The organism is Streptomyces sp. NPDC026417, from assembly GCF_055567695.1.
Genome location: NZ_JBVHPY010000007.1, coordinates 314,353 through 367,266, shown reverse-complemented (window position 1 = coordinate 367,266; position 52,914 = coordinate 314,353). Strand labels below are relative to the sequence as shown.

Here is a 52,914-nt window from a genome sequence, read left to right as displayed (position 1 = left end):
CCCCCCCCCCCCCCCCCCCCCCCCCCCCCCCCCCCCCCCCCCCCCCCCCCCCCCCCCCCCCCCCCCCCCCCCCCCCCCCCCCCCCCCCCCCCCGCCTGTCTCTTCCGCTCCCCGCCGCGCGGGCGCCGCTGCGTGTGTAAGTCCGTGCTACCGGGTTACTGGTTCTGCAGCGACACCGGAACGACGTTCCGGAGCCGCGCACATCGCGGACACCGGATCAACCGACCGGGACCGAGCCGCCCGGCCTGCTGCATCGGCAACGAAGCGGTGCTGAACACGTGCCCCTCGGCACAACGGACGACGGTGCGCTCCATCAAGTCCTCAGAGTCCCTTCCCCAAAGCCGCGTCTGACTGACGACGAAAGCAACATTACGGGATGAAAGGGACGGGCCTCCAGGCGGCACTCCGGTCCCGCCCGGACCCTCTTCCTCGCCTCCACGGTACGCCCCAACTCCCGCCCGCCGCAGCGGCATCCACCCCCTGAAACGCCGCGAGACCCCGCGGCTTCGGTGCCGGGGGCCTGGCATGAGGTAGAGTGAGCGAGCATTCGACACCGGCTCCAACCGGCGTCTTGCGCGGGTGTAGTTTAATGGTAGAACATCAGCTTCCCAAGCTGAGAGCGCGAGTTCGATTCTCGTCACCCGCTCCACGCACCAGGCCCAGGTCCTCGACCCGGGCCTTTTTGCTGTGCTCGCTCGTCGGTTGGCGCGTGCCGGACCGGCGCCGTAAGGCCGATCGCCGGGATCGGACAACTCCGGTCGTGCGACGGAGGCATGGGCACCGCCGCCGTGGCCGGGCCTCTTCAGCGGGCCGGGCGCCGGGTGGACCGCCAGATGGAGCGGGCCACCAGGTAGAGAAGGTCGGCGACGAGAAGCAGTACGCCGGCGGACGTCAGGTAGAGCATGCCGTCGACGGCCGCGCCGACGGCGACCAGAGCGATTCCGGCAATGAGCAAGGTCAGGAAGAGGACCACGGCGGGATGCCTCCCGGGAAGGGTGTGCGCGGGAGCTCATGCGATGCGTCGGGCGCGGTGGCGGGCCTCCCGGAGGAGGACCTTCGACGGGAGGCGGTCCAGGGCGGCCGAGTCCCGTGCGTGTGCGAGCGTTTCGCGGCTCAGCTGTTCCAGGGTTCGCACCGGCTCCGCGTGAGGCTCCAGCAGCAGCCGCACGCGTGCGGTGGGAGCCGTACGTCGGCCCGACAGCCGGATCTGAGCCCGCGAGACCCCGTCCAGGGCTCGCGCCTCTTCCTCCATGGCGTCCTCCAGCGTTCGGCCGTCGAGCCGCGCCGCCGCGTCCTCCTCGCTCCGGACGAGGACCCGGTCCAGGCGATGTCCGCGCTGCGCGAGGAGCCACCACAACAGCAGGATCAGCAGGACGGCGAGCACCGCGATCACGGTCGGCCACCACCAGCCCTCGTCACGCCACCGGGTGCGTCCCTCGGCGCCCAACAGCACGTCGTCCGGCCCGACGAAGGGCCACCAGCCCGGCATGCCGAAACCCCAGCGGCGCTGGAGGTCCAGCCCTCCCACCAGCACGCCGCCGCCCAGCGCGAACAGTCCGAGGCCGAGAAGCCCCAGCAGCACCCGGTTCACCGTCCTGCGCATCAGGATCACCTCAGCCCTTCTTCGGGGGCCGGACGCGCACGGTCAGCCTGGGTTGCCGGGCGAGACCCAAGGACTTCACGGCTTCCCCCAGCGTGGCGGTGAGATCCTCGCGGACCTCCTCGAGCCCGCGGAAATGGGCCTGTGCCAGGACTTTGACCTTCCGGCGGCCGACATCGACCCGGGCCGACCGGACACCGGGCACCCGCACCGCCCAGTCCCGCAGCACCAGAGCGGCCGCGCGGCGGTCGAGCCCGGCTCGGACGTCCTCTGCACCGGGGATGCCGGTGCGCTGCCGCATGGGGAGCAGCCTGCGCATACCCGGCGTCACCGCCAGCAGGAAGAGCCACAGGCCGAGGGCCATGGCCACCGCGGCCCCGACGATCACCCAGACGTCGTCCAGTGGCCGTGTGGCCAGTTCCTCGGCGAGTTGCCGCCGCCAGCTCATCGCGGGGCCGCCTGCCCGCACCGAGACCACGTCGTACAGGAGCAGTCCGACGGCCCCGGCGGACACCAGGGCCACCAGGGCCGCGGGAATCCGCCGCGCCGACCAGAAGCGGTGCGCCGACCGGCCTGATGCGTCGGTCGTCGCCGTCGCGCCCGCGCCCGCGCCCGGGGTGTCATCGGCGGACGAAGCCGCCCGGTCGACCGATGCCGGCGACGGCGGTCCTCCGGCCGTGTGCGTGCTCATCTCACCCGCTCCTGGTCCGAATGCCGCGCATGTACCGAGTGCAGCCTCTCGACCGACACCACGAGGTCGGACACGTCCATGCCGGCCCATGTCCTGAGCCGTTCGGTGACCTCCCGGCGCACCGCGGCGCACTGCGCCCCGATGTCGGACGGATAGCCGAGCTCGACGGCGATGCGCACCCGCGCCTCGCCGAGCGCCGCCTGCCGCGGCGCGGCGGACTCGGCGTCTCGTCCTGCGGTACTCCGCTCCGGTGCCCGCCGCACGGAGGTGTTCACACGAGGTGTCCGGCGGCCCGGCGGTACGCGGCCGGCCGACTCGGTGAACCCGCTCAGCGCCTCGCGCGCCACACGGGCGGCAATCTTCGCGACGACCCGGTCGGCGACGGTGATCGCACCGCGCTCCTTGCGGGGAACGGCCGGGCGCCGACCCGCTTCACCGGTCACTGCCGCCAGTCCCCCCGAGTCCGTCGCCGGTCGTCGCGGATCCGCTCCTGGCGGTCCCGGCGGCGGACGAAGTCGCCCGTTTCGAGGTCGCCCTCGGCGAACCGCCCGACCACGAGACCGACGACACCCAGCCCCAGCACCAGCAGGAAAGCCCAGAAGCTACCGAAATACGCCGCGAAACCGAGCGCCATACCGGCCATCAAGCCCACCACAGCCCTGCTCATCACGCGCTCCTTCACTCAAGCCGGCTGCTCCGCGCGCGCCCCGGCTACTGAATCCGCCGCCGCTCTTCCCCCTCGTCCTCCTCGTCGGCCGGCAGCTTCACGTCGCTGACCGCGATATTGACTTCCACCACTTCCCGATCCGCCATCCGCTCCACCGCGGAGATCACGCTCTCCCGCACCTCGGCGGCCACGTCCGTGATCGAGGCGCCGTATTCGACGACGATCTCCAGATCGATGGCCGCCTGCCGCTCACCGACCTCGACACTGACCCCGCGGGTGGCGGATTTGCCACTGCCGGCGCCGGGCACTCGCTCCCGCACGGCTCCCATGGAGCGGGCGAGTCCACCGCCCAGGGCATAGACGCCGGGTACGTCCCGTGCCGCCATTCCGGCGATCTTCTCCACCACCACATCGGCGACGGTCGTACGGCCGCGAGAGCCGGGCGCACCGCCGACCCTTACCTCGGTGCTCTGAGTCATCGGCACATTCCTCCCTTGGGGGCTCACATACCACTCACCGTTCCGATTATAGTCGTTTTAGTACCTTTCAACCGGATATGTGGAGCGGTCCCATGAGGGGTGAGAGGGCGGTGGAAACCGAGGCGCGGACGCAGGCGGTACGGCACCGGCTCGATCTCGGTCGGTTGCTGCCCCTCGGCGGGCCGGGCGACGGGACGTGGATCACCGAGCAAGCGGCCGTCGGTGTCCTCGGACGCGCGGCCGCCGCGATTCCCGGTGTTCGGCTGGAGTCCCTGCGCATCGGGCCGGCACCGCTCGAGCCCATGTCCGCGCCCGCCGTGCGTCCGCCGGCCGGAGCGCTACCGCCCGGTCCGCTCAGGATCGAAGCCGCCTTCGCGGCCTCCCTCGGCCGGCCCCTGCCCGACACCGCAGCCGAGTTGCGGAGCGCGCTGCTCGGTGCGGCCGCCGAACGGCTCGGCCTGGCCACCACTGCGGCAGACCTGCGCGTCACGGATCTCCAGGTCGGCTCGGAGACGGTCGGCGGGTCACTCACCTCGACGACGACGGCCGTCGAGCCCGCGCCGGGAGCGGCTGCCGCGGCCCCGACCGCGCGAAGCTCTGCCCCGGAGACCGGAACAGGACCCACGCGGGGGCCCGTCGGTGAGACGGCGGCCGTCGCGACGGCCGTTCCGGGCGTCGCCCGCCTCACCTCCGTGTGGGGAAGCCGCCCGGTCAAGGTGCGGGACCACGACGATCCACCCGGCCGCCACATCGAGGTGCACCTCGCGGTCGCCCCGGGACACCACCCACGGGAAGTCGCCCTGGCCGTCCGGGCCGCCGTGGCCGAAGCCGCTGCCGGGGACGCCCCGGGCCCGGTCACCGTCGCCGTCCTCGTGGCAGAGACAGCGGCCCAGCCGACCGCTCGTGACGGCAATCCACGAACCGCACCTGCCCGCAGCTTCCCGAGCTGAGCGCGCGCGAGTTCGATTCTCGTCACCCGCTCCACGCACCAGGCCCAGGTCGTCGACCCGGGCCTTTTGCTCTGCGCTGGGGCCGAGGCGCCGCCCGCCGGATGCGGGGACGGCTGTCCGGGGCACGGGCGGGCTCAGTCGTCTCGCGTGGCCGTGTGGCCGGGAACAGGAGGGCCGATCAGGCATGCCTTGAGGGTGTGCCCGCGTGCTGACCCCGTGATCAAAGATCCGGCAGGCATGGTGAATCAGCGGTCTCCAGCCGGAGGGTCCGTTCCGTCAGCAAGAGGAGCGCGTGTGCGTCGGAGGTATGAGCTGAAGGGGTCTCGGCGCGTGGCCGGAACGGGCGCGGGCTTCGCCGGGCGATGGAGAGTCGCCGTGCTGTGCCTGGCCGTGACGGTGCTGCCGACCGGATGCGGCATGCCCGAGCCGCATGTTCCCCTGATGGAGAACCCGCCGGACGGACGGATCTTCTACGTCAGCCCGCAGGGTGACGACCGCCATGACGGCCGGACGGTTCGCAGTGCCTGGCGCACGCTGCGCCGGGCGGACGCCGTGCGGCTGAAGCCGGGTGACCGGCTGCGGCTGAAGGGCGGCGCGCGCTTCACGGGCACGCTGAGCATCGGCCGGGGGGACGCGGGGAACGCCCGCAAGCCCGTGGTGATCGATTCCTACGGCGAGGGCCGCGCGGTGATCTCCGCGGCCGGCACGCGAGGCATCGAGGTGCACGACACGAGCGGCGTGGTCATCCGCAACCTCGTCGTCGCCGGGAACGCCGCCTCCTACCGTGCCGAGGACGGCATCGCGTTCGTCAGCGACCTGCCCGGCGGACAGAAGCTCCCGTACGTGCGCGTCAAGGGAGTCGACGTGTCGGGGTTCCGCAACGGGGTGCGTCTGCACGGTGGCGGCGGGGCGTCGGGCTTCCGGGACGTGGTCGTCGAGGACGTCGCCGTGCACGGCAACAAGGACGCCGGCCTGGTGCTGGACGGTCCGGCGTTCGACGACAGGGCCCCCGCGTACGCGCACGAGGACGTGAAGGTCTCGAAGGTGGTGTCCTACAAGAACGACGGGGACCCCGACGCCGTCGACCGGAACACCGGGAGCGGCATCGTCCTCGGCAGCGTCCGCGGCGCCGTGGTGGAGAACTCGGTCGCCCACGGCAACGGGGCCCGCTCCGCGCCGGCGGCCCAGGAAGGGCCCGAGGGCATCTGGGCCTACGACTCGACGCGGGTGGTCCTGCAGAGGAACTCCGCCTACGACAACCACACCGGGTCGCAGGTCGACGGCGGTGGGTTCGGCCTGGACAACAACGTGTCCCACTCCCTGATGCAGTACAACCTGTCCTCCGGCAACGACGGTCCGGGCTTCCTGGCGTACTCCGCCATCTCCAACAAGGTCCACCGCGACAACGTCATTCGCTTCAACATCAGCAAGGACAACGGCCGCAAGCTCCAGGACTACGGCGGCATCGTCGTGATGGGGTCGTGGGTGTCGAACCTCGCGATCTACCAGAACACGGTGCTGGCACGGGCGAACGGCGTGGTCCGGGCGCCCGCGCTGCGCATCCAGCCCAACCTGGGCGCGGTGTCGGTGCGCAACAACGTCTTCGTCACCGACGGGTCCACCGTGGTGGCCGGCCAGGGGCGATTCACGACGTCGGAGGTGGTCATGCAGGGCAACGACTACTTCAGCCCGACAGGTCTGAGCCTGCAGTGGGGCGACTCCACGTACAGCGATCTGGCCGCCTGGCGGCAGGAGTCCGGCCAGGAGATGCAGAACGCTCGCGCCACCGGGAGCAGCGCCGATCCGTGCCTCGCCGAGGTGCCGCTGCCCCCGGGCGGGGCCGACCTGCGCGGCACCGGACCGAACCGGGGTGCCCTGGCGTCCCAGTGCTCTCCCTCGCTGGCCGGTGCCGCGGTCGATCTGCACACCGTCGGCGTGGATCCCGGTTCCGTGGACTACTTGGGGACGCCGCTGAGCGGATCGCCCACCGTCGGAGCCGTGCAGGCGGCGCCGAGGACCTGAGAGATGGTCGCCCGGCAGAGGTCGGCCTGCCCCGGCACCGGCACCGGTACCGGAGTGGGCCAGCCCAGGGCCCGCACGTGCCAGCCGGCCGCCTGCCACGCCTCCCGGTCGAGGGCGTTGCGGGCGTCGAGCATCCGCGGCGCCCGGACCACGCCGGCGAGGGCCAGCGGGTCGATCTCCCGGTACTGCCGCCATTCGGTCAGGTGCAGCACCAGCTCCGCGTCCTGGCAGGCCTGGACGGCGTCCGCGCAGTACACCGGGCCGGGCAGGACGGCTCGCGCGTTGTCCAGGCCCTGCGGGTCGTGGACCCGCACCTCGGCTCCCTGGGCGAGGAGTTCCGCGGTCACGGCCAGCGCCGGCGAGTCGCGTACGTCGTCGCTGTCCGGCTTGAAGGTGGCGCCCAGTACGGCGATCCGGCGTCCGGCGAGTGCGCCGCCCACCAGCTGACGGGCCAGGTCGACCGTCCGATGGCGCTGCCGGCTGTTGATCCGGTCGACCTGCCGGAGGAACGACACGGCGTCCCCCACCTGGAGTTCCTCGGCGCGGGCGAGGAAGGCGCGGATGTCCTTGGGCAGGCAGCCGCCGCCGAAGCCGAGGCCGGCGGAGAGGAAGCGGCGGCCGATGCGCACGTCGTGCCCGAGGGCGTCGGCGAGGGTGACCACGTCGGCGCCGGCCGCGTCGCACACCTCGGCCATGGCGTTGATGAAGGAGATCTTCGTCGCCAGGAAGGAGTTGGCGGCGACCTTCACCAGTTCCGCGGTGGCGGGATCGGTGCTGAGGTAGGGGACACCGGCCGCCAGCATCGGCTCGTACACGGCGCGCAGCAGCAGGTCGGCGTGGGGGGCCGTGACACCCGTGACGATGCGGTCGGGGCGCAGCGTGTCCTGGACGGCGAAGCCCTCGCGCAGGAACTCCGGGTTCCAGGCGAGCTGGGCTTCGATGCCGGGGCGCAGTTGCTCCGCCATGCGGCGGGTGAGCGACCGGGTCGTGCCCACCGGAACGGTCGACTTGCCGACGATGAGGCTGTCGCGGGCCAGCAGGGGGGCCAGGCCGTCGATGACCGCCTCGACGTGGGTGAGGTCGGCGGCCAGGGACTGGGGCCGCTGCGGGGTGCCGACGCACACGAAGTGCAGGTCGGCGAAGTCGGCCGCCTCGCCCAGGGAGGTGGTGAAGCGGAGCCGGCCGTTCGCGATGTTCTCGGCGAGGATCCGTGGCAGGCCGGGTTCGTAGAAGGGTGCCCGGCCGGCGGCGAGCGCCTCGATCTTCCGGGCGTCGGTGTCGACCCCCAGGACGTCGTGCCCGATGTCGGCCATGCACGCGGCGTGCACGGCTCCCAGGTATCCCGTGCCGATGACGGTCAACCGCATGTGCGTTCTCCTGTCCTTGCGCCTCTGACGGTCCGTGTGTCAGTCGGCGTAGCCGTTCGGGTTCTGTCTCTGGAAGTGCCAGGCGTCCCGGCACATGGCGGTGAGGTCGCGCGTGGTGGTCCAGCCCCAGGCCGCGGCCACCGCCCCCGCGTCCGCGACGAGTTCGGCGACGTCGCCCGCCCGGCGGTCCGTGACGACGAAGGGCACCGGTCGGCCGCTGACCGCGTGGAAGGTGTCGACCAGCTGCCGTACGGAGGTCCCGGTGCCGGTGCCGAGGTTGAACACCCGCATCCCCGGCGCGTCGTCCAGGTGCTCCACCGCCACGCGGTGCCCCTCCGCGACGTCCATGACGTGGATGTAGTCCCGTACTCCGGTCCCGTCCGGCGTGGGGTAGTCGTCCCCGAAGATGCTCAGCTGCTCCCGGCGGCCGACGGCGACCTGGGCGATGTAGGGCATCACGTTGTCGGGCACGCCCTGCGGGTCCTCGCCGAGCAGCCCACCGGGGTGGGCGCCGACCGGATTGAAGTAGCGCAGGGCCAGGACGTGCAGCTGCGGCAGGTGCGTGCAGACGTCCCGCAGGATCTGTTCGCCCAGCAACTTGGTGCGGGCGTAGGGGTTGGTCGGGGCGACGGGGCTCTGTTCGGTGAGCGGCACCGACGTGGCATCGCCGTACACCGAACAGGAGGAGGAGAACACCAGCCGGTGGACGCCGTGCTCCTGCATGACCGACAGCAGGGCACAGGTGCCGCCGACGTTCGTGTCGTAGTACGCGATGGGCCGCTCGACGGACTCGCCGACCGCCTTGTGGGCCGCGAAGTGGATGACGGCGTCGATCGGGTGCGAGGCGAAGACCCGGGAGAGGGCCTCGCGGTCGCGGACATCGATGTCGTAGGCGGCGGTGAGGGGGCGTCCCGCGACCTTGGCGATGCGGTCCAGGACCCTGGGGGAGCTGTTGACGTGGTTGTCCACGACGACGACGTCGTAGTCGTGGGCGAGCAGCTCGACGCAGGTGTGGCTGCCGATGAAACCCGCGCCGCCGGTCACCAGGATCGTCTCGGGCATGGGATACCTCGCTTCGTCGGGGAGGGTGAGGGTGGTTCAGCCGGCGAGGAAGCCGCGCAGATAGACCGGGAAGATCAGCAGCGCCCAGGCCAGCGGCACGACGGCGACGAGCCCGGCGGTCAGGGGGAGGCCCGCGGTGCGCAGGGCCCGCAGGGCACCGACACCGGCGGACCGCGCGGTCTCCCGGATGTGCAGGACGCCCACGGCAAGCGTCACCGCCGCGTACGACAGGGACCCGAGGAGGCAGAGGAAGACGTAGCCGATGGCGGGTCCGGTCAGCTCGCCCACGAGGGCCGCGCCGGCCAGGACGGCGGTGATCAGGAGGTAGGGGAGCATGAGGCGCAGCGGCAGGGGCTCCATGCCGCCGCGGGTCTTGGGCGTGACCTTGAAGACGACCTTCTTCGGACGCAGCCGCTGCAGGAGGGCCGCGGCGATCCCCCACGCGACGTAGGGCCAGCGGGTCAGCCCGAACAGCCAGCCCTCCCAGCTGAGCAGCGGGGCGTCGACGGGCCGGAGCAGCCCCCGGCGCTTGAGGAGCGCGGTGATCATGATGAGGAAGAACGACATGGCCCAGAAGTGGCCCAGGAACGCCGCGTAGTTGACGTTGATCCACGGGCTGCCGGTGACGGCGGCGATCGGGGGCATGACCAGCCCGCAGGTGGTGGTCAGCGCCAGCAGCGGATAGTAGGACAGCGCGAAGGCGAACCGCAGCCGGAGCCTGACGGGCATGCGCCGCAGGTGCCTCGGCAGCATGCCGAGCATCATCGTCATCAGGCTGCGGGACCACTGGAACTCCTGGGTCACCATCGCGGCGAAGGTGAGGGGGCCGTCGCCGTGCGCCTCGGCCTCGATGGCGAAGGCTCCCGACCAGCCGGCCGAGTTCAGCAGGAAGGTGGTGGAGAAGTCCTCGGCGAGTTCCGGGCCCACGCCGCCGATGCTGCGCAGGGCCCGGGTGCGCACCGCGTAGTGGGAGCCGATGCACAGCGGTGCCAGGCCGTCGGAGTGGCCGAGCTGCATGGGTCCGTGGAAGGTGGCTTCGCGGTGCAGGCGCCCCCGAGCCGACCACGAGGCGTCGGCGTTGGCGTCGCAGACGCTGGGGGCGGCCACGTAGCCGATGGCCGGATCGGCGAACGGGCGGACCATCTCCCCGAGGTAGCCGAAGTGGGGCACGTGGTCGACGTCGAGCTGCGCGACCACGTCGTAGTCGCGGTAGCCCCAATGGTCGTAGAAGTGGGCGAGGTTGCCCTCCTTGCACCGGGTGCGGCGCGGCCAGGTGTCGCGGTGGTAGGCGTCGACGCCGCGGCGGCAGGACACGCGTACGCCGTGGGCCGCGCACCAGTCGAGGATCTCGTGGTCCGGGTCCTCGTCGCACAGCCACACGTCGTAGGGGTGCGGGAAGTCCTGGTCGAGCATCGCGTCCAGGGTGGTGCGGGCGACCGCCCAGGGTTCGGACGGTGCCCGCGTCACCACGAACGCCGTGCGCAGCGGGGGCACCCGGACGGCGGGATCGAGGGTGCGCAGCCGCAGCACCGATACGAGGAAGTACAGGGGCAGCAGGGACAGGTACAGGAGCAGGGCGCTGTTGAGCGCGAATCCCGTCCAGCTGACCCGGTGTTCCGGGTGCGCCCACCACGTCCAGAACCACACCAGCGCGGTCAGCCAGCACACGGAGAGCAGGGTCACCTTGAGCCGGTCGGCCCGGGGCAGCCGGGGAACCCAGCGGTGGGGGGCCGGGCCGAAGAGCCGGCGCGGCTGGCCGAACACGGGGCCGTCGGCGGAGGCGTCGACGACGTTGCCGCCCGAGAGGACGGCCAGTTGGCTGCTCAGCCGGAGCCCACCGGTGTCGGGCCCCTGGTCCAGCGCGCTGTCCGCGCCCCCGCGCGGATCCGTCTGCGTCACAGCGCGGCGGGGATCGTGCCCAACGGACCGGGCGGGGCCGCCTTGACCCCGTGGTCCTGACCACCCCGGATGGCCTCGAGAGCGGCCGCCATGTCCGCGGGCCGGCCGGCGAACCACTCCACCGTCCGGCGCAGTCCGTCCTCGACGGCCACTTCGGGGGCCCAGCCCAGGCGTTCCGCGGCCAGGGCGATCGCCGGGCGGCGGCGGGTGGGATCGTCCACGGGCAGCGGGTGGAACTGGAGCTCGGCCCGCGACCCGGTCAAGCCGATGATCATCTCGGCGAGTTCCACCATGGTCAGTTCCACCGGGTTGCCGAGGTTGACGGGGCCGGGCTCGTCGCGGTCGAGCATGGCGAGGATGCCGCGCACCAGGTCGTCGACGTAGCAGAAGCTGCGCGTCTGCTTGCCGTCTCCGTAGACGGTCAGGGGTTCTCCGGCCAGGGCCTGCACCACGAAACTGGACACCACCCGGCCGTCGTGCGGCCGCATGCGCGGACCGTAGGTGTTGAAGATGCGGACGATGCCCGTGTTCGTGCCGCGGTGGGTCCGGTAGGCCTGCGTCAGCGCCTCGGCGAAACGTTTCGCCTCGTCATAGACGCTGCGCGGCCCGACCGGATTCACGTGCCCCCAGTACGACTCCTCCTGGGGGTGCACATCCGGGTCGCCGTACACCTCGCTGGTCGAGGCGAGCACCATCCGGGCCTCGTGGCGGTCGGCGAGCAGCAGGGCGTTCTCCGTGCCCCGGCTGCCCACCGCGAGGGTCTCCAGAGGGCGCCTCAGATAGTCCGGCGGCGAAGCCGGACTCGCCAGATGCGCCACCGCGTCGATTCGCCCCCGGACGTCGATCGCCCGGCTGACGTCACCGCGGACGAGGGTGAATGCGGGGTTCTCGAGGAATTCCGTGATGTTCGCCGGGTCGCCGGTGGAGAAGTCGTCCACACAGACGACTTCATCACCCCGCCGAAGAAGCGCTTCGCACAGATGCGAACCGAGAAAGCCGCCGCCGCCTGTCACGACCACACGCATACATACTCCTGAATCCACTGAGGAGTTCGTTTACTCCGTCCGGCGCGAGAATGTGAAAGCGCCATTTCGCAGGGACAGGAGGCGACATTTCGCAATCGCGTGCACACCCTATGAGTGCGGCTTGCGATTTTCGGACAATCGCCACGCGGCATTGCGCCGATCAGCCGGTATTCCGGCAGGCCGTATTCGCCTCTCGCGCAACGGCTGCGGGCGGTGACGGGCCACGGACACGTCACCTGCGGGTGTGACCCGCCTGCGCGTGTCGGTTGGAGGGGCCGCCCGTGGAGCCCTCGCGGCGACCGTTCGACGGGCTGTGCGCGGCGCGGGGCAGCCGGGCCGGAGTTGTCCGCGAACTCCCCCGGAATTGTCCGCGATCGGTAACGCGCGCATCCCGGGGCCGCCGTTCCTCGTCCTGCCAGGTGGTTGCAAGGCGACCGGGTGGCGACGGGGACTGTGCGAAGGCGGGGGCGGACATGGCACGGCACAACGGGACGCGGGGCTGGTACGGCAAGGTGGTCGGGGCGGCGCTCGGGGTGACGCTGCTCGCCGTCGGCGCCTCGGTGTGGACCGCGCAGGCCGATGCCGTGGGCGGCCCGTCGAGGGCGAGTGCTCCGGCCGGGCCGGACGGGAAGACCGAGGCGGTCGCGATGACCATCGCGCACGCCTCGGACAAGGGGGCGCGCGGCGTCAACATCACCATCGACGACGGGCCCGACCCCGAGTGGACCCCCCAAGTCCTCGACGTGCTGCGGGAGTACGGGGTGAAGGCCACGTTCTGCATGGTGGGGACGCAGGCGCAGGCCCACCCCGACCTGGTGAAGCGGGTCGTCGCGGCCGGGCACCGGCTGTGCGACCACTCGGTGTCGCACGACACCGCCATGGACAAGAAGTCCCCGGCCTACCGGTCGCGGGAGATACTCGACGCCGAACGCATGATCACCAAGGCGTCCGGGGGCGTACGGCCGATGTACTACCGCGCCCCCGGCGGCGCCTTCACCCCCGACAGCCGCAAACTGGCCGCGTCCCGGGGCATGCGCCCGCTGGGCTGGAACGTGGACACCAAGGACTTCGAGCAGCCGGGCGCGGACGCCATCGTCGCCACCGTGGAGCGGGAGCTCCCCAACGGGCCGACGCTCCTGTTCCACGACGCGGGGGGCGACCGCTCGCAGACCGTCGAGGCCCTGCGCCGCGTCCTGCCCCGGCTGGAGGAGCAGGGTTACTCCTTCGGCTTTCCGGTGCGCTGAGCCACCGGCGCGGGCCGGGGCCCACCTCCGCGGCACCCGGCACCGTCAGCTCCCCGCCGCGCCGGCGTCGCGGCGTCGGCGGCGGGCGCCCGCGGCGTAGGTGGCCAGTCCGCCCAGCACCAGGGCCAGGCTGGCCGCGATGATCAGGTGCGTGGTGGAGGAGGTGCCGGTGGCGGCGAGGGAGGCTCCCCCGGTCACCAGTCCGATGCCGGTACCGCTGAGGTAGTTCACGGTCGATCGTCCTCTCGGCGGCCTGTCGGCCGCGTCGGTTCGGGTGGGTCGGATGAAAGCGTGTGCGGTGGAGGTACGGCGCGACGAGCGCGTCACTTCCACGCGGTGACCCGCGTGGCGTACGACTTCACGACCGAGGTCACGAACCAGTAGGCGCGCACGGACGAGAAGACCAGCCCGGGCAGCATCAGGACGTCCACGAGGACGCCCTTCCAGCCGAGGTGCCGGGTGCGGAAGGCGGCGTACATGGCCCAGAAGCCGACCAGGCACAGCCAGACCGGGTCCAGGACGAAGCCCTTGTCGGCGATGACGCCGGTCCAGACGGCCAGCCACCCGAGCGTGTAGAGGAAGCCGACGAAGCCGAGCACCATGCTGGTGATGGAGAACCAGGTGTGCCGGGTCCAGCCGCGCCGCCGCAGGGTGTCGACCGTTCCGCGGCCCCAGCGCTCCCGCTGGCCGATGAGCCCGCGCAGGGTGGGCATGAGGTCGGTGTAGGCGATGCAGTGCTGGTTGGCCGTCACCTTCCAGCCCACTTCCTTCAGTGCGAGCGTCGTCTCGTAGTCCTCCACCAGGTTGGCGTGGTTCTCCCAGAACACCTCGCCGCGCCAGCGCAGCATGCTCAGCAGCGCCTCGGTGCGGTAGAAGGAACCGGCGCCGGACATGCTGTGGATGCCGAAGCGGTAGCGGCCGCGGGCGTAGCGCCCGTACTCCATGATCTGCATCCCCAGCAGGTAGCGCTGCCAGAGGTTCTTCCACAGGCCGGTGCGGCCCAGGCACGTGGCGCTGAGTCCGCCGAGGCGGCGGTCGGAGGCCATGACGTTGCGCGCCCGTTCCAGGAACTTCGGATGCAGGCTGGTGTCGGCGTCCATGACCAGCAGGTACTTCGCGGCGACCGCGAGCCCGCCGGATCCGCTGTGCAGCCAGTGGATGCCGTGGTTGAGGGCGCCGGCCTTCTTGTGCGGGTTGTCCGGAAGGTTGAACACGACCGTCCGCGGGACCCCGGCCCGTCCGGCGAACCGAAGGGCGAACTCCTCGGTCCGGTCGGAGGAGTTGTTGACCACGACGACGATCAGGTCGGGTGGCATGCTCTGCGCCGCGAGTGACTCCAGCGCCAGGAGAATGCCCTCCTCCTCGTTACGGGCGGGCAGGATCACGACGGTCTCCATGCGCGCGGCCGCACCCTGGGTGACCAGGCGCCGCCGGTGGGCGCCATGCGCGCGCCGGCCCCTGCCGTGGACGGGGCCGCCGCCGTGCCGGCCGCCCTCGGCGCTTGCCGGGGCCCTCCCTGCCGCCGCGCGTCCGGCTGCCGTTGTCATGTTTTCGGACATGGCTCTGTCGCCCCCCGGCGACAGCGTGACTGCCGCCTCTTTCCCCTCGACGGCCGTCGGACCGCCCTGTTGCCTGGTGGCCGCCCGGCGCCGATTCCCCCCCGGACCCGTGGCGGACGTGGCCGTCACTGTGACGAGCGGCGGCACGAGCGGCCATTGTGGTGGCGCCGGTCACGGCCCCGGAAGGGTGACGGAGGGGCGCGCGGAAGCCCGGCACGGGTGACGGAGCGACGGGAGGGAGCGGGCGTGCGTCCCGGGGAGCGAAATCCCGTCATGCGCCCCGCAGTTCGCATGGCCCGGTCCGGCATGATCGGGACCGACGTACCCGCCGCCCGCACAGCGCGCTCCCGACCAGCCCCGGAACGCGCCCCCGAGAAGGATCCCCCATGCGCCGCTCCGCCCGACTCCCCCTTCTGCTGCTCCTGTTGCTGACGGCAGCGTGCTCGGGCGCCGCGGACGACGGCAGGAAGCCGGAGGGGTCGCGTACGGCCCCGTCCGCTTCCGGCGGCAGCCCGGACGCGGCGTCGCGTGCGGCTTCCCGGCGGGCGGCGCTCGACGTGCCGCCCGGTGCCACGCTCCTGGTGCCGGTGACGACGGGCACCGGTGACGCCGCACTGCCCGTCTTCCGGCCGGAGAGCGACGTCTACTCCTTCCACGCCATGTGCTCCGGCAAGGGATCGATGACGATCGCCCACCGAGCCGATCCGCACCCGGACCCCGTCACGATCCGCTGCACCGGCCGTGTCACCACCGGACTCGTCCACACCGACGTCGCCCCGCAGAAGCTCTCCGTCCGGACCCGCGGCGGCACGGTGCGGTGGACGCTGGCCGTTTCGTCGGACGGCACCGGCGGCGGCCGGACGGACTCCGTCGACGTGGCGCCCCGGCCGGTCGAGGGGAAGGCCCTGGTCCAGGCGGCGGGCCGGCACGGCAACGCCTCCTTCACAGCCCGGAGTCCACGCCCGCAGGACCCGCTCGGCATCTCGGTGGACTGCCGGGGGAAGGGAACCCTGACCGTCTCGCTGGCACCGACGGGTGTCCGGTTCGCTCTGCCGTGCGTCGACGGCAGGGTCACGAACACGTACAACCAGGTCGCGCTGGAGCGGGACGGGAAGTCCGTCGCCGTCACCGTGACGGCGCCCTCCGCGGTCCGCTGGGCGATCACGGTGGAGCAGTAGCAGCGCACGGGGGCCCGCGCACGGCGCTCCCGCACCGGCTTCACGGCGCCCCCGTCCCGGCCGCAGGCGCCCCCGTCGCGGCCGCGATCCGGCCCCGCCCGGCCCGGTTCGATCGTGTGGATCGGGGCTCCTGGGCGGGGTTGTGACGGGTATCGGGCGGCAAGACCGCAGCAGCCGGATTCGGGCAGGCGCATACTGGGGGCAATGACTAAGCCAGCCGCACCCAAGCGCTATCTGCCTACCAGCCCCTTCAAGGTGCCGGTCACTCCACCTCCCAGCGAGTTCGCCGTGGGGGACCGGGTCACGCACGACATGTACGGCCTCGGCCAGGTGATCGGCATCGAGGAGGGAATCGCGGCGCTCGTCGACTTCGGTTCCGTCCAGAAGCGGATCATGAGCCCGTACTCCAAGATGAGCAAGCTGTAGGACCGCCGTCCCCGCCCGCGGCACGTCGCGTGCCGCCATGCCCGTACGAATGGGAGACCCCCCGTCGAACCGACCTCGCTGTTCTCCGCTCCGCAAGGAGCGCCCCGCCGTGCCGACACGGCATCACCGCCTCCGGCGACGAATCCCTTCCAGGCCCCGGACTTCGGGGAGGACGAGACCCTCTTCGCCGAGGACGCGTACGCATCCGTCCCGGGCATGAGCGCCGCCCATGGACGCTGACCACCCACCCTGCGACCGGGGCCGTCCACCGGCCCGGTGCCGGAGACACTCCCAGGTCACGGACCTGGGAGTGTCGTGTGCTGCCCGGAGCGAGGGCGGCCCGCGGGTGTCCCGCCCGCCCGTCGGTGCGTAGTCGCTCCGCAACTCTCCGTCCCCGCCGGTTCGTTGACAGGGGGCGCCGCCGGGCGTTGACTGGCGGCACGGTGTGGACCGGCCAGGCGGGCCATCAGTGCCGGGGCTTTCGTACGGATCGGGCGCCGCGAGCCCCGCATGATCCCGACGCGTGCCCGGGCGGCACGTGGCCGGCGCGACGTTCAGGGAAGTGGCACAGATGATGTACGACCAGGCACGCGCCCAGCAGCCCCCGGACAAGAACTCCGGAGCGGCCGCACGCCGGGTCGCGGGACCGGAGCCACTGCTCCCCGCCGACGAGCGGGAGCGCGTCTCCCAGCGCCTGCGGCAGGCCCTCCTGGACTTCGCGGAGACCCCGCGCGAGGCCCTGGAAGCGGCCGAGAGCGCCTTCGACGAGGTCACCGCGGACCTCGCGAGCGCCCTCGCGGAACGGCGGGCCGCCCTCCGTGCGGGCTGGCAGGACCAGGACACCCGGACGCAGGCGGAGGAGTTCCGGCACGCGCTGCGGCAGTACCGGGAGATCACGGAGCGACTGCTGCGCCTGTGACCGGGCGGACCTGAGCGGACGGCCCTCGGGAGCCGGGGCGGTCCCCGGCCGCGACCGCAGGCCGGCACCGCGGCCGCAGCCGCCGTACGTCGGAGACAGCCGCAGACCGGCCGCGGGGGCAGGTAGCCCGTGCCCGATGAGGCGGCTCCGCGCCCGGGCCGGGCGGCGTCCGTCGCAGTACGATGAGAGCGGGTCGGCGCACGCTCACGTGCGACGTCCCGGAAGGGCGACTCCGGCGTGTTGCGCCGGAGTCGTTGTCTCCGCCGTCGGCGCGACAGCTCAGGTGACCCCGCACTCGCTCGCGGTCCGGGCCGGTGCCCCGCTCAGGGAGGAGAGGGCATGATCCAGGCAGCCGACATCCGCGAATGGCGCGATCAGGACGTCGTGGACCCGAAGGGCCACAAGATCGGCGTGCTGGAGGCGGTCTACGTGGACACCTCCACCGACGAGCCGGCCGTGGCCACCGTCCGGGCCGGACTGCCCACCCGCCAGCGGCTGGTCTTCGTCCCCCTCGACGAGACGGTCCTCGGACCCGGCTACCTCAAGGTCGCCTACGCCAAGAGCCAGGTGAAGAAGGCTCCGTCGATCGGCACGGACGACATCCTGCCGGCGGAGCAGGAGAAGGAGATCTTCCAGTACTACGGCATGCCCTACCGGCCGGGTCTCAACGGCGAACGGCAGCTCGCGCGCCGCTGAGCCACGGGGCCCGTCGTCCGGTCGGTCCTAGGGAGGTGTTCGGCGATGGTGGTCTTCCTGCTCCTCGTCCTTGCCGCGGTCGTGCTCGGCATCATCGGGGTGGCGGCCGCGGATCTCGGCTATCTGCTCTTCGTCGGCATCGCCGTCTTCGTGATCGCCCTCCTGGTCGCGGCCGCCCGGCTGTCCGCGCGCTCGGGACGGCGCCGACTGCGCTGACACCGCGGCACGCCGCACGCACCGACGCCCGCCCGGACGTTTGCAGATGCCAGGTTTTCGCACCTATGTTGGCGCGCATGCAGTCCTACACCATCGGGCAGGCGGCCCGTCTGCTGGGCGTGAGCCCGGACACCGCGCGGCGATGGGCGGATGCCGGCCGCATGGCGACCCACCGGGACGAGGGCGGCCGACGGCTCATCGACGGCCGCGACCTGGCGGCCTTCTCGGTCGAACTCGCCCGGACCGGCGACGGCGAGGCGGACGTCTCCCGCACCTCCGTGCGCAACGCCTTCCCGGGCATCGTCACCGCCGTCAAGCTCGGGGACGTCGCCGCCCAGGTGGAGATCCAGGCCGGACCGCACCGCCTGGTCTCCCTGCTCACCCGCGAGGCCGTGGAGGAGCTGGGCCTGGAGGTCGGCGTGGAGGCCACCGCCCGCGTGAAGTCCACCAGCGTCCACATCGACCGCACGTAGCGGCCTTGCCGCGCCGCGCCCCGGCGGGCACCAGCGGACGGTGTCCGCCGGGGTCGGGGCCGTGCCGCGATGGCGCCCGGGCGCTTCGCCGTAGAAACGCACATGCGTACACCCGGCCCGCTTTCACCGGCTCATGCGATGCGACAGGAGACTTACGGCTTGCATCTGCGGAAGTATGATCGGCGTATGCCCGTCTGACCTTCCAGGGGAGTGCACCCGTGATCACCCGTACCGCGCGCCGGACGCGCCGCATCCGCCGGACCCTGCAGGCGGCCGGTGCGGGCGCCGCCGTGCTGCTGGCCGTGAGCGCCTGCTCCTCCTCCGACACGGATGCGGACGGCGCGGCCCCGGCCTCCGGGAAGCGCTCCGAGACGGTGACTGTGTTCGCCGCGGCCTCGCTCAAGGAGAGCTTCACGACCCTGGGGAAGCAGTTCGAGAAGGCCCACCCCGGGACGAAGGTGACCTTCAACTTCGGGGGCAGCGACACGCTGGCCGCCGGTATCAACGGCGGCGCCCCGGCCGACGTGTTCGCCGCCGCGAGTCCCACGACGATGGCGCTGGTCACGGACCAGAAGGCCACGGCCGGCACACCGGCGACCTTCGTCCGCAACCAGTTGGAGATCGCCACCCTGCCGGGCAACCCGGACAGGATCGGCTCCCTGAAGGACCTCACCAAGTCCGGGCTCAAGGTCGTGCTCTGCGACAGGACGGTGCCGTGCGGCGCCGCCGCGCAGAAGGCGCTCGACGCCGGGGGTCTGAAGCTGACCCCGGTCTCGTACGAGCAGGACGTCAAGAGCGCCCTGACCAAGGTCGAGCTGAAGGAGGCCGACGCGGCGGTCGTCTACAGGACCGATGTGAAGGCGGCGGGTGACAAGGTGGAGGGCGTGGAGTTCCCCGAGTCGGCCGAGGCCGTCAACGACTATCCGATCGCCCTGCTCAAGGACGCGCACGACGCCGCCGCGGCGAAGGCCTTCATCGAGCTGGTGCGGTCCGCCGACGGTCTGAAGGTGCTGACCTCGGCCGGGTTCCTCGCGCCGTGACCGGGGCACGGCGGGAACGGGCCGGGACCGGGGTGCGGCGCGAGCGGGCCGGGGTGCGGGGCCGGGTCCCGCTTCCGCTGCTGCTGCCCGCACTCGTCGGCCTGGCGTTCCTGCTCCTGCCGCTGCTCGCCCTGCTGGCCCGCGCCCCGTGGCGCAGTCTGCCGGACCAGCTGACCAGCCCGGAGGTCTGGCAGGCCCTCCGGCTGTCCCTGGTCTCCGCCACCGCGGCCACCGCGGTGAGCCTCGTGCTCGGCGTACCGCTCGCCTGGCTGCTTGCCCGCACCGACTTCCCCGGACGCGGGTTCGTGCGGGCGCTGGTGACGCTGCCCCTCGTACTGCCGCCGGTGGTGGGCGGTGTCGCACTGCTGCTGGCGCTCGGCCGCAACGGCGTCGTCGGGCAGTGGCTGGACTCGGCGTTCGGGATCACGCTGCCGTTCACCACGGCGGGGGTGGTCGTCGCGGAGACGTTCGTGGCGATGCCGTTCCTCGTGATCAGCGTGGAGGGCACCCTGCGGGCGGCGGACCCGCGGTACGAGGAGGCGGCGGCCACGCTCGGGGCGTCCCGCTTCACCGCGTTCCGCCGGGTCACCCTGCCGTTGATCGCGCCCGGTGTCGCGGCGGGCGCCGTGCTGGCGTGGGCCCGCGCGCTCGGCGAGTTCGGCGCGACGATCACGTTCGCCGGCAACTTTCCCGGCCGTACGCAGACCATGCCGCTGGCGGTCTATCTGGCCCTGCAGAGCGACCCGGCCGCGGCGATCGCGCTGAGCCTGGTCCTGCTGGCGGTGTCGATCGCGGTCCTGGCCGGACTGCGGGACCGCTGGATGACGGCCGCATGAGCGACCACCGACCGCGCCTCCACCGGACGGGTGCCGCATGACCGACGCCGAACCCACCAAGTCCCCCGGCCACCCGCAGGACTCGGCCCCCACCGCCGCCAACGGCTCCGCCACGAGCCGGAGTTCGGGTCCCGCACCTCTCGGGGAGGGCCTCGACGCACGGCTGCTCGTCGAGCGCGGGGACTTCCGCCTCGACGTGGCACTGCGGGCCGCACCCGGCGACGTCGTCGCCCTGCTCGGGCCCAACGGGGCCGGCAAGACCACCGCGCTGCGGGCGCTGGCCGGGCTGACCCCGCTCTCCCCGGGCGGCCGGCTGCGCCTGGACGGCGTCTCCCTGGACCGGACACCGCCCGAGTCGCGCCCGGTCGGCGTCGTCTTCCAGGACTATCTGCTCTTCCCCCACCTGTCCGCCCTGGACAACGTCGCGTTCGGGCCCCGCTGCCAGGGCGTACCGAAGACGACCGCACGGGCGCGGGCCACCGCCTGGCTGGAGCGGATGGGACTCGCCGAGCACGCCGCGGCCAGACCGCGCCGGCTCTCGGGCGGGCAGGCCCAGCGCGTCGCCCTCGCCCGCGCGCTGGCGACCGGCCCCCGGCTGCTGCTCCTGGACGAGCCGCTCGCCGCGCTGGACGCCCGCACCCGTCTCGACGTACGGGCCCAACTGCGCCGTCACCTGGCCGACTTCGAGGCCGTCGCGGTCCTGGTCACCCACGACCCGCTGGACGCGATGGTGCTGGCGGACCGGCTGGTCGTCGTCGAGCACGGCCGGGTGGTGCAGGAGGGCACGCCGTCGGACATCGCGCGTCATCCGCGGACCGACTACATCGCCCAGCTGGTCGGCCTCAACCTCTACCGGGGCCGGGCCGAGGGCCACACCGTACGGCTCGACACGGGGCCGGCGATCACCACGACCGAGGACCTGTCGGGTCCCGTCTTCGTGGCCTTCCCGCCCGGCGCGGTGACGCTCCACCGCGACCGGCCCACCGGTCCCAGCGCCCGCAACCTGTGGCAGTGCCGGGTCACCGGGCTGGAGACCCACGGCGACCAGATCCGGGTGGATCTCACCGGCGAACTCCCCCTGGCCGCCGACCTGACCGCCGTCGCCGCCGCCGAACTCGGCCTCCACCCCGGTGCCCCGGTCTGGGCGACGGTGAAGGCCACGCAGACGCACGCGTATCCGGCCTGACCGCCGGGCTCAGGGCGCGACGAAGGCGTACGTCCCGGCGACGCGCCGCGGGCGCCAGGTGCGGGCGTAGGGCGGCGGCGCCTCCTCGGGTGGGGCCAGTGCCGCGACCGGCATCCGGCGTGCGGCCCGCTCGACGCCCTCCCGGGTGATGTTGGCGTTGTGGCCGGTGACGTTGGCGGAGGAGCAGCCCGCGTAGAAGGCGATGGGGATGGCTTCCTCCCCGGTGATCAGACACGGCGGCCGTACGCCGATCCGGTGCAGCCCGGCCGCCGTGCGGGCCCAGTCCCGGTGGGCGGCGGTGGTGCGGTCGACCGCCCGCTCCAGCACCGCGTACTGCACGGCCAGGTGCCCGGCGAGTCCGAGCGCCACCAGGGTCGCGGTCACCGGCCGCCACGGCCGGGCGGGGGCGGTCGACAGGTGGGCCAACGCGTCGGCGGCGGGGAGCGCGAGCAGCGCGTAGACGGGGAGCAGGAAGCGCGGTGCGGCGTACCCGATCATGAGGAGGTAGGGCGCACCGGCGGTCGCGGCGCAGGCGACCGGCAGCAGGGTGGCCGCCGTGCGCCGGGCCCTGACGGCGATCACGACGCCGGCCGCGGCGAGCACCGGCAGGACGAACCACCACACCAGCACCGCGGGGCTCGGCACCGGCCCGTCGCACGGGCGGCACAGGGCCCGTCCGTCCAGGCTGCGCAGCTGGTCCAGGACGGCGATGTTCCAGCTCAGGCCGCCCTGGATGTCGGCGGCCCGGGCGAGCCGCTCACCCAGGCCGCCGAAGCCCGCGTACGCCTCGACGACCCACTCGGCCGCCCCGGCCGCCAGTCCGGCCGCCGGGGCGGCCAGCAGGCCCCACCGGCGGGCGCACAGCGCCACGGCGAGCAGGGGCAGGACCGTCCACACGGCGTCCATGGGCCGCATCCACGCGATCAGCGCGACGCTCGCCCCCACGCCCCACAGCGCCGCCCGGTCGAAGCGGTCCGCCCGGGCCCGCACGAAGAAGCCGACGGCGGCCAGGGCGCCGACCGCCCCCCAGTAGTTGGGCATGGCCTGGGGCCCGTAGAACAGCGTCACCCACAGCGTCGCGAACAGGGCGCCCGCGAGAGCGAGGATCCGCGGCGGGAACAGGCCGCGCCAGGCGCGCAGCGCCAGGAAGAGCCCGAGCCCCGACAGCAGCGCCAGATAGACCCGGAGCAGCGCGGTGGACGACGACCAGGAGGCGACCGGCGCGACCAGCAGCGAGACCCCCCGGGCGCGCGGCGCGCTGAAGAAGGCCGCCGGGCTGTGGGCGGTGACCTGGCTGACGTAGACGACCTCGTCCCAGCCGAGACCCATGACGGGCGGTACGAGGAGGAGCTGGGCCAGGGTGAAGGCGCCTGCGGTGAGGGCGGGCCAGGTGCGGCCGGTCCTCGACCGCGGGCCGCGGGGTTCCGGTGCCGGTGGCCGCCTTCCGGCGCCGGCGGTCCGGACGCCCAGGGTTCTGGCCTCGTCCACGCTTCACCACCCCTGTGAGCCGGAGGTCTCCCCCTCCGTACGGGCGCTGCGCGACGGAGAACGGCAACCTGAAATCACATGAAGAGCACGAAGCTCGTAATGTACGCGCATCACATGGAACACGGACAAAATGCCACGCCCGGGGAGAGCAAAGCAGTCTGCGGGAGAGCCGCCGGACGTCCGGCCGGGCGCCGCGGGGGAGGGAAAGCCGACGACGCGCCGGGCCGCGGTGAGGCGGGCGACGCGTCGGGTACGGCGGGGTGGGGCGGGCGCTGCCGGGTTACGCCGTCTCGGTCCAGCCGGGCGCCGCGGGGGCGGCCGGAGCGGCGGCGGAACGGCAGGTGAACCCCAGCCGGGTGAGGGCGCGGGCGACCTCGGACTCGGTGAAGTCGCGGCGGTCCTGCCTGGTGATCACTTCGCCGACCTGCTTGATGGGGTACGTGTGCGGGCCGACGACCACGGACGCGCTCGTGACCGGTTCCGGGCGGACTCCCGCCATCGAGTGCTCCACCTCGCTCTTGATGAGATCGAAGGGGAAACGAGCGATCACACAACGCATGGTGCCTCCGCGGCGAGAAATTCGGTACCGGTCCGGACGCGGGAACAGGGCCTGGCGTGGTGCAGAAAACGCCGGAAAGCCGTACTCGAAAATCGGCCCGGAAAACAAAAAGCGGGTGGCCGGGACCCGCACCCCAAGGTGCGGGTCCCGGCCACCCGTAACGCTTCAGCCGACCCGAGGGTCAGGCGTCAACCGTGTCCCAGGTCAGGCGGGGACGATGTTCTCGGCCTGCGGGCCCTTCTGGCCCTGCGTGACGTCGAAGGTCACCTTCTGGCCTTCCTGGAGCTCACGGAAGCCCTGGGTGGCGATGTTCGAGTAGTGGGCGAAGACGTCGGCGCCGCCGCCGTCCTGCTCGATGAAGCCGAAGCCCTTTTCAGCGTTGAACCACTTCACGGTACCAGTAGCCATGTCATATCTCCTTACGGGAGCAGTGCTCGAAGGCCCGCACTGTGCGGACCCGCGGTCGCCGCGATGATTGCCCCGTCCGGAGAAAAACACCGGAAATTCAGAAGCGCCCCGCCGGTACTGACCGGAAGATGCGCTCCAAGACTTTGGGAACCACAACTGCAACTGAAATCGACAGTAGCACGGCAGGAGCCGCGCAGGGCGGGCCACTATGCCACCCCGCCCGGAGGAATAACAAAACCTGTCGGCACATCCCGGCGATTTCTGCTTTCGCCACGACAGATATTCAGAGGGCCGCGCCGGAGGCGTCCGCGGTGCCCCCAGTCCCCCCAACGCCGGGCGGCGCCCGGGCCCCGGCCGGGGCGGGAACGCCGAGGCCGGCCCGGCGTGTCGCCCAAGTCACCCGGACGTCACCCGTACGGTCCGGCGCGGTGGTGGGCGCGTCCGGGGAGTGGTGCCTTGAGGCAGACGGGGACGCACGCTCGCCCGTCGGGCCCGGAGGCCGGACGCCCCGGACGCATCGCCGTGAACCGCGCTGGAGGTACCGCCATGCACCGTCTGCCCCGTGTTCTCGCCACGGCCCTGGCGGCGGGCGCCCTGCTGACGAGCGCGGCCTGCTCGGGCGGCGGCGCCGGCCGGGGCGGCGGTACGTACGCGGGCGCGGCCGACTCCGGGGCCTCCGCGTCGCCCGCGGGGAAGCGGGATCCCGCCGGGGCCGCCACGGGTGCGCTCACCGAGGCGCAGGCCACGAACGCGCGGCTCGCACTCGCCGACCTCGACTCGCGGTGGGCGCCCACGGAGGGCGCCGCCACCTGGCACGACGCCCTGCTGAAGGGCACCGCGCAGACCCCGGACTGCCAGGGGCTCCTCGACGGGCTGTACTCGGACGATCTGCTGGGCGAGCCGGCCGGCGGCCGTGCCGCGATCGGCTTCGACGACACCGGCAACGGGGCCCAACTGCGCCAGGTGGTCGCCGCGTACGACCGGTCCCGGCTGGACGCAACCATGGACTGGCTGCGGCGCCTGCCCGCGCAGTGCCGCGACTTCACCGCCACGGACGGGCAGGGGGCCGGCAGGTCGGTCCAGGTCGTCGACGCGCCCCTCCCGGAGCTGGGCGACGCGCGGCAGGGGCTGCGGGTGACCGTGACCGGGGACGTCGAGCAGATCCCGGCCGCCCTGACCCTGGACATCGTCGCGGTGCGCGTCGGCGACAGCGCGTTCGTGCTCACCGACGGTGGGCTCTACGGCACGGACGACGAGTCCACCCGGCAGGCCGCCGAGCGGGGCACCCAGCGTCTGAAGGACGTGCTGGCCGGCCGGTCGGCCGGAGCGCCGCCGACGCAATGACGCCCGGCGCGGGACCGGTGGCCCTCGCGGTCGGGAGGGACGCCCACCGGGCCCGACCGGCGGCCGGACCCCGGGGGGCCGGAGCGGTGGGCCCACCGGAGGACCGCCGGGGGCAGGAGCGGTGGACCCACCGGAGGACGGGCGGGAAAAGCCGGAGCGGTCGACCACCGGAGGCCGGACCGATCGACCCACCGGAGGACCACCGGAGGCCGGAGCGGTCGACCACCGGAGGACCACCGGTTGGCCGGACCGATCGACCCACCGATGGGCCACCGGCGGCCGGAGCGGTGGGCCACCGGCGGCTCGACCGGTGTGGCCGGCGGCCGGACGGGTGCGACGGGCGGCCGGACCGGTGGGCTACTCGCGGTGGAACCGCTTGCGGTGCGCGAGCACCTCGCGGGCCGCAGCACCCGCCGTCCGGCTGTGGGCGAAGGCGTATCCGCGCAGCCGGGCCAGCGCGTCGTCGGGGCCGATGCCGAGCTGGGCCATGATCATGCCGATGGCCTGGTGGATCTCGTCGTGGTCCGAGGTCAGCCGGGTCAGCCACGAGTCGTCGCGGACCGCCGTCCAGTCAGCGCGGGCCAGCGACATCAGGGCGACGGTCACGACCCCGGCCACGAGGTGCCCGGTACTCAGCTCGCGCCGGCTCGGCTCACCAGGGGACGCGCGGTAGAGGTCCAGCGTGCCGACGCACACCGTCCGGTCGCCCAGCGGCAGCGAGTACATCGCCTGCACGCCCGCCCCTGTGGCCTGCTCGGCGAAGACCGGCCAGCGGCTCACGTCGGCGCCGCCCGTCAGGTCACGGGCGACGACGGCCGTGCCGGCGGTCGCGGCGTCCAGGCAGGGGCCCTCGCCCAGCGTGCCCTGCATGTCGGCGATCCCGGCCGCCGTCTCGTCGCTCGCGCCCAGCCGCACGGGCAGGCCGTCGCTCCGCAAGGACATGCTGGCCCCGCTGACCGGCAGCAGCTCGACCGCCGCGGCGCACAACCGGGCCGGGAGTTCCTCCATCGGCACGTCCCGGACGGCGTCGGCGATCGCCAGGGCGACCTCGACGTCGGCGTCGACCGACTCGGCGGCCCCGAGGTCCGGCAGGGCCCCAATCCGCTCGGCCGAGCCGGGGTCCGTACGGGGCCGGGGGTGGGGGTCGAGTTCGGGACGGGGGCGGAGGTCGGGCTCGGGCTGGGGACGGGGGCGGGGGTTGGGCTCCGGTTGGGAAAGGGGGCTGGGAGCGGGGCCGGGTTCGGAACGGGGCCGGGGGTCAGGCTCCGGTTCGGAATGGGGGCGGGGGTTGGGGCCGGGTTCGGAACGGGGCCGGGGGTCAGGCTCCGGTTCGGAATGGGGGTGGGGGTCGGGTTCGGAACGGGGCCGGGGGTCGGGCTTGGGTTCGGAATGGGGGCGGGGGTCGGGGCCGGGGTCGCAATGAGGGAGGGGGTCGGGGTCGGGATGGGGACGGACGTAGGGGTCCGGCCCCGGCCGGGTCTCCGGGCGCGACCCCGGCGACTCCCCCTCGGGCTCCGGCGCCCCGGCACCGGGGTTCGTTCGCGTCGCCCGCTCCGCGCCGGATCCCTGGGCCGACCCGGCGTCGCGGGCGTCGTCGTCGCGACGAGGGCCACGGGCGTCAGGGGAGTCGTCACCGGGGTCCGAAGCGTCGCAGCCACCGTTGCTCGACCGCACGACCACCGCCTCCTTCCACGCCCGTGCATCGACCAGCCATGTCTGGTGGAGTGCGCGTCCGCGACCGGGTACCCACCGATGCGGATCCAAGCCGGACGGAAGCCGGAGGTTCGCCACCGAAGCCCCCGGGGGGCCGGCGGGAGCCTCCGACGGTGGGCATGCGCGGCGGTGCGGGACGTCAGCCGACGGCGGCGGCCTCAGACAGGCGGCTGGGCCGGGGCGGGGCCCAAGGTGGTGGTGCCGGGGGCCGTTCGGTGGCCGAGGCCTGTGCGGTAGGCGTCGAGCGCGGCCTCGACCCGGCCGGTACGGCGCAGCAGGTCGCCCAGGAGGCGGCACAGGTCGGCGAGGTCGCCCGCGGCACCGGCCCGCTCCAGCAGGCTCATGGCGCGGACGTAGTGCTCCTCGGCCGCGTCGGTTTCACGGGCGTCCTCGGCGATGATCCCGAGGAGGCGGTGGGCCCCGGCCGAGTGCACGGCCCCGCGCTCGGAGCTGAGGTCGCCCAGCACCTCGCGCAGCAGCGCGGCGGCCTCCTGGGACTTGCCGCGCCGGTGCAGCACGTCGGCCAGTTCGACGTTGACCTGGCTGGTGTAGAGGGCGGCACGCTTGGCGGACAGCATGCTCTGCGCCTCCCGCAACTCCGTCTCGGCGCGCTCCAGTTCGCCGTTCTGTGCATGGAGGTAGCCGCGCATCCAGTGGCAGTTGGCCAGCTCGGTGCGGATCTGGAGCTGGCGGTAGAGCTCGGCGGCCTTGGCCAGGGACGCGTCGGCCTCGGCGGTGCGGCCCTCGGCGAGCAGCGTGCGGGCGACGGAGCGGTGCATGCGGGCGACCAGTGCGGGGTCGCCGACCTGTGGTGCGAGGGCGAGGGCGAACTCGGCGGCCTGGGCGGCGCGGGCGTGCGCGCCCATGTCCATGTACGGGGCGATGACGCCCGTGTAGAGGAGCAGGAGGGCGTCGGGGTCGTGCAGCCCGGTGCGGTTCAGTTCGTCGAGCGTGGACTCGAACAGGTAGCAGGAATAACGGAGTTCACCTGCCAGGTAGTGGGAGACGGCGCGTCCGCGCAGGGCCGGGACGCGCAGCGGCAGCGGGGCGTCGCCGAGACGCCGCTCCGACTGCTCGAAGCGGGTTCGGGCGGCCTCCAGGTCCCCGGTCTCCAGGGCGCATTCACCGAGGCCCAGCAGCGCGGCGGCCTGCTCGGCGACGAGTCCGTGCGCCTCGGCCTCGGCGAGCAGCGTGCCGTACTGCTCGGCGGCCACCTCGGCCTCCCCGGTCGCCAGGGTCCGCTGCGCGTCGGTCAGCCGCAGCCGCAGGTCGGTGGCGAGGCGGGCGGGGCGGCCGGTCGCCAGCTCGTCGTAGGCCACGCCGAGCCGGTCCGCGATGTGCCGCAGGGCCGGTTCGGAGGCGCGGACCCGGCCGGCCTCCAGGGTGGAGATGTAGGCGGGTGTGTACGCCGGTTCCGCCAACTGCTTCTGGGTGAGGCCGCGTTCCGTCCGCAGCTGCTGCACCCTGCGCCCGATGGTCCCCGGGTCGTCGCGCTCCACCATGAATGAAGCATGCCATTAAGGGGACTTACCCCCGGACGACTTCTGACTTTTGTTTAACTGCCGCTTCCGCTCTTGCCCTTGGCCCTCCGGTGCCTCTACGTTAAGCGGCGCATTAAACGTGCTTAATACGCCGCTGTTGCGAGGTCGCCGTGCTCCGACGCCTTTCCGCCCGCCACCTCCGCGGCCTCACCGCCGCGATGGTCGCCGTGGCCGCGCTGGTCACGGCCGCGAACGCCGGGCCGGCGCGGGCGGACGGGGTCCCGGAGGCGCCCCGCACGGCCCACGCCCCGCACACGCCCGACCCGCACGCGCCCGCCGCGCGCCCGCGCTGACGCCGTGGCCTCCGCCGCACGCACCGCCCTCGACCTCACGGCCGACCTCCCGGTCCCGGCCCTGGAGGACCTCTACCGGGACCTGCACCGCCACCCCGAACTGTCGCTGCGGGAGCACCGCACCGCCGCGACGCTCGCCGGACGGCTGCGCCGGGCCGGGTACGAGACGGTGGAGGGCATCGGCGGCACCGGTGTCGCCGGGCTGCTCCGCAACGGGGACGGGCCGACCGTGCTGCTGCGCGCCGACATGGACGCCCTCCCGGTCACCGAGGAGACCGGCCTGCCGTACGCCTCCGAGCACCACGGCGTCATGCACGCGTGCGGGCACGACCTGCACGTGACCTGGCTGACCGGTGCGGCCGAGGCGCTCGCGGCGGGCCGCGACACCTGGTCCGGGACCCTCCTGGTCGTCGGACAGCCCGCCGAGGAGACCGGCGAGGGCGCGGCGCTGATGGTCCGCGACGGGCTCTACGCACGCCTCCCGAGGCCCGACGTACTGCTCGGCCAGCACGCCGCCCCCGGCCCCGTCGGCCTCTACGCCCACTCACCGGGACTGATCATGTCCGCCTCGACGGACATCGACATCGTCGTCCACGGCCGCGGCGGGCACGGTTCCCGGCCGGAGTCGACCGTGGACCCGGTCGTCACGGCCGCCTACCTGGTGACCCGGCTGCAGACCGTCGTCAGCCGGGAGATCGCCGCCCGCGAGCCCGCGGTCCTCACGGTCGGCCGCATCGAGGCGGGCAGCCGGCACAACATCATCCCGGCCGAGGCCCGGCTGGAACTGAACATCAGGACGCAGTCCGACGAGGTCCGCGACCGGATGATCGCGGCCGTCCGCCGCATCGCCGCCGGCGAGTGCGCGACGGCGGGCTGCCCGCGCGAGCCGGACGTCTCCGTCGGCAACACCTTCCCGGTCACCGTGAACGACCCCGAGACCGACCACCGGGTCGCAGCCGTGCACGGCAGGGTCTTCGGCGCCGGGACGATCCTCGACCCGGGTCCGGCGATGGGCAGCGAGGACTTCGCGCGGCTCGCGGACCACGCGGACGGGCGGATCCCCTTCTCCTACTGGTTCGTGACGAGCACACCCGCCGACGTCTGGAACGCGGCCCCGGGTACGGACCTCATGGAGAAGTTCGCCGCCGTCCCCGGCAACCACAGCCCCCACTTCGCCCCCGACCTCTCGACCCTCGTACCGGGGGTGCGGACGCTGGTGTCGGGAGCGCTGGCGTACCTGGTCCGCTGAGACCGCACCCTCGCACGGCACGGTCTTACGGAGTGATGACGTGCGGCGCGCGGTCCCGGACGCGGCGGCGCCGCGGCCCTAGCGTGGGCGGCATGCGGGTACTGGTCACCGGCGGAGCCGGGTTCATCGGGTCGGAGATCGTCGCGGCGCTGGCCGCGCGGGGGCACGAGGCGGTCGTGTACGACGTCCGGGAGGGCCGCGACGTGCGCGACCCGGAGGCCGTGGCGCACGCCCTGCCGGGGGTGGACGCGGTGTGCCACCAGGCGGCGCTGGTCGGCCTCGGCAACGGCTTCTCCGACGCGGCGGAGTACGTCTCGCGCAACGACCTGGGCACCGCGGTGCTGCTCTCCGCGATGGCCGGGGCGGGGGTGCGGCGGCTGGTGCTGGCCGGGTCCATGGTGGTGTACGGCGAGGGCCGGTACGCCTGCGCGCGGCACGGCGTGGTGCGCCCCGGTCCCCGCGCGGAGGCCGACCTGGCGGCCGGCCGCTTCGAGCCCCCGTGCCCGGTGTGCGGCGACGACCTGACCCCCGGACTGGTCGCCGAGGACGCACCGGCCGACCCGCGCAACGTCTACGCGACGACCAAGCTGGCGCAGGAGCATCTGGCGGCGGCCTGGGCCCGCGCCACGGGGGGCACCGCGGTGTCGCTGCGCTACCACAACGTCTACGGTCCCGGGATGCCCCGCGACACCCCGTACGCGGGTGTCGCCGCGTTCTTCCGTTCGGCCCTGGCCCGGGGCGAAGCCCCGCGCGTCTTCGAGGACGGCGGCCAGCGCCGGGACTTCGTGCACGTGCGGGACGTGGCGGCGGCCAACCTGCTGGCGCTGGAGGCCGGTTCGCCCGACGGCACGTTCACCGCGTACAACACGGGCAGCGGGGACCCGCAGACGGTCGGCGAACTGGCCCGGGCCCTCGCCGCCGCGCACGGCGGCCCGGACCCCGTGGTCACCGGCGAGTACCGGCTCGGGGACGTCCGCCACATCACGGCGGACTCGGCCCGGCTGCGCGCCGAACTCGGCTGGAAGCCGGAGGTGGCCTTCGAGGAGGGCATGCGGGAGTTCGCGGCGCAGGGGTAGGGGGTGTCGCGGGCGCCCGGGGCCGGGTCAGCCGGTGAGCTGGGTGGTGCCGAGTTCGTCGAGGTGCCGCTGGACGTGCTGCAGGGCCCCCTCCCGGCGGCCCGGCACGCGCCGCCGCAGGTCGGCCAGGGCGGGCCCCAGTTCGCGGGCCCGGACCGCGTCCCGGATGCGTCCCCACTGGTGGTGGGCACGGTCGGCGGCCGATTCGACGGCGGGTGCGTCCGGGGACTGTCCGGCGCCGAGCCGGGCGGTGGCGACCGCGAGCCAGGCCCGGCAACTCTCGACCGGATCGCCCGCGAACATCGCCAGGTCGGCCCGCACCTCCTTCCAGTGCAGCGCCTGTTCGGACGCGGGACCGTACGCGCGTACGGCCGTCCGCTCCCAGTGGGCGGCGAGCGCCGCCGCCTCGCCGTGCCGCCCGGCCTGCACGGCGGTGGTGATCGCGGCGTGCGGGTCGGGCGCCACCGGCACCCTGCCCTCCGTCTCCAGCACGACGCCGGGTGCGTCGCCCTCCCCCAGTGCCCGCGTCAGGGCCCGCTGGTGCAACTGGGCGGGCACCGGCCGGTGGCCGCTGCGCAGGATCGTGGCCAGGGACTTCATGTACCCCGGCGTCGCCACGGTGCGGCGGGGCGGCGGCGGGGCGATCCGGCCGTAGAGGCTGACGCCCGGGCCCGCGGTGAGCGGCTGGGCCGCCAGCGACTGCCAGGCCTCCGCGTCCGCGTGCAGGTCGGCGAAGAGCGTCGTGGTGCCCGGTGGGCGCAGCCGCAGTTCCTCGCGGATCCAGTGCCAGGGGAACGCCGTGTAGCGGACCGTGGAGGGCGTGGTGCGGGCCAGTGAGAGGTGCGGAAGCCGTTGTCTGCGGTCGAGTTGGAGCTGGCCGGTGAGATAGACGGTCAGCGGTCCGGAGGCCGTCGCCGCGGCGCGCAGCCGGGTCAGGACGGCCTGCGGTTCCAGCGGATCCGCCAGCTCCACCACGTTCGCCGTCTCCGCGCCGGACAGCACGGCGGGCGCCACCGCCGCGAGGACGGGGAGCACGGAGGCCGCGTCCACCAGGCATCCCCTGCCCACCGGCGAGGCCGCGAGCAGCAGCACGGTTCCGGGCATCGTTCCCTCCCCCATCGATCACCTACGGCAGCACCGTAACCGCTGCGCGTGCAAAGAGGGGACCGCGCAGGTGCGGGGAGTGCGAACTCCCGGGGCGGACTAGGCGGGTTGCTCGGTCGTCGGAAGGGCCGACGGGAGGGCGGGCAGGGTCACCTCGAAGCGGCAGCCGCCGGAGACGTTGCGTACGGCGGCGCGGCCCCGGTGGGCCTCCACGATGCCGCGCACGATGGCGAGTCCGAGGCCCGCGCCGGCCGGTGGAGTCCGGGCGTGGGTGCCGCGCCAGCCCGTGTCGAAGACGCGCGGCAGATCCTCCTCGGGGATGCCGCCGCAGCCGTCCGTGACGGACAGGACGACTCCTTCCGGCGAGCGCTCGGCGGCCACCGCGACCGTCCCGTCGGCGGGGGTCCGGCGGATCGCGTTGACGAGGAGGTTGCCCAGTACGCGGCTCATCTCCTTGCCGTCGACCTCCACAGGCAGCGGCTCGACCCGGCCCCCCACCAGACGTACGCCGTGCTCGCGGGCCAGCGGGTCCGCGCCCGCGAGGGCGTCGCCGACGAGGTCGTACAGCGAGATCCGGGAGGGGGAGAGGGCGAGCGCGCCGGCGTGGATGCGGGAGAGCTCGAAGAGGTCGCCGACCATGTCGTTGAGGCGCTCGACCTCGGTGCGGATCTGGCGCAGATAGCGGGCCGGGTCGGCGGCGACCCCGTCCTCCAGCGCCTCCGACATCGCCCGCAGCCCGGCGAGGGGGGTGCGCAGGTCGTGCGAGATCCAGGCGACGAGTTCGCGCCGCGAGGTCTCCAGGGCGCGTTCGCGGTCGCGGGACTCGGCGAGTTTGGCGCTGGTGGTCTGCAACTCACGGCTCAAAGCGGCGAGTTCGGCGGTGGCCGGGCCGTCGGGGGCGGCGAAGGCCCCGCCGTCGCCGAAGGAACGGGCGGCCAGGGTGAGCGCGCGGCTGCGGCCGACGACCCAGCGGCCGAGCAGCAGGGCCGTGGCCAGCGAGACCACGGCCGCCATCGCCACCACGGTGGTCACCACGGTCAGGTCGTGCGGGGAGAGGAACATCGCCCAGGCGACGGCGAGGGTCCCCGCGAGCATCGCGGTCACGGCGACGGCGGCGACCACGGTGAGCGACGCGGTGAGCGAGCGCCGCCGGATCAGCCACAGGACGAACGCCCCGAACAGCCCGGCGGCGGCCGCCCCGAGGAAGGCGAAGAGGGCGATGAGCAGCATGTCGCGCATGGCTTACGGCTCCTGCGTCGGCGAGTGGGGGAGGAGACCGCCGCTGCCGGGGGCGTCGGTGCCGGGGGTCTCCGCGGCCTGAGAGGCGGGGGCGTCGCCGGAGCCGTCAGCGGAGCACCGGCCCTCGGCGCCTCCGGCGCGCGGGGCGCCGTCCGGATACGGGCCGGTATCCGTGCGCGGGGCACTGCCCGTACGCGAGTCGGCATCCGTACGCGGGGCACTGCCCGTACGCGGGGCACCCTCCGCACCCGGGCCGACGTCTCGCGGGGCACTGTCCGTACGCGAGCCGGCATCCGTACGCGCGGCACTGCCCGTACGCGGGGCACCCTCCGCACCCGGGCCGACGTCCGCACGCAGACCAAGGTCCGCACCCGGACCGGCGTCCGTGCCCGGGACGGCCCCGTCCGTCGCGGAGGGCCGGGGGGCGGTGGGCGGTTCCTCGTGCGCGGGGCCCTCGAAGCGGTAGCCCACGCCCCACACCGTGTGGATCAGCCGGGGGTGGGCGGGATCGTCCTCGACCTTGCCGCGGAGCCGCCGGACATGGACCGTGACGGTCGACAGGTCGCCGAAGTCCCAGCCCCACACCTCGCGCATCAGCTCCTCCCGGCCGAACGCCCGTCCGGGGTGCCGGAGGAAGAGCACGAGGAGGTCGAACTCCCGCACGGTGAGCGCGAGTTCGGCGCCATCCTTGGTGGCGCGCCGGGCCCCGGGGTCGGCGGTGAGACCGCCGACGCGCAGCGGACGGGAGCCGGTGACGGGCCGGGTGCGGCGCAGCACGGATCCCACGCGCAGCACCAGCTCGCGGGGGCTGAACGGCTTGGTCACGTAGTCGTCGGCGCCCACCTCCAGGCCGAGGATCCGGTCGTCCTCGTCCCCGCGGGCGGTCAGCATGACGACCGGCACCGGACCGCGTGCCCGCATCCGCCGGCACACCTCCAGTCCGTCCATGCCGGGGAGCATCAGATCGAGGACCACGAGGTCGGGCCAGTGCGCCGCCGCGCGGGCGAGGGCCTCCGCCCCGTCGCCCGCGCGGTCGACGGCGTAACCCGCGCGGTCCAGGTAACCGGACACGATCTCGGCCACCGTCGGGTCGTCGTCGACGACGAGCACCCGGGCGCCGGCAGTGGACTCCCCGGTCCGCTCGGCAGCCCGGATCTCCGCTGGCTGGTACGGCTGATGCTCCATTCCGCCAGCCTCGCACCACGCCGGTCCGGGCGCTGCCCCCGAGCGGTCCGGGCACCCCGACGTCCGTGTTTCGTAAGGAGCCCGAGTCCGCTTTGTACCGTTTGTGTTCGTAGGGTGAAACCCGTGACGACCTCTCCCGCATCGGAACCGGAAACGGCCCCAGCCACGGACGCGGCGCCCGTCGACGTGGTCCTGCCCTGTCTGAACGAGGCCGAGGCCCTCCCCTGGGTGCTCGCCCGCATCCCGCACGGCTGGCGCGCGCTGGTCGTGGACAACGGCTCCACGGACGGTTCGGCGGACCTCGCCCGCGAACTCGGCGCGACCGTCGTCCACGAGGAGCGCCGCGGCTTCGGCGCCGCCTGCCACGCGGGGCTCACCGCGGCCACGGCGGACATCGTGTGCTTCTGCGACTGCGACGCCTCGCTGGACCCCTCCCTGCTCGTGCCCTTCGTCCACGAGGTCCGCGACGGCCGGGCCGACCTGGTGCTCGGCAGGCGGCGCCCGCAGGGCAGGGGCGCCTGGCCCGCGCACGCCCGCGCGGGCAACCTCGCCCTGTCCCGGATGCTCCGCCGCCGTACCGGTCTGCGCCTGCACGACCTCGGCCCGCTGCGCGCCGCCCGCCGCGCGCCGCTGCTCGCCCTCGGTCTCACCGACCGGCGCAGCGGCTACCCCCTGCAGATGGTGGTCCGCGCCGCCGACGCCGGCTGGCGTGTCACCGAGCACGACGTGCCCTACCTGCCGCGCAGCGGCGCGTCCAAGGTGACGGGCACCTGGCGCGGCACCTGGCAGGCGGTCCGCGACATGAGCCGGGTCCTGGCCGAGCAGGCCCCGGCACCCGTTCCGGCCCCGAGCCACGGAGGAACCGCCCAGTGAGCATCGCCCACGCCACCACCCTCCTGGTCATCGCCAAGGAGCCGCGGCCGGGCCGGGTGAAGACCCGGCTGACCCCGCCCTTCTCCCCCGAGGAGGCGGCGGCGCTCGCCGGGGCCGCGCTCGCCGACACCCTGCACGCGGTGCTGGCCGCCCCGGCCCGCCGCCGCGTCCTGGTGCTGGACGGGGCACCCGGCCCCTGGCTGCCGCCCGGCTTCGACGTCGTGCCGCAGTGCGCGGGCGGCCTCGACGCCCGCCTGGCCGCCGCCTTCGCCCGCTGCGCGGGACCCGCGCTGCTGATCGGCATGGACACCCCGCAGGTGACGCCCGGCCTGCTCACCGTCGACTGGGGCGGCCGGGACGCCTGGTTCGGCCCGGCCGCCGACGGCGGTTTCTGGGCGCTGGGCCTGGCCGAGCCGGACCCGGACCTGGTGCGCGGCGTCCCGATGTCGACGGCGGCGACCGGCGCCGTGCAGCGGGAGCGGCTCGTCGCGGCCGGACTGCGGGTGGCGGACCTGCCGGTGCTGCGGGACGTCGACACGGCGTCCGACGCGGCGCAGGTCGCCGCGGAGGCGCCGGACGGGCGCTTCGCCGCGGAGCTGGCCCGGCTCACCGCGGTCGCCGGCCGATGAGCGCCCCCGCCGAGAGCGCCGCCCCCGCCGGGAGCGCCGCCCGCGCCGGGAGCGCCCCGCCCGCCTGGTGCGCCGACCCGTACGCCGACGCGCTGCGCACCGGGCGCGGCCCGCTGTTCCTGCGCCGCAGCGACGGCTGGCTGCTGCCGCTGGAGGTGGAGCGGTGGTGCGCCGACGCCGACGCGGCGGACCTGGAGGTGCTGCGGCGCTGCGAGGGTGCCGTCCTGGACGTGGGCTGCGGGCCCGGGCGGCTCGTCGCGGCGCTCGCCGCCCGCGGCCGGCCGGCACTCGGCGTCGACGTCAGCGAGGCCGCCGTCGCGCACACCCTGCGGCTGGGCGGACAGGCCCTGCGGCGGTCGGTGTTCGACCCGCTCCCGGGCGAGGGCCGCTGGGGCACCGCGCTGCTCATCGACGGGAACGTGGGCATCGGTGGTGAGCCCCGCACCCTGCTGCGCCGGATCGCCCGGCTGCTCGCTCCCGGCGGCCTGCTGATCGCCGAGAGCGCCCCGGTGGACGTGGACGAACGGGTGCACGTGCGGGTCGCCGACGGCCGGGGCGCCGCCGGCACCCCCTTCCTCTGGGCCCGCGTGGGCACCCCGGCCCTGCTGCGCCACGCCCGCCGCGCGGGTTTCCGCCCCGAGGCTCAGTGGACCACCGGCGGACGCTCCTTCGTCGCGCTGCGCCGCCGCGACGCCCTCGACACCCGCAGGACCAACAGGACCGCCGAGCCCGCGAACAGCACCGCGGTGATCAGCAGCCACCGGGCGAGGAACCCGTCGGCCGACAGGCCGGTGTCGGACGCGTAGCGGTCCGCCACCCGCCCGCTGATCAGCGGGAACCAGATCAGCAGCAGCAGTGCCGACAGGGCCGCCGGGACGCGGACGTAATTCCGCCACTCCCGGCGGCCGGCGGCGCGGAGCGCGCCGCCGGCGGCCCGGTCCGCGGCCACGTACAGCGGCAGCAGCACCAGGTCGTGCAGCAGGGCCGCCCCCACGAACCACAGGGCCACCCCGGCCCAGTCGTCCGCGAGCAGCCGCACCGCCGCGTAGCCGGCGAGCGTGAACGAGCAGCAGAGCAGCAGGAGTTGCGGCGGGCTGCCGACGGGGAACCGGGGGAACCGCGAAGGGCTGCGCATCACAGGTCTCCGAACGTCATCCGGGCCACCCACTTGGTGTTGAGCACGCCCGGCGCCGCCGGGACGATGACGCGCGCGGGGTGGCCGTGGTCGGGGGTCAGGGGCTCGCCGTTGACGTACAGGGCGAGCAGGGAACGCGGGTCGGCGACCTGGTTGGCCCGCAGGGCCGCCCTGCGGAACGCGCCGTGGCGCTGCAGGGACTCCACGAGCACGTCCGTCGCGCCGCCCTCGTGCCCCACCAGCGCGGCCAGATCGCGCAGCCGTACGCCCCGCCACCACTGGTCGGACGTCGACCAGCCCTCGACGCAGGCGATGGGCAGGGCCGCGCTGTGCTGCGGGAGCCGGAGGAGTTCGGCGCGGCTCAGCCGCACCGTCCCGGTGCGGCCCGCGACGACCAGCCGCCACGCCTCCTCGCTCGTCTCCGCGGGTTCGATCCCCACCCCCGCGGCCGTCTTGTTGACCTGGAACCCGGCGGGTCCGGAGCCCGGTTCGGGACCGCCGTGGGGCGCGAGCACGGCGGTCTCCCGCAGCGGCCCGTCGAAGCTGCGGCCCGCCGTCGTGACGAACAGGAGCAGCGAGCCGCCGCCGACCAGGCCGAGGGCGCCGCGCCGGGAGACGGTGGGGGGCGCCGGGTCCGGGGAGGCCAGTGCCTCCGCCTCGGCGTCCGGGGCGATGTCCGGGGACGGCGGCCTCCCGTCCGCCGGGCGCCGCTCCGCCCGCAGGTGCCGCACGTTGCGTACCGCCGTCGGCACGCGCAGCACCGCGTGGGCGACGAAGGCGGCGATGAACACCCACGCGCCGTAGAAGTGCAGCGGGTAGAAGGAGCCCGGGAAGACGTAGTCGAGCTGGACGTTCAGCACACCCGTCGTGAACTCGAAGAGGGCGCCCCCGACCAGCAGCAGCAGCGAGATCCGCTCCAGAGCGTGGGTGAGCGACCGCGCGGGCGGCAGCATGAACAGCTTCGGCACGACCGACCAGAGCTTGGCCAGGAGGACGGGGATCAGGACCAGGCCGAGGGTGACGTGCACGCCCTGCGTGAGGCGGTAGAGCCAGACCGGGCCGGTCGGCCAGGCGAAGAGGTAGAAGCCGAGCAGGCCCTTGTCCGGCGTCTTGTCGTTCACCGGGGACAGGTCCGGGTTGTAGGCGGCGTACGACAGCAGGCCCGTCACGAAGAGGACCGTGATCCCGGCGAGCAGGACGAGGCCGAGCACCGAGGTGAACCAGGGCCCGCGCAGCGGACTGCGCCAGAACGCGGGCGAGGTGGGCGAGTCCGGTGAGCCGGGGGAGAGCAGGCGGGAGACGCGGGAGGAGAGCTGTGGGTCGCGCATGAGCCGACCGTAGGACGGCGGACGCCCGTTGCCGGGGCTTGAACCGGTGACGAAACGCTGACGTCGGCGCGGGGCGGAGCCCGGTGCGGGGTCCGCCCGCCTAGCGTGCGGGTGTGACCCGTGAACTTCTCCGTGATCTGGCGGCCGTACTGGCGGCGGCCCTGCTCGTCGTGGCGGCCGTGCTGGTCGGTGCCGCCGTCGAGCGCGCCGACGGCACCCTCCATGTGGGCTGGCCGCCGCTGTACGCGTACGCGGAGCCGCACCTCGGGCCCGGCACCCCGGCCGCCCTCGCGGTGGCCGTCGGCGTCGTCGCGTACGGGCCGCGGCTCGCCGCCCGGCTGCCGTGGCGGGCGCTGCTCGGAGCCGCGTGGGGCACGGCGACGGCGTGGACGTTCTCGCTCGCGCTCGTCGACGGCTGGCAGCGGGGCATCGCCCGCCGTCTGACGACCTCGTACGAGTACCTGCGGGTCGTCGACCGCTTCGCCGACATCCCGCACACCCTGCGGGACTTCACCCGGCACATCCTGCTGGACTCCCCCGGCCACTGGCCGCCGCACGTGGCCGGGCATCCCCCGGCGGCGACCCTCACCTTCGTCTGGCTGGACCGGATCGGGCTCGGCGGCGGTGCGTGGGCCGGGGTCTGGTGCATCACCGTCGGCGCGACGGCGTGCGTGGCCGTGCTGGTCACCGTCCGTGCGCTGGCCGGGGAGACCCTGGCGCGGCGGGCGGCTCCGTTCCTCGTCCTGGCGCCGGCCGCGGTGTGGGCGGGGGTGTCCGCCGACGGGTACTTCGCGGCGGTGGCGGCCTGGGCCCTGGCGCTGCTGGCGCTCGCGGTCACCGGGCGACGGCCGAGGACCGCGGCCCTGGGTTCCGGCCTCCTCCTCGGGCTCGCCGGCTACCTCTCGTACGGGCTGATGCTGATCGCGGTGATCGCCGGCGCGGTGCTGCTGCTCGGCCGGGAGCGGGTGCGCGTCCTGCCGTTCCTGGCGGCGGGGGCCGCCGTCGTGCCGCTGGTGTTCACACTGCTGGGCTTCGACTGGTGGGAGGCGTACCGCCTGCTGGTCCGGCGCTACTACCAGGGGGCGGGCGGCATCCGGCCGTACCGCTACTGGGTCTGGGCGAACCTCGCGTGCACGGTACTGGTGGTGGGCCCGGCCACGGTGGCGGGCCTGCGCCGGTCCGCCGTCCGGGCCGGGGCTCTCGCCCGCGCCGCCTGGTCCGGCGCCCGCGCCGCGGCCCCGGCGGGAAGCGCGCCGAGGGGCGCCGACCCGGTCGCCGCCGGTGCCGGCCGGGCCGGGGCCGCCCCGGAGGGGAGTGCCCCCGGTGGTCCGGCCCCGAGCAGGACCGTCCCGGACGGAGCCGCCCCCGGCGAGGCAGCCCACCGCGGGCCGCTCCTCGCCGGAACCGGGACGGGTGAGGACGCCCCCGAGGGGGTCGCCCCCCGCCGTACCGCCCCGGCCGGCAGCGGCGTCGGTGGGACGGGGGCTCCGGTGGTCCCGGGGCCGGGGGACGACGGGCGGGCGGGCTCGGGCGGCCGGGGACGGGCGGCCGGCCGGCGGTGGTTCGCCGGGGATCCGCGGACCGGCGGCGAGCAGCGGCTCGCGCTGCTCGTGCTGGCGGCACTGCTCGCGCTGCTCGTCGCCGACCTGTCGGGGATGAGCAAGGCGGAGACCGAGCGGATCTGGCTGCCGTTCGCGGTCTGGCTGCCCGCCGCGGGCGCCTTCCTGACGGGTCCCCGCGGCTGGCTGGCCGCGCAGGCCGCCCTCGCGCTGCTCGTCAACCACCTGCTGCTGACGGGTTGGTGACCGGCGCCGGCCGGCGGACGGCGAAGATCGTCGTGTCGTCCTCCAGGCGGCCGCCGCTGTGCCGCAGCGTGCCGTCGCGGACCAGCCGGACGAGCCGCCGGGGCTCGGCGGTGCGCGGGTCGGCGGCCACGGCGGCGGCGACCTCGTCCCGCAGCGGGAAGAAGACCCCCGCGCCGTCACGCGCCTCCGTCACCCCGTCGGTGACCAGCAGCAGCGTCTCGCCCGGAGCCAGCGGCACCCGCAGCACCGGCGGCAGGCCCTCCCCCAACTCGCCCAGCCCGATGGGCAGTCCGTCACCCGGTGGCAGGGAGCGCACCCCGCCGGGGGAGACCACCAGCGGCGGGTCGTGGCCGAAGTTGACGACCTCCACCTCCTGCGGCGCGGCCTCGGTGAAGCCGACCAGGACGGCGGTGGCGAAGCGGTCTCCGTCGGCCTGGCCGACCGCGTCGCAGTAGCGGACGTGCCGCAGCATCCGTACTTCCAGGCGCGCGGCGACGGTGCCGAGGGCGGGTTCGTGGTACGCCGCCTCACGGAACGTGCCGAGCAGCGCGGACGCCGTCTCCACCGCGCCGAGGCCCTTGCCCTGCACGTCCCCGAGCAGGACCCGGGTGCCCGAGGGGCCCGGCTGGATGTCGTAGAAGTCGCCGCCGACGCGGGCCTCGGCGTCCGCCGACAGGTAGACCGCCGCGTGCTCCAGGCCGCCGAAGCCCGGCGGCAGCGGACGCAGCACCGTGCGCCGGGTGGTCTCCGCGATGTCCCGCATGTGCACCATGCGCCGCTCGCCGCGCACCCGCACCGCGCAGGCCAGCGTGGCCAGCACCCCGCCCGCGGCGACGAGGATGAAGTCCGGCAGCCCGGTCTGGTACTGGTGCGGCCAGGACGTGTCGACGACGACGTAGGTGGCCACCGCGAGCAGGGCGAAGACCGCGGTGCCCCACACCCCGCAGATCGCCGCGGCGATGCCGGGGACCAGCACGATCCAGGAGATGATCCGGAACTCGCCGGAGGTGTTCCAGTCGAGCACCCCGATGCCGAGGAGCAGCAGCAGCGGCGGGACCCAGGCGACGCTGCGGCCGTGGATCCGCAGGAGGCGCTGCCGGGCGGCCGGGTCCGGCTCGCGGCCGGCCCGGGGCAGCCGGTCGAGCACGGTACGGCGGTCCGGCGCCGGATCCTGCCACCCGCCGGGCTCCCCCGTACCGCCCCGGCCGCTCACCCTGTCGCACCCGCCTCGTCAGTACGCGACCGAGATCCGGCTACGGGGGTGCGCGTGCCGCTCCAGTTCGTCGACGAAGGCGAGTGCGTAGTCCTCGGCGCTGATCCGGCTGTTGCCGTGCGCGTCGGTGAGCAGTTCGTCGCCGCCGACGCGGTAGTGGCCGGTGCGCGCGCCGGGCGCGATGTCGGCGGCCGGGGAGACACAGGTCCAGTCGAGGTCGTCGACGGTGCGGTAGAAGGCGAGCGCGTCACGGTGGGCGAGGGCCTCGGGGCGGGCGGCGTCGGGGAAGCCGGGCCGGTCCAGGAGAGCCTGGCCGGGGACGACCTCCAGGCTGCCGGAACCTCCGACGACCACCAGTCGCTCGACCCCGGCCTCGCGGGTGCCCCGCACCAGGGACTCGTTGATGGCGAGGAAGGGCCCGCGCGGGTCCGAGCCGTCCCGCGGGGGCACGCACGCCGAGGCCACCGCGTCGGCGCCCGCGGCCAGGGCGGCGACCTTCGCCGGGTCGGCCGCGTCGGCGGCGGTGGCCGTCACCCCGGGGATCGGGGACTGCCCGGACCGGCTCACGGCCGTGACGTGGTGGCCGCGCGCCGACGCCTCCGTCGCGATGCGGCTGCCGACCATGCCTGTCGCGCCGAAGAGTACGAGCTTCATGAGGCTCAGCGAAACACGGTGCCGCAAGGGCCGCATCCCGACTTGCCAGGCCCCTGTGCGAGGTGTGCCCTGGAAGTCGGGGGCGAGGAAAGAGAGGAGTGTTCCCATGGCTCAAGCGGCACCCGCGTCAGGAACACCACGCACGCCGGGAAGCACCCGACGGACTCCCGGCGGTACCCGCACGTCCGGCCGGCCGGACATCTTCGGGGCGGGCGCCCACCTGGTCGTGGTCCCCGTCGTGCTCGGTCTGGTCTACGGGTTCTGGGCCGCGCAGATCAGGCGCGACGCCGGTGCCGTCACCGGCTGGAACGTGCTCTTCGGTTTCGTGTGCGCGATCGCGTTCATGGCGGCCTGGACCGCCATCCGCATCCTGGCGCCCCGGTTGCGGCGGGAGCTGCACGCGCTGTCGTGGGCCGCGTTCGCCGGCATCGCGCTGGGTTTCCTGCACAGCCAGTCCCACTCCACCGTTCTCTGGTCGGTGTTGATGGCCCTGGCGGTCGCGGCGGGCGTCTACGTCGCGCTGTTCTACCGCTACTACACGCACGAGGACGCGGAGGGCCGCCCCGATCCGCGCTGACTGCCGACGCTCCGGGAAGGAGCGTGAGCGGCAGGCCCCGGCGTGTGTGCCGGGGCCTGCCGGTCGTGCGGGGTGGTGCGTCCCGCGCACTCGGCGCCGGTCAGCTGCCTCCCGTGCTCCATTCGAAGGAGCCGGACGAGGAGACCGTGACGCTCCAGCTCCAGGAGCCCGAGGCGCTGAAGCTCCAGTAGCCGGAGCCCGAGGCGTGCCTGTCGTCCGAGGGGTCGGCCGCGGGGTCGCAGTTCCACGACGTGTCGTGGGAGCGGTCCTTCCAGCCGGGGCAGGGGTCGGAGCAACTCGGCACTCCCCGGTCGCCGATGTCGACGAAGGCGGCGCTCGCCCAGGCCCGGGCTCCCGCGAGCCAGAACCAGTACGGGTTGCCGAGGACGGTCTGTCCCTTCACCGCGCACTGCACGCGGTCCTCGCTCCCGGGCGGGAGCTTGCCGACGAGGGCCGAGGAACTGGTGGGCAGCTGTCTGAGGTTCATGTCGCCGCTCGAGACGACGGTGCCCCACACGGGACCGTCCGAGCCGCTTCTGTGCGATGCCGACTGGGTCGACGGGACCGCCGCCGCTGAGGTGCCCGCCACCGCGACGGTGAGGACACCGCCGGTGAACAGGGCCACGGCACAGGTCCGCAGGGCCGGGGTGGTGCGCATGATCGGCCTCCTTTCCCCAGAACCAGGTAACACCCGTTCGGGGGAGCCCTCCACCGGAGCCCGGAATCACGGGGTTTTCGCGGGTGCTCCGGCGCGGAAGGGCCCCGCCTCCCCCGAAGGGCTTGTCATATGCACCCATATGACCCCAAACCACTCGCACGAGCGGCCCCCGGGGACTGTCCTGACGGGGTGTCCCAACGTGTCCGGAGCGCCCTGTCGGCCGTGCTGATCACCCTCGCCTGCCTGCTCGCACCGGCCGGTGCCCTCGCGTCGTGGGCGATGTACGAGATCGGCGACAGCGGCCGCTACGAGGCCACGACGGCACGGCTCGCGGCCGATCCGGCGATCCGCGACGCGATCGCCTCGGCCACCACGGACGGCATCATGCGCGAGATCGAGGTGGCGCCGCGGCTGCGCCGCCCCGTGCGCTCCTTCGTGCACGCGGCCGTGCGGTCCTTCACGCAGACGCCCGCCTTCCACGTGGCGTGGGACACCGCCAACCAGGCCGCGTACGACGCCGTCATGCGGGCCCTGCGCGACGACGGCGAACGGACCGTCACGCTCGACGTCGGACCCGTCGCCGCCCAGGTCAGGCGTCAACTCATCGACGACCACGTGCCGTTCGCGCACCGCATCCCGGTCGCGCACACCGAGCTCACCGTGCTGCGGGCCGCCGACCTGGGCCGGTTGAGGAAGGGGTTCCACGTGCTGGAGATCGCCGGTTTCTGGCTCCCGGCCGCGACCGTCACGCTCGCGGTGTCGGGGGTGCTGGTAGCGGTGTGCCGGCGGCGGGCGGTGGTGGCCACCGGGCTCGGCACGGCGGTCGGGGCGGCGCTGCTCGGCGTCGCCATCACCGTGGGGCGCCGGATGACCCTGTCGGGGCTGCCCTCCGACGTGTCCCACGCGGCGGTGGGCGCCGTCTACGACACCCTCACGAGCACCCTGCGCACGGTCTCCTGGGTGCTGTTGGGGCTGGGCATCGTACTGACGGCGGGCGCGCTGCTCACGGAGCGGATCGCGCGACGCCGGCGAGGGTCCGCAGGGCCCGTGCCAGTTCCGGCGGAGCCACCGACGCAAGTCCGAGCCTGACCGCGTCCGCGGCCGTGGCGACCTGCGGGACGGCCGTCCGCCCGTCGGGCGGCCCGGACCGGCCGGCCCCGGTGACATGGAAGGACGGCCCCGGTGTGACGGCGATGCCGTGGCGTGCGGCCGCCGCCGTGAAGGTGTCCGCGCGCCAGGGCGCCGGAAGCTGCCACCAGACGTAGTACGCCCGCGGATCCGACCGCACGGTGAAGCCGTCGAGGTGCCGGGCGACCAGCCGCTGCCGCCGTGCCGCGTCCGCGCGGCGGTCGGCCACCAGCCGGTCCACCGTGCCGTCGCCCGCCCACCGCACGGCGGCCTCCAGCGCGAACCGTCCCGCCGTCCAGCCGCCCGAGCGCAGCGCCTGCGCCACCGTCTCCTGCCGCCCTTCGGGCACGACGAGGAACCCGGCCGTGAGCCCGGGCGCGACCCGCTTGGAGAGTCCGTCGACGACATGGGTGCGCTCCGGGGCGTACGCGGCGAGCGGCTCGTCCCCCTGGTGGAGGAAGGACCAGATGCGGTCCTCGACCACCGGCAGGCCCAACTGCCTGACCGTGGCCCCGATTTCGGCGCGCCGCCTGGGCCCCATGGTCAGCGAGGTCGGGTTGTGCAGGGTCGGCTGGACGTAGAGGGCGGAGAGCGGAGCGGTGCGGTGGGCGGCGGCCAGTGCGTCCGGACGCAGCCCCTCGGCGTCCATGGCCAGCGGCACCAGCACCAGGCCCAGCCGGGCGGCGATCTCCTTGACCAGCGGATACGTCAGGGATTCGACGCCGACGCGACCGCCCGGGCGCACCAGGGAGGCCAGAGCCCCGGCGACCGCCTGCCGGGCGTTGCCGGCGAAGAGGAGACGGGCGGGCGCGGGGCGCCAGTTCCGGGTGGCGAGGAGGGCGGCGGCGGCCTCGCGGGCCGCCGCCGTACCGGCCGCGGGCGCCGGGCGCAGGGACTCCGCCAGCACGTCGGGGTGCAGCAGCGGCGCGAGGCCCGCCGCCAGCAGCTCCGACTGGCCGGGGGTGGACGGGTAGTTGAGCTCCAGGTTGACCGGTGCGGCGGTCGCGGGCTCGGCCAGCGCGCGGCCCGAGGGCGTGGGCGCCGCCCGCACGAACGTGCCGCGCCCGACCTCGCCGACCACGAGACCGCGTCGCACGAGTTCGCCGTACACCCGCCCCGCTGTCGACGCGGCGATCCGGCGCCGGCGCGCGAAGGCCCGCTGGGTGGGCAGCCGTTCACCGGGCCGGAGCCGACCGGCGGCGATGTCCTCCGCGATCAGGTCCGCGATCCTCCGGTAGTCCCCCATGGCACGCACCTTCCCGCATTGCACCGAGAGCAAAGATCTTATTGCACCGAGGAGTTGGGGAACCCTAAGGTCGGACCCATGGCACCCTTCCTCGCATACGAGGACAAAGGCACCGATCCCTCCCGGCCGCCCCTTGTCCTGGTCCACGGCCACCCCTTCGACCGCACGATGTGGAATCCGCAACTCGACGCGTTCTCACCGGCCCGCCGGGTGATCGCCCCGGACCTGCGCGGCTACGGTGCCTCCCCGGTCGTCCCCGGGATCACCCCGCTCGGCGTCTTCGCCGACGACATCGCGAGCCTGCTGGACGAGCTGGGCGTCGACGACTTCGTCCTCGGCGGGCTCTCCATGGGCGGCCAGATCGTCATGGAGTGCTACCGGCGCTTTCCCGGGCGCATCCGGGGGCTGGTCCTCGCCGACACCTTCCCGGCGGCGGAGACAGCGGAGGGCAGGAAGGCGCGCAACGACATGGCCGACCGCCTCCTGAGCGAGGGAATGCGCGGGTACGCCGACGAGGTTCTGCACAGGATGGTCGCGCCGTACGCGGACCCCGAGGTCGCGGCCCACGTCCACCGGATGATGACGGCGACCCGGCCCGAGGGTGCGGCGGCCGCCCTGCGCGGCCGGGCGGAGCGCCCCGACTACCGGGAGCTGCTGACCCGCGTCACCGTCCCGGCCCTCGTCGTGGTCGGCGCCGACGACACCTACACCCCGGTCGCGGACGCCGAGGCGATGCACGCCGCGCTCCCCGACTCCACGCTCCGCGTCGTGCGGGGGGCGGCCCACCTGCCCAACCTCGAACGCCCTGCGGAGTTCGACGAGGCACTGGCCGCCTTCCTGGCCCGGCTGGACGGCTGAACCCGGCTCCGTCCCGGTTCACCCGTTCGGCCCATCCGCCGTGCGCGGGGAGCACCCCGGGACCAAGCTGCGAGGAAGCTGCCCAGAGGAGGCCCACCATGACCCAGCACACCGCGTCACCGCCCCCGGCCGCCCAGCCGAGGAACTCGTCGTGGGCGGAGGGCGGCACCGTCTTCGCCGGCATCCTGATGATGGTCGGCGGCGTCCTCGGCATCCTCAACGGCATCGCCGGGATCGCCACGGACGACGTCTACCAGGTCATCGGCTCCTACGTGTACGAGTTCAGCCTCACCACGTGGGGCTGGATCCACCTCGTCGTCGGGATCCTCGTCCTGGTCACCGGCTGGGGCGTCCTCAAGGGCATGGCCTGGGCCCGTGTCGTCGGCATCGCGCTGGCCGCCCTGTACATGATCGAGTACTTCATGTTCCTGCCGTACGCGCCCGTCTGGTCGCTCATCGCCATCGCCATCGCCATCGCCGCGTTCGTCATCTGGTCCCTCGCGACGGGCGACCGCACCACGCGCACCCCCTGACGCCGCACGGGGTCCGTGCGGCACGTCCTCGGGAGGGCATCCGGGAACGTCACGCGCGGGGAGGCGGGCGGCCGGACCGGGAGAACGCGGCGGTACGGACCGCCCGTGCAGGGGCGGTCCGTACCGGTGGGGGGTGACTGGCCCGCGGGACCTCCCGGGACCGGCCCGGCCGCATCCGCCGGACGGGCCCCGGGTCCTGCCCGGCCAGGCTCTAGCGGGCTTCGGCCTTGCTCAGCGCCTTGTCCAGCGCCTTCGCGAAGCCGTTCGCCCACAGCTGGTTGACACGGGAGCGCTCCGCCGAGTTCGGGTAGGCGTTGGTGCACGAGGTGCCGGGGCCGCCGCCCGACATCAGCTCGCTGCACGGACCCGAGTAGTGGTCCGGGAGGCCGAGCACGTGCCCGGTCTCGTGGGCCGTCACCCGGGTGGAGTTGTACTGCCGGTTCTGCGCGTAGTCGAGGAAGATGTAGCCGCTGCCGTGACCGTCCGTCGAGGCGTACGAGCCGCGCGAGTCGTTGCCCTCGTAGTACCGGAAGTCGGCGTTCGAACCCGACTGGAGCTTCACGTTCGAGACGGAGCTGTTCCATATCGAGGCGCTGCGGGCTATCTGCGTGGCGAACGTGGGGGCGCTGGACGCGTTGTAGACCACGGTGACCGACGCGGCGCGCGGGTTGGCCGCGCGCTTCTCCGCCACGGACTTGATGACCGCTTCGAAGAAGGCCTGGTTCGCCTTCGCCTCCGCGGCCGAGCCGGTGTACCCGGCGTACGGGGCGGGAGCGGGCGCCGCCGCGGCCGGGACCGCGCCGAGGCCGGCGGCGGTGACACCGAGGCCGACGGCGGCCGCGAGCAGGGGGCGGGACAGGTGCAGGGAGACTCTCATGCGATGACTCCTCGGGTGGGGGGTGGAGGTCGTCATCGGTGAGTCTCAGTGCCTGTGCGCCGCCTGTGATGATGGCAATGGGCGATAGGACGCGGCTATCGGTGCCTCTCCGGCCGTCCCTTCCGCCCGTCCAACTCGCCGGATTTGCTTGCGGTTTGTACATCTGGTGCGATGCCTGGTTCCGCTTTAGGCTCCCGGGACATGGACCTCGAGGTGAGGCATCTGAGGGCGCTGTGCGCCATAGCCGACACCGGCAGCCTGCACCGCGCCGCGCGCCAGCTCGGCGTGGCACAGCCCTCGTTGAGCACCCAGTTGCGCCGGATCGAACAGGAGCTGGGCGGGGCCCTGTTCACCCGCGAGACCACCGGCTGCCGGCCGACCCCGCTCGGCCGTCTCGTCCTGCTGCGCGCCCGCCCGCTGGTGGCCGAGATGCGCTCCCTGGTCGCCGAGGCGCGGGCCGCCACCGCGGACGGTCCCCAGCTCCGCGTCGGCTCCACCGCCAGCCGTGCCCTCGCGGGCTGGCTGCGCCGGCTGCGCGGACACCGCCAGGAGCCGATCCTGCACATGAACGTCTCGCCGAACGCCCTGCTCCGCATGGTCGCCGACGGCCAGCTCGACATCGCCTTCGTGCACGAGGTCGAGGGGTCCCCGCTGCGTGTCCCGGAAGGACTCCGCGTCCGCGTCCTCATCGAACGCGAGCCGCAGTTCGTCTCGTTGCCCGCCGACCACCCGGCGGCGGCCCGGCCGCTGGTGCGCCTCGCCGACCTGGCCGGCGACCGCTGGATGGTCGATCCGACCGTGGACGGCGAGTGGGATGCCGTCCACCGGATGCTGCGCGCGGCCGGCCTCAGCCCCCGCGTCCTGCACGGCGACTACCACACCGCCGCGGCCCTGGTCGCGACCGGCGAGGTCGTCACGGTCTGCCAGCCCACCTCGCCGTCCCGGCCCGAGGCCGCCGTACGCCGGATCGAGGGCGACCCGCTCGGCGTACGGCTGCTGCTCGCCGCCCGTACGGACGCGGCGCTCGACGCGGTCTATCCGGCCCTCGCGGAGGCGTACTGGGAGACGGCACTGCTGGCACCGGCGTACCGGGAGTGGCTGGAACGCGAGCGGGACGAGCACCGGGCCTTCGCGCACACGCGCTGAGAGCCGGCCACGGCGGGCGGGCGGACCCCGCCCCCTCCCGGGCCCGCGCGACCGCCTCCCCGGGCGGTCTCTCAGACGCCGATGTCGCGGCCGTCGGCGCGCCACACCGCGACCACGGCGGGGCGGACGATCCTGCCCGGGCCGTCCGGCCAGGCACTGGCCGGCTTCTCCACGGATGCCCCGTCGACCTCTCCCGGGTGCTGGACGGCGACGAGCACCCGCCGGTCCTGGACCAGCGGCCCGCAGGTCTCGGCGCCGGTGGGCACGGTCAGGAACTGCTTGAGCTCACCTCGCCGGTCGCCGCGCGTCGCGACGCCGAACAGGCCGTCGTGCGAGCCGAGCTGGTTGCCGTCCGTGGAGATCCAGAGGTTGCCGTGCGGGTCGAACGCCACGTTGTCGGGGCAAGAGATCGGGCTGACCCGCTCCTTCGGGAAGCCCGCGAAGTAGGTGGCCGGATCGGTCGGGTCGCCCGCGACGAGGAACAACGACCAGGCGAAGCCGGTGCTGTCGGCCCGGCCCCGGCGCTCCGTGAGCTCCAGGATGTGCCCGTGCTTGTTGGCGTTGCGCGGGTTGGCCTCGTCGGCCGCCGCGTATCCGCTCTTGCCGCGGTTGCTGTTGTTCGTCAGCGCCACGTACACCTTGCCGGTGTGCGGGGAGGGCTGGATGTCCTCCGGCCGGTCCATCTTGGTCGCGCCCACCTTGTCGCCGGCCAGCCGCGTGAAGACGAAGACCTCCTCCGCCGTCATGCCCTCGACGTGCGAGACGGCGCCGCCGGCGGTCGCCGTGGCCAGCGGGATCCACGTACCGCTGCCGTCGAACTCGCCGTCGGACGGCAGCGTGCCGGTGCCGTCGACGTCGGCGGCCGGCGAGTCCCCGGTCAGCCGGGCGACGTACAGCGTGCCCTCGTCGAGGAGGGACAGGTTGTGCTCGCGGACGGCCCTGCCGCCGCCCTTCCTCATCCGCTTGCTGCCGACGAACTTGTAGAAGTAGTCGAAGCGCTCGTCGTCGCCCGTGTAGACGACCGGGCGGCCGTCGTCGGTCAGGCGGACCGTGGCGGCCTCGTGCTTGAAGCGGCCGAGCGCGGTGTGCTTGCGCGGCGTGGAGGAGGGGTCGTACGGGTCGAACTCGACGACGTAGCCGAAACGGTGCACCTCGTTCGGCTCCTGGGCGATGTCGAACCGCTTGTCGAAGCGCTCCCACTTGCGCTCGGTGACCCCGGTACCGATGCCGTACCGCTTGTCGGTGTCCCGGCCGCCGTGCGCGAAGTACTGGTTGAAGTTCTCCTCGCCGTGCAGCGTGGTGCCCCAGGGAGTGGTCCCGCCGGAGCAGTTGTTCAGGGTGCCGAGGACCTTGCGCCCGGTCGGGTCGGCAGACGTCCGCAGCAGAGCGGAGCCCGCGGCGGGGCCGGTGAGCCGGAACTCGGTGGTGGCGGTGACCCGGCGGTTGAGGTGGTGACGGGTGACGGCGGTGAGGCGGCCGGTCCGCCGGTCCTCCTCGACCACGACCGCGGACAGGCCGTGGGCCGCCCAGGCGACCTCGACCTGCTCGCGCGTGGGGTTCTCGGGGTCGTACCCCCGGAACATCAGCACCTCGTCCGTGTACTCGTGGTTGGCGACGAGCAACTGCCGGCCGTGCTCGCCGCGCAGCGGCAGCAGCGCGAGGAAGTCGTTGTTGTACCCGAACTGACCGGCCTGGGTGGCGGCCGTCTGGTGCTCCGGGTCGAAGGCGGGAGCGCCCCGCAGGATCGGCTCGCCCCAGCGGATCACGACGTTCTGCCGGTACCCGTCGGGTATGACCACGGCGTCGGTGGTGTTGGGGGCGACGGGCGCGAAGCGCAGACCGCGTGCGGCCTTGCCCCGGTCGGCCGCGGCGGCCGGGTCGACTGCGGCGGCCGGGGTGGCCGCCGCGGCCTGCGGGGCTCCCGGACCGGCGACGGCCGTGCCCACCGCCGTGCCGACCGTCACGACGGCCGCCGCCCGCATCACCGACCGGCGGCTGAGCGCACCGGCGATGACGTCCCCGACGTAGACGTTCGTGCTGGTGTTGGGCACCTCGTGGAAGCAGGCGTCGCCGCAGCGGAACCGGCAGGTCAGGGCGGACCGGCCGCCGGGATGCGAGCCGGACGATCCGATCAACGGCAGCAGCTTGCGCACTTTGCTCTCCCCATGCGTTCCCTTGGTGTCGCCGTGACGCTAGGGGCCCGTCGGAGCGCACGAGCGGACTCGGGGTGAAGCGGGAGTGAACCCCTGCTGACCACGCGGGTGTTGGGGAACGGGGCGCGCGGCGGCCGGCGACGGCGCCCGCGACCACCGGACCCGGGCGGCGCGGTCCGGCGGGGCGCGCTGCGGGCCGGGTGCCGGACACCCCTTGTCCGCACTGCCTACCCCGGCCAAGATCACCGACTTCGGCCGCTAACCTTACGTGTCCGTCCTGGCCAGGGATTGACGGGAACAACTCACGCGAAGGGTTGCGCACATGGGCATTCTCACTCTCCTGCGGAATGCGTTCGGCCGCTCACGCAAGGGTCGTGACGCCGACGCGGAGACCTCGCGGGAGGCAACGGCCCCGACGGTTCCGGCACCGGCGACCGAGCCGGACGCGACCGCACCCTCCGTGGAGGTGCCCGCTCCCTCCACCGAGCCCGCCCCCTCCGCGACGGTGCCCGGTCCCTCGACCGAGCCCGAGCCGTCCGTGGTGGACGAGCTGGTCTCGGCCGCGTTCGACAACGTCACGGTCCCGAAGCCGCGCCCGGACGGGCAGACCTCGCAGTCCGACGAAACCCCCGAGCCGAAGCCGACGGCCGAAAGCACCACGCCGAAGCCGGCGGAAGCCGATTCCGGGCCCGCCCCCAAGGCGGCCCCGGAGCCGAAGACGGCAGAGCCCGAGCCCGAGCCGAAGGCGGCGACCGAGGCCCCCGCCAAGCCCAAGGCGGCAGAGCCCGAGCCCGAGCCGAAGGCGACGGAAACCAAGGCAGCGGAAGCCAAGCCCGAGGCCGAGCCTGCCCCCAAGGCCGAGGAGCCCAAGGCCAAGCCCAGGACGAGAGCAGCGTCCAGGCCGAAGGCTGCGGCCAAGGCCGACAACGAGCCGAAGGCCGAGGCGGAGCCCGCAGCTGAGGCCGAGCCCAAGGCCGCGAAGCCGAAGCCCGCGGCCAAGGCCGATGCGGAGCCGAAGGCTGCCGCCAAGACGGCGGAAACCAAGACGGAGTCCGTAGCCAAGGCGCCCCCGAAGACGGCCAGGACGGCGGAAGCCAAGACCGAGGCAGAGCCGAAGGCTGCGGCCAAGGCGGCCCCGAAGGCGGCCGAGGCGGAGCCGAAGGCCGAGCCCGTCGCCGCGAAGGTGGACGAGCCGGCAGCCGCCGACGGCGAGAAGGCCCCACAAGGGCCACCCGCAGCCGACGACGAGACCCGCACGGGTGGTGCGGGCGGGAACACCAAGGCCGAAGGCGAAGCCGAGGCCGCACCCAAGCCGAAGACCGAGCCCAAGCCCAAGGCCGAGGCGAAGCCGAAGGCGACGCCGAAGA

General features: G+C 74.0%; 51 protein-coding genes, 1 tRNA gene and 3 pseudogenes. 27 read left to right on the top strand and 28 right to left on the bottom strand.

Going from position 1 to position 52,914, the window contains the following annotated elements; genetic code table 11:
- Positions 1 to 575 precede the first annotated feature (575 nt).
- Positions 576 to 649 (top strand) — tRNA-Gly (locus ACZ4NT_RS14695).
- A gap of 153 nt (positions 650 to 802) precedes the next feature.
- On the opposite strand, the gene ACZ4NT_RS14690 is transcribed toward ACZ4NT_RS14695, so the two are convergent.
- Genes ACZ4NT_RS14690 through ACZ4NT_RS14665 form a run of 6 tightly spaced genes read right to left on the bottom strand, consistent with a single transcriptional unit; the run spans position 803 to position 3,437 of the window.
- Positions 803 to 973: a hypothetical protein gene (locus ACZ4NT_RS14690; RefSeq protein WP_467725486.1), complete on the bottom strand. Its 171-nt coding sequence runs from the start codon at positions 971 to 973 to the stop codon at positions 803 to 805.
- Positions 974 to 1,009: 36 nt separating this feature from the next.
- The gene (amaP, locus tag ACZ4NT_RS14685) at positions 1,010 to 1,603 is read right to left on the bottom strand and encodes an alkaline shock response membrane anchor protein AmaP (RefSeq protein ID WP_467725484.1); all 594 of its coding nucleotides are present in this window, start codon (positions 1,601 to 1,603) and stop codon (positions 1,010 to 1,012) included.
- A gap of 10 nt (positions 1,604 to 1,613) precedes the next feature.
- Complete coding sequence (locus tag ACZ4NT_RS14680) at positions 1,614 to 2,291, bottom strand: DUF6286 domain-containing protein (RefSeq protein WP_220784174.1); 678 nt, start codon at positions 2,289 to 2,291, stop codon at positions 1,614 to 1,616.
- Complete coding sequence (locus tag ACZ4NT_RS14675; protein ID WP_467725482.1) at positions 2,288 to 2,734, bottom strand: Asp23/Gls24 family envelope stress response protein; 447 nt, start codon at positions 2,732 to 2,734, stop codon at positions 2,288 to 2,290. Before ACZ4NT_RS14675 ends, ACZ4NT_RS14680 begins: the two co-directional genes overlap by 4 nt.
- Entirely contained in the window at positions 2,731 to 2,958 is a 228-nt protein-coding gene (locus ACZ4NT_RS14670; protein WP_121405123.1) for a hypothetical protein, read from the bottom strand. Before ACZ4NT_RS14670 ends, ACZ4NT_RS14675 begins: the two co-directional genes overlap by 4 nt.
- 44 nt (positions 2,959 to 3,002) lie before the next feature.
- On the bottom strand, positions 3,003 to 3,437 hold the full coding sequence (locus tag ACZ4NT_RS14665) for an Asp23/Gls24 family envelope stress response protein (RefSeq protein ID WP_121405122.1): 435 nt from the start codon (positions 3,435 to 3,437) through the stop codon (positions 3,003 to 3,005).
- A gap of 92 nt (positions 3,438 to 3,529) precedes the next feature.
- Between ACZ4NT_RS14665 and ACZ4NT_RS14660 the strand changes: the two genes are divergently transcribed.
- Positions 3,530 to 4,387: a hypothetical protein gene (locus ACZ4NT_RS14660; protein ID WP_467725480.1), complete on the top strand. Its 858-nt coding sequence runs from the start codon at positions 3,530 to 3,532 to the stop codon at positions 4,385 to 4,387.
- A 330-nt stretch (positions 4,388 to 4,717) separates the two neighbouring features.
- Positions 4,718 to 6,409: a right-handed parallel beta-helix repeat-containing protein gene (locus tag ACZ4NT_RS14655; protein WP_467725478.1), complete on the top strand. Its 1,692-nt coding sequence runs from the start codon at positions 4,718 to 4,720 to the stop codon at positions 6,407 to 6,409.
- Here ACZ4NT_RS14655 and ACZ4NT_RS14650 read toward each other — a convergent pair.
- Genes ACZ4NT_RS14650 through ACZ4NT_RS14635 form a run of 4 tightly spaced genes read right to left on the bottom strand, consistent with a single transcriptional unit; the run spans position 6,343 to position 11,762 of the window.
- The gene (locus ACZ4NT_RS14650; protein WP_467725476.1) at positions 6,343 to 7,776 is read right to left on the bottom strand and encodes a UDP-glucose dehydrogenase family protein; all 1,434 of its coding nucleotides are present in this window, start codon (positions 7,774 to 7,776) and stop codon (positions 6,343 to 6,345) included. The two genes, ACZ4NT_RS14655 and ACZ4NT_RS14650, sit on opposite strands and share 67 nt — an antisense overlap.
- A 39-nt stretch (positions 7,777 to 7,815) precedes the next feature.
- Positions 7,816 to 8,838, bottom strand: a complete 1,023-nt coding sequence (gene galE, locus ACZ4NT_RS14645; RefSeq protein ID WP_183116963.1) for a UDP-glucose 4-epimerase GalE — start codon at positions 8,836 to 8,838, stop codon at positions 7,816 to 7,818.
- A 36-nt stretch (positions 8,839 to 8,874) separates the two neighbouring features.
- Positions 8,875 to 10,737, bottom strand: coding sequence for a glycosyltransferase (locus tag ACZ4NT_RS14640; RefSeq protein ID WP_121405118.1), 1,863 nt, complete (start codon positions 10,735 to 10,737; stop codon positions 8,875 to 8,877).
- Positions 10,734 to 11,762 (bottom strand): UDP-glucuronic acid decarboxylase family protein, encoded by a 1,029-nt coding sequence (locus ACZ4NT_RS14635; RefSeq protein WP_121405117.1) that lies wholly within the window; start codon positions 11,760 to 11,762, stop codon positions 10,734 to 10,736. Before ACZ4NT_RS14635 ends, ACZ4NT_RS14640 begins: the two co-directional genes overlap by 4 nt.
- 473 nt (positions 11,763 to 12,235) lie before the next feature.
- Here ACZ4NT_RS14635 and ACZ4NT_RS14630 point away from each other — a divergent pair, with 473 nt between their 5' ends.
- Positions 12,236 to 13,006, top strand: a complete 771-nt coding sequence (locus ACZ4NT_RS14630; RefSeq protein WP_121405116.1) for a polysaccharide deacetylase family protein — start codon at positions 12,236 to 12,238, stop codon at positions 13,004 to 13,006.
- A gap of 45 nt (positions 13,007 to 13,051) precedes the next feature.
- On the opposite strand, the gene ACZ4NT_RS14625 is transcribed toward ACZ4NT_RS14630, so the two are convergent.
- Entirely contained in the window at positions 13,052 to 13,237 is a 186-nt protein-coding gene (locus tag ACZ4NT_RS14625) for a hypothetical protein (RefSeq protein WP_121405115.1), read from the bottom strand.
- Between the two features lie 92 nt (positions 13,238 to 13,329).
- Entirely contained in the window at positions 13,330 to 14,403 is a 1,074-nt protein-coding gene (locus ACZ4NT_RS14620) for a glycosyltransferase family 2 protein (RefSeq protein WP_467725472.1), read from the bottom strand.
- Positions 14,404 to 14,951: 548 nt separating this feature from the next.
- On the opposite strand from ACZ4NT_RS14620, the gene ACZ4NT_RS14615 reads away from it, so the two are divergent.
- The 9 genes from ACZ4NT_RS14615 to ACZ4NT_RS14575 all read left to right on the top strand — a co-directional run bounded on the left by ACZ4NT_RS14615 (position 14,952) and on the right by ACZ4NT_RS14575 (position 21,535).
- On the top strand, positions 14,952 to 15,743 hold the full coding sequence (locus ACZ4NT_RS14615) for a hypothetical protein (RefSeq protein ID WP_467725470.1): 792 nt from the start codon (positions 14,952 to 14,954) through the stop codon (positions 15,741 to 15,743).
- 204 nt (positions 15,744 to 15,947) lie between these two features.
- Entirely contained in the window at positions 15,948 to 16,169 is a 222-nt protein-coding gene (locus ACZ4NT_RS14610; RefSeq protein ID WP_121405113.1) for a hypothetical protein, read from the top strand.
- 571 nt (positions 16,170 to 16,740) lie between these two features.
- The gene (locus ACZ4NT_RS14605) at positions 16,741 to 17,088 is read left to right on the top strand and encodes a hypothetical protein (RefSeq protein WP_121405112.1); all 348 of its coding nucleotides are present in this window, start codon (positions 16,741 to 16,743) and stop codon (positions 17,086 to 17,088) included.
- Between the two features lie 339 nt (positions 17,089 to 17,427).
- Positions 17,428 to 17,784, top strand: coding sequence for a PRC-barrel domain-containing protein (locus ACZ4NT_RS14600; protein WP_121405111.1), 357 nt, complete (start codon positions 17,428 to 17,430; stop codon positions 17,782 to 17,784).
- A gap of 45 nt (positions 17,785 to 17,829) precedes the next feature.
- Positions 17,830 to 18,000 (top strand): hypothetical protein, encoded by a 171-nt coding sequence (locus ACZ4NT_RS14595; protein ID WP_183116961.1) that lies wholly within the window; start codon positions 17,830 to 17,832, stop codon positions 17,998 to 18,000.
- A gap of 77 nt (positions 18,001 to 18,077) precedes the next feature.
- On the top strand, positions 18,078 to 18,473 hold the full coding sequence (locus tag ACZ4NT_RS14590; protein WP_121406338.1) for a helix-turn-helix transcriptional regulator: 396 nt from the start codon (positions 18,078 to 18,080) through the stop codon (positions 18,471 to 18,473).
- 221 nt (positions 18,474 to 18,694) lie between these two features.
- On the top strand, positions 18,695 to 19,513 hold the full coding sequence (gene modA / locus ACZ4NT_RS14585; protein WP_467725510.1) for a molybdate ABC transporter substrate-binding protein: 819 nt from the start codon (positions 18,695 to 18,697) through the stop codon (positions 19,511 to 19,513).
- Positions 19,510 to 20,349: an ABC transporter permease gene (locus ACZ4NT_RS14580; protein ID WP_467725467.1), complete on the top strand. Its 840-nt coding sequence runs from the start codon at positions 19,510 to 19,512 to the stop codon at positions 20,347 to 20,349. Before modA ends, ACZ4NT_RS14580 begins: the two co-directional genes overlap by 4 nt.
- 37 nt (positions 20,350 to 20,386) lie before the next feature.
- The gene (locus ACZ4NT_RS14575; RefSeq protein WP_467725465.1) at positions 20,387 to 21,535 is read left to right on the top strand and encodes an ABC transporter ATP-binding protein; all 1,149 of its coding nucleotides are present in this window, start codon (positions 20,387 to 20,389) and stop codon (positions 21,533 to 21,535) included.
- 9 nt (positions 21,536 to 21,544) lie between these two features.
- Here the strand turns inward: ACZ4NT_RS14575 and ACZ4NT_RS14570 are convergent, their stop codons facing one another.
- The 3 genes from ACZ4NT_RS14570 to ACZ4NT_RS14560 form a co-directional block, all read right to left on the bottom strand.
- Positions 21,545 to 23,023 carry a hypothetical protein gene (locus ACZ4NT_RS14570; protein WP_467725463.1) on the bottom strand — a complete coding sequence of 493 codons (1,479 nt, stop codon included), beginning with the start codon at positions 23,021 to 23,023 and terminating at the stop codon, positions 21,545 to 21,547.
- Positions 23,024 to 23,303: 280 nt separating this feature from the next.
- Positions 23,304 to 23,582, bottom strand: a complete 279-nt coding sequence (locus ACZ4NT_RS14565) for an SCO5918 family protein (RefSeq protein WP_121405107.1) — start codon at positions 23,580 to 23,582, stop codon at positions 23,304 to 23,306.
- 204 nt (positions 23,583 to 23,786) lie between these two features.
- Complete coding sequence (locus ACZ4NT_RS14560) at positions 23,787 to 23,990, bottom strand: cold-shock protein (protein WP_010986199.1); 204 nt, start codon at positions 23,988 to 23,990, stop codon at positions 23,787 to 23,789.
- A gap of 546 nt (positions 23,991 to 24,536) precedes the next feature.
- Here ACZ4NT_RS14560 and ACZ4NT_RS14555 point away from each other — a divergent pair.
- Complete coding sequence (locus ACZ4NT_RS14555) at positions 24,537 to 25,334, top strand: hypothetical protein (protein WP_467725461.1); 798 nt, start codon at positions 24,537 to 24,539, stop codon at positions 25,332 to 25,334.
- A gap of 357 nt (positions 25,335 to 25,691) precedes the next feature.
- Here the strand turns inward: ACZ4NT_RS14555 and ACZ4NT_RS14550 are convergent, their stop codons facing one another.
- Both ACZ4NT_RS14550 and ACZ4NT_RS14545 read right to left on the bottom strand, forming a co-directional pair.
- A complete protein-coding gene (locus ACZ4NT_RS14550) occupies positions 25,692 to 26,342 on the bottom strand; it encodes an ANTAR domain-containing protein (RefSeq protein ID WP_467725459.1) in 651 nt (216 codons plus the stop codon).
- Positions 26,343 to 27,205: 863 nt separating this feature from the next.
- Positions 27,206 to 28,549: a helix-turn-helix domain-containing protein gene (locus tag ACZ4NT_RS14545; protein WP_467725458.1), complete on the bottom strand. Its 1,344-nt coding sequence runs from the start codon at positions 28,547 to 28,549 to the stop codon at positions 27,206 to 27,208.
- 149 nt (positions 28,550 to 28,698) lie between these two features.
- Here ACZ4NT_RS14545 and ACZ4NT_RS14540 point away from each other — a divergent pair, with 149 nt between their 5' ends.
- The 3 genes from ACZ4NT_RS14540 to ACZ4NT_RS14530 all read left to right on the top strand — a co-directional run bounded on the left by ACZ4NT_RS14540 (position 28,699) and on the right by ACZ4NT_RS14530 (position 31,206).
- Entirely contained in the window at positions 28,699 to 28,881 is a 183-nt protein-coding gene (locus ACZ4NT_RS14540; RefSeq protein ID WP_467725457.1) for a hypothetical protein, read from the top strand.
- Positions 28,882 to 28,885: 4 nt separating this feature from the next.
- Positions 28,886 to 30,130: an amidohydrolase gene (locus ACZ4NT_RS14535; RefSeq protein WP_467725456.1), complete on the top strand. Its 1,245-nt coding sequence runs from the start codon at positions 28,886 to 28,888 to the stop codon at positions 30,128 to 30,130.
- Between the two features lie 92 nt (positions 30,131 to 30,222).
- Positions 30,223 to 31,206, top strand: coding sequence for an NAD-dependent epimerase/dehydratase family protein (locus ACZ4NT_RS14530; protein WP_467725454.1), 984 nt, complete (start codon positions 30,223 to 30,225; stop codon positions 31,204 to 31,206).
- A gap of 27 nt (positions 31,207 to 31,233) precedes the next feature.
- Here ACZ4NT_RS14530 and ACZ4NT_RS14525 read toward each other — a convergent pair whose 3' ends face one another.
- From ACZ4NT_RS14525 to ACZ4NT_RS14515, 3 genes and pseudogenes are all read right to left on the bottom strand, one after another.
- On the bottom strand, positions 31,234 to 32,310 hold the full coding sequence (locus tag ACZ4NT_RS14525) for a hypothetical protein (protein ID WP_467725452.1): 1,077 nt from the start codon (positions 32,308 to 32,310) through the stop codon (positions 31,234 to 31,236).
- A 99-nt stretch (positions 32,311 to 32,409) separates the two neighbouring features.
- A complete protein-coding gene (locus ACZ4NT_RS14520; RefSeq protein ID WP_467725451.1) occupies positions 32,410 to 33,549 on the bottom strand; it encodes a sensor histidine kinase in 1,140 nt (379 codons plus the stop codon).
- A 438-nt stretch (positions 33,550 to 33,987) separates the two neighbouring features.
- A pseudogene (locus ACZ4NT_RS14515) lies at positions 33,988 to 34,734 on the bottom strand (response regulator transcription factor); the annotation flags it as partial.
- 114 nt (positions 34,735 to 34,848) lie between these two features.
- Between ACZ4NT_RS14515 and ACZ4NT_RS14510 the strand changes: the two are divergent.
- From ACZ4NT_RS14510 to ACZ4NT_RS14500, 3 genes and pseudogenes are all read left to right on the top strand, one after another.
- Complete coding sequence (locus tag ACZ4NT_RS14510; RefSeq protein ID WP_467725449.1) at positions 34,849 to 35,607, top strand: glycosyltransferase family 2 protein; 759 nt, start codon at positions 34,849 to 34,851, stop codon at positions 35,605 to 35,607.
- The gene (locus ACZ4NT_RS14505) at positions 35,604 to 36,236 is read left to right on the top strand and encodes a TIGR04282 family arsenosugar biosynthesis glycosyltransferase (protein ID WP_467725447.1); all 633 of its coding nucleotides are present in this window, start codon (positions 35,604 to 35,606) and stop codon (positions 36,234 to 36,236) included. The genes ACZ4NT_RS14510 and ACZ4NT_RS14505 overlap by 4 nt, the downstream gene beginning before the upstream one ends.
- Positions 36,233 to 36,682, top strand: a pseudogene (locus ACZ4NT_RS14500) (methyltransferase domain-containing protein); the annotation flags it as partial. The gene ACZ4NT_RS14505 and the pseudogene ACZ4NT_RS14500, both read left to right, overlap by 4 nt.
- A 197-nt stretch (positions 36,683 to 36,879) precedes the next feature.
- Here the strand turns inward: ACZ4NT_RS14500 and ACZ4NT_RS14495 are convergent.
- Positions 36,880 to 37,371, bottom strand: coding sequence for a hypothetical protein (locus tag ACZ4NT_RS14495; RefSeq protein WP_467725446.1), 492 nt, complete (start codon positions 37,369 to 37,371; stop codon positions 36,880 to 36,882).
- The gene (locus ACZ4NT_RS14490; protein WP_467725444.1) at positions 37,371 to 38,699 is read right to left on the bottom strand and encodes a molybdopterin-dependent oxidoreductase; all 1,329 of its coding nucleotides are present in this window, start codon (positions 38,697 to 38,699) and stop codon (positions 37,371 to 37,373) included. The genes ACZ4NT_RS14495 and ACZ4NT_RS14490 overlap by 1 nt, the downstream gene beginning before the upstream one ends.
- Positions 38,700 to 38,812: 113 nt before the next feature.
- Between ACZ4NT_RS14490 and ACZ4NT_RS14485 the strand changes: the two genes are divergently transcribed.
- On the top strand, positions 38,813 to 40,504 hold the full coding sequence (locus ACZ4NT_RS14485; RefSeq protein ID WP_121405098.1) for a hypothetical protein: 1,692 nt from the start codon (positions 38,813 to 38,815) through the stop codon (positions 40,502 to 40,504).
- Here ACZ4NT_RS14485 and ACZ4NT_RS14480 read toward each other — a convergent pair.
- Complete coding sequence (locus ACZ4NT_RS14480) at positions 40,476 to 41,639, bottom strand: PP2C family protein-serine/threonine phosphatase (RefSeq protein WP_121406331.1); 1,164 nt, start codon at positions 41,637 to 41,639, stop codon at positions 40,476 to 40,478. The two genes, ACZ4NT_RS14485 and ACZ4NT_RS14480, sit on opposite strands and share 29 nt — an antisense overlap.
- 96 nt (positions 41,640 to 41,735) lie before the next feature.
- The gene (locus ACZ4NT_RS14475; protein ID WP_121405097.1) at positions 41,736 to 42,371 is read right to left on the bottom strand and encodes an NAD(P)H-binding protein; all 636 of its coding nucleotides are present in this window, start codon (positions 42,369 to 42,371) and stop codon (positions 41,736 to 41,738) included.
- A 106-nt stretch (positions 42,372 to 42,477) separates the two neighbouring features.
- Between ACZ4NT_RS14475 and ACZ4NT_RS14470 the strand changes: the two genes are divergently transcribed.
- A complete protein-coding gene (locus ACZ4NT_RS14470; protein ID WP_121405096.1) occupies positions 42,478 to 42,948 on the top strand; it encodes a hypothetical protein in 471 nt (156 codons plus the stop codon).
- Between the two features lie 100 nt (positions 42,949 to 43,048).
- Here ACZ4NT_RS14470 and ACZ4NT_RS14465 read toward each other — a convergent pair whose 3' ends face one another.
- Positions 43,049 to 43,606 (bottom strand): SH3 domain-containing protein, encoded by a 558-nt coding sequence (locus ACZ4NT_RS14465; RefSeq protein WP_121405095.1) that lies wholly within the window; start codon positions 43,604 to 43,606, stop codon positions 43,049 to 43,051.
- Positions 43,607 to 43,795: 189 nt separating this feature from the next.
- Here ACZ4NT_RS14465 and ACZ4NT_RS14460 point away from each other — a divergent pair, with 189 nt between their 5' ends.
- Positions 43,796 to 44,695, top strand: coding sequence for a hypothetical protein (locus ACZ4NT_RS14460; protein WP_121405094.1), 900 nt, complete (start codon positions 43,796 to 43,798; stop codon positions 44,693 to 44,695).
- On the opposite strand, the gene ACZ4NT_RS14455 is transcribed toward ACZ4NT_RS14460, so the two are convergent.
- Positions 44,610 to 45,980 carry an aminotransferase-like domain-containing protein gene (locus ACZ4NT_RS14455; protein ID WP_467725440.1) on the bottom strand — a complete coding sequence of 457 codons (1,371 nt, stop codon included), beginning with the start codon at positions 45,978 to 45,980 and terminating at the stop codon, positions 44,610 to 44,612. The genes ACZ4NT_RS14460 and ACZ4NT_RS14455 overlap by 86 nt on opposite strands.
- 78 nt (positions 45,981 to 46,058) lie before the next feature.
- Here ACZ4NT_RS14455 and ACZ4NT_RS14450 point away from each other — a divergent pair, with 78 nt between their 5' ends.
- Positions 46,059 to 46,838, top strand: a complete 780-nt coding sequence (locus tag ACZ4NT_RS14450; RefSeq protein ID WP_467725438.1) for an alpha/beta fold hydrolase — start codon at positions 46,059 to 46,061, stop codon at positions 46,836 to 46,838.
- A 98-nt stretch (positions 46,839 to 46,936) separates the two neighbouring features.
- Entirely contained in the window at positions 46,937 to 47,371 is a 435-nt protein-coding gene (locus ACZ4NT_RS14445; protein ID WP_467725437.1) for a DUF7144 family membrane protein, read from the top strand.
- Between the two features lie 211 nt (positions 47,372 to 47,582).
- On the opposite strand, the gene snpA is transcribed toward ACZ4NT_RS14445, so the two are convergent.
- Complete coding sequence (gene snpA, locus ACZ4NT_RS14440) at positions 47,583 to 48,248, bottom strand: snapalysin (RefSeq protein WP_121405090.1); 666 nt, start codon at positions 48,246 to 48,248, stop codon at positions 47,583 to 47,585.
- Positions 48,249 to 48,449: 201 nt separating this feature from the next.
- Between snpA and ACZ4NT_RS14435 the strand changes: the two genes are divergently transcribed.
- Positions 48,450 to 49,394, top strand: a complete 945-nt coding sequence (locus ACZ4NT_RS14435; protein WP_121405089.1) for a LysR family transcriptional regulator — start codon at positions 48,450 to 48,452, stop codon at positions 49,392 to 49,394.
- A 71-nt stretch (positions 49,395 to 49,465) separates the two neighbouring features.
- On the opposite strand, the gene ACZ4NT_RS14430 is transcribed toward ACZ4NT_RS14435, so the two are convergent.
- Positions 49,466 to 51,547 (bottom strand): PhoX family protein, encoded by a 2,082-nt coding sequence (locus tag ACZ4NT_RS14430; RefSeq protein WP_467725434.1) that lies wholly within the window; start codon positions 51,545 to 51,547, stop codon positions 49,466 to 49,468.
- Positions 51,548 to 51,869: 322 nt separating this feature from the next.
- Between ACZ4NT_RS14430 and ACZ4NT_RS14425 the strand changes: the two are divergent.
- A pseudogene (locus ACZ4NT_RS14425) lies at positions 51,870 to 52,914 on the top strand (VWA domain-containing protein); the annotation flags it as partial.

Excerpts from the sequence above, each read along its gene's own strand:
- amaP (WP_467725484.1), bottom strand. The coding sequence starts at position 1,603 with ATGCGCAGGACGGTGAACCGGGTGCTGCTGGGGCTTCTCGGCCTCGGA.
- ACZ4NT_RS14680 (WP_220784174.1), bottom strand. The coding sequence starts at position 2,291 with ATGAGCACGCACACGGCCGGAGGACCGCCGTCGCCGGCATCGGTCGAC.
- ACZ4NT_RS14670 (WP_121405123.1), bottom strand. The coding sequence starts at position 2,958 with ATGAGCAGGGCTGTGGTGGGCTTGATGGCCGGTATGGCGCTCGGTTTC.
- ACZ4NT_RS14665 (WP_121405122.1), bottom strand. The coding sequence starts at position 3,437 with ATGACTCAGAGCACCGAGGTAAGGGTCGGCGGTGCGCCCGGCTCTCGC.
- ACZ4NT_RS14660 (WP_467725480.1), top strand. The coding sequence starts at position 3,530 with ATGAGGGGTGAGAGGGCGGTGGAAACCGAGGCGCGGACGCAGGCGGTA.
- ACZ4NT_RS14650 (WP_467725476.1), bottom strand. The coding sequence starts at position 7,776 with ATGCGGTTGACCGTCATCGGCACGGGATACCTGGGAGCCGTGCACGCC.
- galE (WP_183116963.1), bottom strand. The coding sequence starts at position 8,838 with ATGCCCGAGACGATCCTGGTGACCGGCGGCGCGGGTTTCATCGGCAGC.
- ACZ4NT_RS14635 (WP_121405117.1), bottom strand. The coding sequence starts at position 11,762 with ATGCGTGTGGTCGTGACAGGCGGCGGCGGCTTTCTCGGTTCGCATCTG.
- ACZ4NT_RS14630 (WP_121405116.1), top strand. The coding sequence starts at position 12,236 with ATGGCACGGCACAACGGGACGCGGGGCTGGTACGGCAAGGTGGTCGGG.
- ACZ4NT_RS14620 (WP_467725472.1), bottom strand. The coding sequence starts at position 14,403 with ATGGAGACCGTCGTGATCCTGCCCGCCCGTAACGAGGAGGAGGGCATT.
- ACZ4NT_RS14615 (WP_467725470.1), top strand. The coding sequence starts at position 14,952 with ATGCGCCGCTCCGCCCGACTCCCCCTTCTGCTGCTCCTGTTGCTGACG.
- ACZ4NT_RS14610 (WP_121405113.1), top strand. The coding sequence starts at position 15,948 with ATGACTAAGCCAGCCGCACCCAAGCGCTATCTGCCTACCAGCCCCTTC.
- ACZ4NT_RS14605 (WP_121405112.1), top strand. The coding sequence starts at position 16,741 with ATGATGTACGACCAGGCACGCGCCCAGCAGCCCCCGGACAAGAACTCC.
- ACZ4NT_RS14600 (WP_121405111.1), top strand. The coding sequence starts at position 17,428 with ATGATCCAGGCAGCCGACATCCGCGAATGGCGCGATCAGGACGTCGTG.
- ACZ4NT_RS14595 (WP_183116961.1), top strand. The coding sequence starts at position 17,830 with ATGGTGGTCTTCCTGCTCCTCGTCCTTGCCGCGGTCGTGCTCGGCATC.
- ACZ4NT_RS14590 (WP_121406338.1), top strand. The coding sequence starts at position 18,078 with ATGCAGTCCTACACCATCGGGCAGGCGGCCCGTCTGCTGGGCGTGAGC.
- ACZ4NT_RS14575 (WP_467725465.1), top strand. The coding sequence starts at position 20,387 with ATGACCGACGCCGAACCCACCAAGTCCCCCGGCCACCCGCAGGACTCG.
- ACZ4NT_RS14565 (WP_121405107.1), bottom strand. The coding sequence starts at position 23,582 with ATGCGTTGTGTGATCGCTCGTTTCCCCTTCGATCTCATCAAGAGCGAG.
- ACZ4NT_RS14560 (WP_010986199.1), bottom strand. The coding sequence starts at position 23,990 with ATGGCTACTGGTACCGTGAAGTGGTTCAACGCTGAAAAGGGCTTCGGC.
- ACZ4NT_RS14555 (WP_467725461.1), top strand. The coding sequence starts at position 24,537 with ATGCACCGTCTGCCCCGTGTTCTCGCCACGGCCCTGGCGGCGGGCGCC.
- ACZ4NT_RS14550 (WP_467725459.1), bottom strand. The coding sequence starts at position 26,342 with ATGGAGGAACTCCCGGCCCGGTTGTGCGCCGCGGCGGTCGAGCTGCTG.
- ACZ4NT_RS14545 (WP_467725458.1), bottom strand. The coding sequence starts at position 28,549 with ATGGTGGAGCGCGACGACCCGGGGACCATCGGGCGCAGGGTGCAGCAG.
- ACZ4NT_RS14530 (WP_467725454.1), top strand. The coding sequence starts at position 30,223 with ATGCGGGTACTGGTCACCGGCGGAGCCGGGTTCATCGGGTCGGAGATC.
- ACZ4NT_RS14525 (WP_467725452.1), bottom strand. The coding sequence starts at position 32,310 with ATGCCCGGAACCGTGCTGCTGCTCGCGGCCTCGCCGGTGGGCAGGGGA.
- ACZ4NT_RS14520 (WP_467725451.1), bottom strand. The coding sequence starts at position 33,549 with ATGCGCGACATGCTGCTCATCGCCCTCTTCGCCTTCCTCGGGGCGGCC.
- ACZ4NT_RS14495 (WP_467725446.1), bottom strand. The coding sequence starts at position 37,371 with ATGCGCAGCCCTTCGCGGTTCCCCCGGTTCCCCGTCGGCAGCCCGCCG.
- ACZ4NT_RS14490 (WP_467725444.1), bottom strand. The coding sequence starts at position 38,699 with ATGCGCGACCCACAGCTCTCCTCCCGCGTCTCCCGCCTGCTCTCCCCC.
- ACZ4NT_RS14475 (WP_121405097.1), bottom strand. The coding sequence starts at position 42,371 with ATGAAGCTCGTACTCTTCGGCGCGACAGGCATGGTCGGCAGCCGCATC.
- ACZ4NT_RS14470 (WP_121405096.1), top strand. The coding sequence starts at position 42,478 with ATGGCTCAAGCGGCACCCGCGTCAGGAACACCACGCACGCCGGGAAGC.
- ACZ4NT_RS14465 (WP_121405095.1), bottom strand. The coding sequence starts at position 43,606 with ATGCGCACCACCCCGGCCCTGCGGACCTGTGCCGTGGCCCTGTTCACC.
- ACZ4NT_RS14455 (WP_467725440.1), bottom strand. The coding sequence starts at position 45,980 with ATGGGGGACTACCGGAGGATCGCGGACCTGATCGCGGAGGACATCGCC.
- ACZ4NT_RS14450 (WP_467725438.1), top strand. The coding sequence starts at position 46,059 with ATGGCACCCTTCCTCGCATACGAGGACAAAGGCACCGATCCCTCCCGG.
- ACZ4NT_RS14445 (WP_467725437.1), top strand. The coding sequence starts at position 46,937 with ATGACCCAGCACACCGCGTCACCGCCCCCGGCCGCCCAGCCGAGGAAC.
- snpA (WP_121405090.1), bottom strand. The coding sequence starts at position 48,248 with ATGAGAGTCTCCCTGCACCTGTCCCGCCCCCTGCTCGCGGCCGCCGTC.
- ACZ4NT_RS14435 (WP_121405089.1), top strand. The coding sequence starts at position 48,450 with ATGGACCTCGAGGTGAGGCATCTGAGGGCGCTGTGCGCCATAGCCGAC.